Raw genomic sequence first — 57,671 nt, forward strand, 5'->3', positions numbered from 1 at the left:
TCTTGGTATTAAGCCATCTGCGGCGTTTGATGTGAAGGAAGACCTTATGGCCCCGAATTGGAAAATCCTGAACAGTAATCATCGGAAAGAATCCTTTGGAGAGCAAATTCTTCCTCTCCGGGTCATTCTCATCCGCATTCTTCTCATCTATATGCACGTGAAATACTCCATCCTGACGGTCGATGGATGTCAATTCAAAATTTTCAAGGATAAACTCTGGTAATAGAAACTGGATAATAGGCAAGAAACTTTCCAAAACGAACTAGGTTGATTAAAAACACAAACCTAGAAAATCCTATGCGCTCCACAAGTTTTTGATTTGATCCTAGAAAATCCTATGCGCTCCACAAGTTTTTGATTTGATCCTTGAAAACGGAAAAAATCAGAGTTGTTCTCGAATGATATTTGTCCCGAAAAGCAAAAACGCCGTTCCTGATAACAGAAACAGCGTTTTGTGCCCGCAACGGGACAAATGTCGAACCGGTTTCTTGAGGATTTAAGAACGATAAGTCAATCAACTATTTGATTATGAGTTTTTTGTTTATTATTTCGAGTTAGAGCTTGAAATAGTCGTTGTAATGAAATTCCGATGTCCTACCAAGAGCTAACTTATAATCACCAGAAAAGTGCTTGTATTTAATAATACTTGACTTAAAGTTTAAATTCTGATTTCAAACTGTCTACCGTTTCGGGACACTTACACAGGCACTCTCGGCCACCCGGCTACTTTTTACATTTCCAGTTGTTCGATTATTCGGTCGTTAAAACGTAATTTGCTCGACAATTTAAGAATGTAGTTTTTGTGCTCATGACACACTTTATAGTTCAGGTTAGGTTGGATTACATACGTTAAAGTGTAATTCAGAAGAGCAGGTTTTAATGGAATCGCTAATTAGCGTTTTCACTCATAGAGACTGTAGTGCTTTTAGCAGGGGTGGAATTACTCCTGGCTTCTTCATTTTTGACCCATACGAAAACGTAGACTCGTGATTATCTGTACAGACTTCAAATGACTTACCTTATTTATCCATTAGCGTAGCTAAAATGACAATATGGTAACGTCAGACAAGATGGGAAGCTTGATGGTGGTAGGCTGCCCTTACGTTTATTAGTATAACCCAATGCGTTTGGTGAGCGCGTCCCGATAAAAATCGCCAACCGGAATTTCTGTTTTGTCGATGACGATCCGGTTGCGTTCGATGGTTTCTATTTTTGCTAAGGCAATAATAAAGGAGCGGTGTACTCTTAGGAATTGTTCTGCTGGCAATTTTTCCAACAATCCGCTAAGGGAAACTTGGGTGCTTATGTTGCGGGCTTTTGTGTGAATCAACACATGGTCCTTTTTTCCTTCGATAAATAGAATTTCTGCCAGATCGATCCGGACCGTTTTGGTACCGGATTTAGTGAAAATGTGCCCTTCCGACGGTTTGACTCCCTGTTCGGCAGTAGCTATTGAAGTGGCCTGATCCAATTGTTTTGACTGGACTTTTTGAACGGCAGTCAGAAATCGTTGAAACGGGATGGGTTTAAGCAGATAATCAGTCGCATTGAGCTCGAATGCATCTACGGCAAACTGAGGATAGGCGGTTGTTAGAATTACGGCGGGCGGGTTTCTGAGTGTCTGTAAGAACTGCAAGCCGGACAGGCCAGGCATCTCAATATCGAGAAAAATGACGTCGACTGCGTTTCTGGATAAAAAATCAAGTGCCTGCAACGGCGTTGAACACAGCTTTTCAAGATGCAAAAAGGGTACTCTTTCAATGTAGCCCTCCATGACTTCCAGGGCTAGTCTCTCATCATCTACCACCAGGCAACGGATCTTCATGACTGTAAATTTATAGTTAATGAAAGGTGGGTATCAAAATGGTCCTGCGTTTTCCCGAAGTAGAACTGATGTGTTCCGGGATACAAATGGGATAATCGCCTTTGCAGGTTATCCAATCCGATTCCTCCCGGGCCGTTTCCGACAGGCAGCTGGATACCGTTACTCGTCAGTAACGTCAGACTACATGCATCTACGCTCACCGATATGGATGCGAATTCTGCCCCGTGTTTAAACATGTTTTCAATAAGGGGCATCATCAGAAACGGCTCAATCCAGACTTGGTCTACTTTTCCCTTTACTACAAAATGAACAGGAAAGTCCAGGGGAAGCCGTAATTTCTGCAATTCGACGAAGTTTGTGATCATTTCCAATTCCTTCGATAAATTAACGCGCTCCTCATTGGTTTCATAAAGTGCATACCGCATCAGTTGTGATAGCTGCATGATGCCGTCGGGTGTGTCAGGTGATCTCCTGATCGCCAGCGCGTACAGGGAATTGAGCGTGTTGAATAGAAAATGGGGGTTGAGTTGAGAGCGAAGAAAAGCGAGTTCGGTTTTCAGTTGTGAATTTTCGAGATCCCGCGTCTTTTGTTGAAACGAAAACCAGTCGACAGTAAACCGGACCACGCAGGCGATCAATACAAACAACAGCAATTCGAACGACCTAAGCGAAAACTGCTCTGAATATAGCAAAGGGAAAGGTGCCGCCGAGGGCCCAATATACCAGTTCCGAAGCCAGTGATAAGCCGGGATAAATACTACCACTAGCATTGTTATGCCCAGCACATTCAGCAGTAGAAATCGGGGAAGTTTTTTGCCAGGCAGGAGTGAAGGGACCAAATAGCAGTAATTCAAATAGAAGATAGCGGCCTGGGCAAAAATATGGATACTAGGGTGGCCGACCACAAAATCAACGCCTTGGTAATTACTAACATATATGACAAGAACTATATATAATAGCCAGCCCATCCCGTGCAGCAAAAATGGAAGATGGATTGGGAGAACCCTGTAAAAGCGTTTCGAAATTCGGGTATGCATCACCAGGTGAAATTACAAAATTAGCCGATTCGATTTTTTAGTTTACCCTTAGACACCTCCAATCAGGACGCAGACGCCCTAATCCAGGCTCTCAGTGGCCTGTCAGGGCATTATCTGTTTTCCACTGCCTATAAACCTGGATAGGGCGAAAATGCTTTTGGCTGAATTGCCCATAGTTTTGATTTGGCCAAAAATCAAAACTATATGACGTCACACATAGTCCAAACCGACCGGCTCAGCTATTCCTATGGCGACCGGCCAGTGCTTCACGAGGTAAGCTTGCAAGTTCCCACAGGCAGCGTTTTCGGTTTTTTGGGGCCGAATGGTTCAGGAAAGACAACGACCATTCGTTTGCTGCTGGGCCTTATTCACGCCCGGGGACATCGTATCAAATTGTTCGGACATGAGATCAGACGTCACCGCCTTCCTATACTGCGTAGGGTGGGCGCGCTTATCGAAACGCCGACTCTGTATCCGCACCTTTCGGGCTGGCAAAACCTGGAAATTGGAAGATTGGCACGAAATGCAAAGCGTGGCCAGGTGGAAAAAGTATTGGAAATGGTTGGGTTAACGCGGGATGCTTCGCGAAAAGTAAGTAGTTATTCTCTGGGTATGCGGCAGCGACTGGGTATCGCGCTGGCGCTACTTGGCGATCCGGAGTTGCTGATCCTGGACGAGCCGACCAACGGGCTGGACCCGGGAGGTATCCGCGAAATCCGAACCTTGCTGGTTGGTTTGAGCCAGTCATACGGTAAGACCATTTTGATTTCTAGCCATTTACTTGCAGAAATGGAGAAAATGGTGACCCATGTAGCCATCATCAATGCCGGGTATTTATTATTCCAGGGATCAATTGATCACTTACGCGCAGACCAACATGATCGGATGAGTGACATCTCCAATGATCCTTCTTATGCAATACCGACACTGGAAGACATTTTTTTGAACTTAACAAACCCCTTGATATGAACGCATTGACCTACCTGTGCCGGAGCCTTTTGATAGAAAAAATAAAGATCAGCAGGACACTAGTAGTATGGCTGGCATTTTTTGCGCCTGCTTTTGTCGTTTTGGTCGCATTTGTGGCGGCTTATGCGGACGGAGAAAAATTTTATAAGCCCGATGTCAACCCCTGGATCAATTTTTCCGGGCATATCCTAGTTGGTTGGGCATTGTTTGTTTTTCCGATTTATGTTTCACTCCAATCGGCGCTATACGCCGCTATTGAACATCAGAACCGTGCATTCGCCTACCTATACATTCTGCCTGTTCCCAGGTGGAGTATTTATGTGTCTAAACTTTTGGTTCTTACGGTGCTGACGGGGTTAAGCCACATTGCATTATATGGTTTCGCAGAGGCTGCTGGATGGTTGTTGGGGCTGCTCAAACCACACTACGGGTTCCATAACCATTCCATGCACGAGGTTCTTTCGAAGGGCACCTTATTGATGTTCTTCGGTGGCGGGGGAATAATTGTTATTCAACTCTTTATCAGTTTGCAATCTGCGAGCTTTATTGTCCCAGCGGGTTTCGGGCTTTTCGTGACCATGGCAGGTGTGATCTCGCGGGGATTTGCGATTAGTACTGCCTCTCCCTATCTGTGGCCCATTTGCTTTTTGAACAATTCACTGGACATGGGAGACTGGCGCTATTCGTACCTGTTAAATAGCCTGGCCGTTTTTGTTTTGGGAGCGTTGGTAAGTATTCAGCTTTTCAACCGGAAAGATATTATCTGAGGCGGTCATCGTTAACAGTCACCGCCGGTTTTTCAACCTATTGATTCGCTGGTTCAATCGGAATATGTAATAGAATAGTCCTGTGAATACGACGGCAATGACCGTGACAACCACCCATAATTTGCCGTCCTGCCGGAGCAAATCAGACACCGGTCCCTGGGATTGTCCGTGGCCCATTAGGGGAAGTAATACTGATAGAAGCAAAGACAATTTGGATACGTATTTGGAAAGTGCTTTCATCGTGTCAGGGACGTTTCATTTGTTTTTTGATTCAAATCCTGCTCTTCAAGTACTTTCTGGATCCTTCGCATTCTGAACCGGAGTTGGGTTATCCATAGGCCTAACAAGGTAAATCCGATGAAGGCGGGCCGGATGATCATCGTAATGCTTTTGTCTTGGTCATACTGGTTGAAGCCGGGATTGCCGCCATTGCCCGGATGCAGGGAGTCAGTCAGACGAGGGAGAATCATGATCAACGGGATGAACATCGCAAAAGCGAAAATGTTATAGATTGAGGAAATCCTGGCGCGTCTTAATTCATCCTCGAATGAGCCGCGCAGTATGAAATAGGCGAGATACAGCAGCATACCCACGGCTACGCCGTTGGTCTTGGGGTCATTGGGCCAAAAATCGCCCCACGCAAAATAAGCCCAAACCGAACCCGTAATGCAGCCCAAAATTCCGAACAGGATCGCAGTATTGGCAAACTCGATGGCCCATAAATCGTCCTGAATTCTTCCCTTGCTTAGGTACCGGATAGAGAAAATGGCCGATAATAGCAGCAAAGTCATCATGGCGATCCAGAGTGGCGGATGGTAAAACGCATTTCGGATTGTTTCATTCAGGATCGGCAGACGGGGCACATTGTTGATCAGGCCGGCAATCAACACATATAGTAATATGACAATAGTGAGGAATTTCCACCAAAACGGCTTGAAATAATGCATAGAGGTGACAATGGTTAGGGTATATACAAAGGTAACCGCCAGATGCTTTCTTTGCTCAATTTTAATGCAGGTTTAATGTGGTGTAGTAGGAAGCTTACAGCACTTATCGGTCACCGTGAACCTCATGCCTATCAGCCGTTATTAAGAAACTGATTCTAGTATGCAGAAAACTTAGCCAAGTACAGTTGTTGTACGTTAGCTCCGAATCTGGTAAGACCCAATTTATAGATTGTATCTATGGTTGGATGCTGCTAAATTATCCGGTCGTTTTTATGTACTCTATCGGCCGACACCGATTTCGCAATTTGTGAGTTTTAGAATTGGTTGGCAGTATTTTAACGTAGATCTTTTGCCGTAGTGGCGTCATTCAAACAGTGGGTATTTTTCGTTTAGGAGCAGCTGCACTCGCTCGAGCCGTCTTACGTAAGGACCGATTATGACACGAGAATTTCCAACGAAACTGTCATCAAACGAATCCTGTAAAGAACAGCTTTATTTGATACTTGATGAATCATCTAACTAAACCGACTTATGAAACGCTTTGTGCTCGCCGGTGTATGCATGTTGAGTTTGCTAAATTGCAAGGAAGACAAAATTAGTTCAGAGGGGCTGGATTGTTATGGGTTGGAGGGGTTAACCCGTGACGAATATGTAGTTGATGCGCCAGTAACAGTGCAACTAAGCGGCGGATTAGCAATCGGCAGCCAACTGATAGCACCTAATGGCGTTGCTTGGGGTGGATGCAATCTTCCCAAACAATTTATGCAAGATAGTTTAGCCGTCTACGTCACGGGCTATTTTTTGACTTCTAAGGAACTGGAAACAATGAATTTAACACCTTTACCTTTTATAGTCACTTCTGCAAAGCTCAGACAATAACGATCAGAACCATCTTGGGGGCAGCTGCTGGTCAATATCCTCAGAATAATGAATTTCTTTCCATTATGTTATTTTTGAGGCCAATGAGTCCGCCTAAGATTTTAACCTATGCTACCTTCCGGTATCTTTTGACACTGTTTTTTTTAATCCAGTTGGACAGAGTTGCTTCTGTTACCCGGTAACGGTCTGCAATGTACTTCTGGCTCGAACCACTAAGTAGCAAGGCCTCAATTTCGGGTCTGAACTGATCTAGCTTACTTTTACCGGGACCGGTTGGGCGACCTAGCTTTATCCCTGAGAGCTTCTTCGCAGCTAGTGACTCTTTTGTCCGCTTACTAATCAGGTCTCTTTCGATTTCAGAGGCCATCGCAAAAACCATAGCCATCACTTTGCTTTGGATAGAGTCGTCAAGTTGCCACCCGCCTTTGACTGTATAAATTCGAATACCCTTCTGCATAGCAATCGAGATAATTTCCATCACCTCAAGCATGGATCTGCCAAGTCGGGAAAATTCACTGAGTAAAATGACATCCCCTTTTTTGAGCTCATCCAGGATCGGGCCGATTTTGCGGTTGCGCCAGGACACTTTCCCGGAAACTTTTTCCTGAACGAACTCGACCCGGCCTAAATTCTTCTCATTGGCCAGGTGCAGTATGTCGGCCTTGTTCTTTTCGAGGTCTTGATCTAGGGTGGAGACACGTAAATAGGCAATATTCCGGGGCATTTTTGACGGATTAGATAAAAACCTTATTGGAAGATTTATTTTATAATAATAGCGATATAATATTAAGATATTTTTACTAAATTATCCTTACCGTTTATATGAACGTTTATTCTATAATTTGAACTAGCTCTTCATATTCCGTAGTTTGCAAAACAGTTAAAGAATCATGGCTCAATGCCAGACATATTCTGATATTGCGCCTGGACTAGCGTACAGCAAATTGAGAGGGACGTGCGCCGCGCCATTTCTTGATATTTCCCATAGGCTGGGAAGCTACTGCGTCCAAGCTAGGTGTACCACTTATTATGAATAATGAAAATCGTAAAAGAATTAGCAGAGCACGAATGTTATTACGACAATGCAGTCACCGGTAGGTCAACGCTTACAGAGATTGATCTCGACGACGACTCGGTGACAGTAGACTTTCGGGCGATAATAGGTACTCAGTTTGTTGGTGGCAATGTCCCTGAAAAGTTCGAGAGCTTGATGGAGATTCTTCACCTAGGAAAGTTTTCTTCGGCCCCCAATGGAGGATTTATCAATTTTTACTCCATACGCAGCCGTAACCATGAAAACTACATTTTGTTTTCAGGTGTCAATGAAGTTAGTAACTCTCACTATATCGTGACAGTTCATAAAGTTCTCATAGCAATTTAGCTTAGGTTATCCTACCGACGTATCGAGAGACCGCATCAGTTTGAGAATGTCCGATTCATAACTATTAGTTATATCTTTCGGTATCAGATTTATTCGGTGGTTAAAACGAACTTGGGCTAATTTTCGATTTCATGCGATTCCATATCGATAAGAGGCGGTATTGTACAGTTAATGTAAGTAGATATACATAAACCGAACTTCTGTTTCGAATTTATTCACTTGCGGATAGGCTAGTTGACACCACCAGCTAGTGGAAAATTTGGTGCACAGACTACCTCATTCCGTGGCAGCTTGACCATTAGGCCATATTGTCTGTCTTGATAACAACCTGCTGATGAAAAGAGAGATAGGTGGTCAATCTAGGCAGAAAGGAGGTGATCAGTCCAAAATGAAATCAGGTGGTCAATTTCACCTTAATTTCCACTGTAAGCGCCCAAAATTGTAAGATTCGCGTTTAGATGCGAGAGCTTGCATGCTCTTTACCTTCCCTCTAACCTCATTCCAGGTGATGTTTCCTTTTTTGGATTTTGGCTACGCAATGCCCCGATTTCACTACGCTGGGAAGTTCAAGGCTGATGAACTTTGCATATCTCAAAATCAAAAACAACATGAAACAGTCACAAACACCGATCATTAGCTTCAGTCCAGTTGTATTACCGGTTGCCGGCCGCCACGTAGACCTTGAAATAAAAGTGTCTGCTCCTGCCAGCGGAAACAACCTGCCGGTCATTCTTCTTTCGCATGGGCACGGGCCCTCTAATTTTCTCTCTTCGTACAGAGGATATGGTCCCATTGTTGATTTTTTTGCGGCACAAGGGTTTGTCATCATTCAACCTACTCATCAAAATTCCAGAGCACTTGCGCTTCCGTCATCCCTTCCGGAAGCACCCTTGTTTTGGAGTTCACGGGCAACAGACATGCAATTTATCCTGGATCATTTAGACGAGATTATTGCGACAGTGCCAGGGTTAACCGGAAGAGTCGATCAGGCAAAAGTGGCTGCCATCGGCCATTCCATGGGAGGCCAGACCGTGGCCATGCTTGCTGGCATGGAGGTAACAGACCCCGCAACAGGTAAAATAGTGAATGCAGCTGAGCCAAGATTAAAAGCACATGTGCTGATTGGCGCCTCTGGTGGTCCCGAAGGATTTAACGGAGTCAACAGACAGCATTATCCTGTGTTGGCGGCCGGCAATTTCAGCACCATGACATTGCCAGCACTCATTGTGAATGGGGACAAAGATATTAACCTTATGTTCTCTGATGTGGACAACTGGAGAGCGGATGCTTATTATCAAAGTCCCGGCCCGAAGGACCTACTGACCGTGTTTGGCGCCGAACACATCTTTGGTGGCATATCAGGATATGATGCTCGCGAGACAAGTGATGAAAATCCGGAGCGTGTTGCCTTTGTATGTGAAAGCATTCTTGCGTATGTTCGGAGTACGTTCGATCCAAACGATACAAGTTGGGCAGACGCCAAGAAAACCCTTAACGGCGTACCAGGTGCACTAGGCAGCATTGAAAGTAAATTATAAAAAGACATTACAATGAAGGATGAGCTGTCTAACCATAGATTCAATTCCTTATCAAGGCTGCATAAGGCGCTGGACATTCCGGCACCTATGCACCCATTGGTAAGCTTAATCAACAATGCTGATGGGACCATTCCGCTGGAAAGGCTTCCCAGTCCGCACATTCTCAATTTTTACAAGATTTCGTATAAAATGAATTTTCAGGGGACGTTCAAATACGGGCAGCATTACTACGATTTTGACGAAGGAGGAATGTTTTTTGTTTCGCCCAGTCAGATCACAGGTGGCCACGGACCACTCAGTGATCAATCCGGTTATACTTTACTTTTCCATCCGGATTTTTTACTGGGTTACGAACTCGCCAGGAAGATCAAAGAATACGGATTTTTTTCCTATTCCATCCGTGAAGCGCTGCACTTATCAGAGAAAGAAAAAACCACGATCGTTTCTGTTTTTGAAAGTATTGAAGAAGAATTAAAAGACAGAATTGATAATTTCAGCCAGGACGTTGTGATTTCTCAGATCGAATTGTTGCTCAATTATGCCAACCGGTTCTACAGCCGGCAATTCAATACCCGTAAGGCGGTAAGCAGCGATCTCCTTAAAAAGGTGGAAGATATTTTACACGCCTACTTTCAATCACCGCCAGCCCAAAAGCAGGGGCTTCCAACCGTCCAATTTCTGTCTGAGCAGTTAAATGTAAGTTCGAGTTATCTAAGTGATATGCTGCGAACACTTACAGGCCAAAATACGCAACAGCACATTCATAACCATCTGATTGAAAAGGCTAAGGAACAGCTATCCACGAGCGGTGCTTCGATAAGCGAAATAGCGTATGAATTAGGCTTCGAACATCCCCAGTCTTTTAGCAAACTTTTCAAGCTCAAAACCAGTGTGTCGCCGTTAGATTTCAGGCGTTCCTTCAATTAAAGCATGCTCGAGTACAATAGACCTAAGGCTAATAATGTTCAGGCAGATCCTACCCGTCTTTCACAAATTATAACTACCGCCAAGTTAACAATGGCAAAGAATCATCAGAACACTGCAGCATAATGTGAAAATTGACACCTGTACGATCTCTTTCTTTTGGCTTCGTTGTCAAAAAGAAAGTACAAGCCCATTGGCGCGTCTGTGTCCTTGATAACGCCCCTACTCGCGTGGCGTTATCCGTGCTCATTCGGCATGATCAGTTACAAGCTTATTAAACTGTTGAAACAAAGGACCGATTATCAAATCCAAAATTCTCCAATCAGATAGATTTTATCTATAACTAAACGGGATAATTTATTCGGTAGTTAAACCGTAAATTATATCATCCATCACTTTTTGGTTTTGCGGCCGCTCGGCACCGATAATGGTTTGATAAACCTTGCTAGCAACACCTTTAATCGTACTTTATCATCATTGACTAGTCGGTCGATAATTGTTTGTCTCTGAATACAGTTGGGCCAACGCCTACGACCTTCTTAAACAGCCGGCTAAAATACTTCTGGTCCTCGAATCCCAGATCCAATGCAATTTCCTTGATATCTAAATCAGTGTAGAATAGCAGCCGCTGTGATTCGGCGATCACCTCACGATGGATTAATGCTGAAACGGAGTTAGCTGTGATGGCCTTCACGCACGCATTTCTCACGAATCCAGGTCGCTGGTGGCATGTTGAATGTTTGTTGAAAGTCGCGCTTGAAGCTTGATAAGCTTCGACCGGACATGTAAGCCAGATCTTCCAAGCTAATGGGAGACGCATAGTGACTCTCGATCACTTCGTGCGAATCTGCACGGGTTGGCTGTTGAAGATGAAGTATCTGCTGAAATATGGTTTCGCTACAAATTGCAGTATCATACAGCAGCTCCATCATTTTACGACGCAATTGCGTAGGCGCGGCATCTATGGGTTATTGTGTATTACAGACATTAACATTTTATCAGAAGATAGTCAATGCCGACAATTCCTAATGCTTATGAAGATGGTTATTAACTTTGCAATGGATGAAAGCACAAAGCACGATCCTTCCTTTGTTGATCACATTGATGCATTGTTTCGCGACGGTTGGTTTATAGAATTTAAGTGGTCCCGTTGAAATGCGATAACCTTTCAGGTTAACACATTTCAACGGGAGGTCAGGTAGATTTTGTCCTCAAAAAAAGAAGGCCGGAACTCGGCCCTACGCTTGTTTTTCAACATAGAGGAGCCACCTCACGGGACGATATTTGAGAAGTTGATACCTACACGTAGACTTGCATAGGGCGTTCGGAAAAAATGTTAACTATTTTCCCTTCTACCATCGTCTAGCTAGTATATACAATAGAAACATTTCTATTGTATATGGAAAAGTATTTTGTAAATAATTGATATACAGCTCCTTATTGGTTTGGCGAGGCTTCGGTGCTAATTTGTGCCCCTAACCGCATATATTTTTCCTGCTACTTTGTAGATATAGTTTGCATCGCAGGTGTTCCACAAACTGGCCACAAATCCTCGCGGATTAGCTTGCTGATTTAAGCCCATTCATAAATAACCCGATTTAAACGCATTTAGAAACCTGGCCGCAAAGTCCTGTTTTCGAGCGGTAACGGCGTGCCTTTTGATCCCGAATAATCACTCTTTCAATACCGTACTCATTTTTCAATGATTTATTAATTAAAACAATTACAAACATGCAAGTAAAACAACTACTAACACGCACTGCCGGTGCACTCGGAGTTACCGCCGGTTTGCTTTTTGTCGGTTCGCCTTTGATGGCGCAAGTGAAGATCGGGGATAACCCGAACACGATTAGTCCAAACTCTATCCTGGAACTGGAAAGTGCTACAAAAGGCCTTTTGAGCCCCCGCGTTCAGCTTCAGGCCACCGACCAGGCTGCGCCGCTTACCGCTCCCATTATTGCAGGTACACGTGTGTATAACACTAATACCACCACTACCGGTGACTTTACGGTTTCGCCGGGCGAGTATTATTGGGATGGCAGCAGTTGGGTGAGATTGGTAACCGCGGTCTCTACTGGCCTGGAAGTTTACAGAGAGGGCGCGCCTACAGTAGGGGGGGGCTGTGGGGCTGATCCAGAAGGAACCATCTGGAACGATATTACGGAAGATGGTGCTACGGAAGGCCAACAATGGATATGTAGAGAGGGTGTGTGGGCAGTTTACAACGCTCCAAACAGCAGCACTCCTTTCCTTCTTGGAACGACAGGCACAATAGATGCGGGTGGTAGAAAAGGAGGAACTATTTCGCGGCTTGGGCACATCGTCTCAAGGCGCTCAGATAATGGAGGTTCTACAACGATATTGGCCGGAGGTGCTATCCAAATGTTACGTACTCTAGCGCTTGCACCCGTTCAGGGACCTTATATTGATTTTGGACGCAATAGTGTAAACCCTCGGCTGTTTCGTATTGGACTTCGCAATGATCTCAATGCTGGGTTGGGAGCACTGGCTTTCAATACTACAATTAACGGGCAAACTGATCCTCGCATGGTTATAGGCTTGAATGGTCAGGTCGGTATCAATACAGTGAATCCCCTTCGAACTTTCCATGTAAATGGAAAAGTTTTGGTCGCGAACAACAACAATGATGGAGCAAACTACCGGACAGGTACGGCTGGTCAGGATGGGATTTTGATTGACTGGGCTGAGGCTACAGACGAAGCCAACATTTCCATTCAAACGGATGGCGAAAATCTTTCTCTTACAAAAAGGTTAGCTCCTAGTGGCGTTGAAACTTTTGTAGCCTTCCGTGCTGCTGGTGCAACACTCGGACGTATAATTTATAATGCAGGTGATATAGCGTTTTCGCAAACCTCTGACAGACGTTTGAAAGAAAATATTAAAGAAACACATTATTCGATCCAAGATTTGATGAAGTTGGACGTGGTTGATTATAACTATATCAATAATCCATCTAAAACTCGTACTGTTGGTTTTATCGCGCAAGACCTCTTTAAAATCTTCCCTGAAGCTGTTGCAATTGGAGGCGAGGACGTCAAAGCCAACCCATGGACAGTAAATTACACTAAGCTGACCCCGCTTCTCGTAAAAGCAATCCAGGATCAGCAAAAAGAAATCCAGGATCAGCAAAAAGAAATCGCCGCTTTGAAAGCGCAACTGAGCGAAATGAACACGCTCAAAGCTGAGGTTGCAAGCATCAAGGCGATGCTCGGCAATGCTGCTCAGCAAAATTCTGAGGCTACCATTTCAAAATGAGTGAACTATGCACAAAATCATCCATAAAAAGCTCATTGGCCTGAGCGCCGGCTTATGCCTGTCGCTCTCGCTGGTGGTCGATCCCGCGGCTGCTCAGTCGAGTAGCCAGGGCAATACGACCATCTTCGCAGGCACGCAGATGACCGTGTTCGGCACGCATACGTTCCTCGCCGGGGGCGCAGGCATTCAGCCGGGCATCATCAATGCGGAGCGTGCTGTTTCGCCGGGTATCCTGGGCTTCGGTCCTGGTGCCTCCTATACAGGCCAGGACGATGCGAACCACGTAAATGGTTATGTGTCGAAAAATGGGACAAGTGCATTCGTTTTCCCGGTCGGTAACGGCACCAAGCTGCGTACCATCGCTATTTCAGCACCTGCATCGTCAGGCGTTTACAAGGCGGCATACTTTTCGGGAAGTCCCAGCTCGGCTACATTGCCGGCAGGCGCACCATTTCCGGTAACCAATCTCGCCTCTTCCGGTGTAACAGGTGTGAGTCAGGTGGAATACTGGGATCTCGATGGTCCGGGGCCTGTTGACGTTACCCTTACCTGGGATGCGGCCAGCGGTGCAAACGCACTCGCCACCTCCAACATCGTAAACCTGATTGTAGTGGGTTACAATACGTCTACTTCGAAATGGGAAGCCCTGGGCAATGCGGGAGGTACTACCGGTACCCTGGCAACCACGGGTACCATTACGGCCACGGGCGTTACACCTGACAACTATTCGGCATTCGCGCTCGGTGCAAACTCCGCGCTGCCGGTAACATTGGTGGCGTTCGATGTACGCAAGGAAGGCTCGACGTCCCTGCTCGGCTGGTCGACCACCGCTGAAACCAATAGCGACCGTTTCGAGATCGAGCGCAGCGCGAATGGTAAGGCGTGGAGCAAGATCGGAACCGTGGCTTCAACCGGCGAAAGCAAAGTGCTGGTGAAATACACATTCAGCGATGCCAACCCGTTGAGCGGTGAAAACTACTATCGCCTGAAAATGGTGGACAAGGACGCGACATTCGCTTACAGCAGCATCAAAAACGTGTCTTTCGGTCATTTGGCAAAACAACTCGCTTACCCGAACCCTGCGCGTGACATCGTGTACATTCAGGATGCGGACAATGTCAAAAGTGTTTCCGTGATCGATATGAATGGTAAGACCGTGAAAGAAGCAGGCATTGCTGCCGGCGGAACGTTCCGTGTCGACGGCCTTGCCGTCGGGATGTACCTCGTGAAAGTTGTTGACAATAATGGGGGAGTGAAATCACAGAAGATCATGATTGCAAGATAAACGCTTTATGTGTTAAACCTCTTTATACAAACTAGCCACCGGGAATTTCCCGGTGGCTAGTTTGTATAGACAAGGAATCCGAAAGCATTGCTCAAAATATGGTTTAATTATTGTCTTAATACATTATAATAAATACCCCTTAATGGGGTTTTCATCAGATGAAAATACTCTTAATTGATCCCCATCCTGTACTGCTTTCTGGACTAAAACAAGAGGTGAAACGGTACATCTCTGGTGCTAGGGTATTGCAAGCCTTTCAAATTTCAGAAGGAATTGAAATGATCAAGAAGAATATTTTCGATTTGATCATTATTGAAATAGGATTAAAAGGCGGAGGTTTAGAGGCTATAAAAAGGATAAAAACAGTATCTCCAAGCGTCAAAATTCTTGTGTATTCAGCACTCGATGAAGCTGTTTATGCACTTTCCGCAGTATTTTCTGGAGCGAACGGCTTTTTGTCAAAGGAGAGAGCAAAAGACGAATTGAAAGTAGCCATCATGACTGTGATCGATTCACAAACTTATCTCGATGGGGCACTTCGCGAATCGGTCGTATCTAAGGCAATGTGGAAAATGACCGGATCGTTTGCTGCTCCGTTTCAATCTCCTTTCCAAGTGCTGAGTAGACGAGAGCAAATAGTTATGAGACTTTTAATAGAAGGATATAAGGTGGGGGAAATTGCTGTTAAGCTGGAAATAAAGGAAAGTACTGTCAGCTCCTTCAAATCAAATCTCTTCAAGAAATTGCAAGTTGCTAGTGTAGTTGAGCTAGCCAAAAAGATTGAAATCCTGAATTAATTTCTCGACAGGACTTGATTTTTGATCTAAACAGACACTCTGCAGCAGCACCGCGGTCTTGTACCGGTTAGCGGGCAAAATTACGCGTCGCGATTAGCTGGAATTTCGCATAGTCGGAGAAGCCCTGCCGGTGTTTGGACATGGAAATGTGGTAATGCGTGCCGTTTCTGATATACCAGGTGCTCAGTTGAGCGCGTCGCTACCAAAATTTGGCACGGGGAGCATAGAATCTTGTATATACCCGCCTTCCAAAATGTGGCGTAAGATTTCGGCCTTCACTTCTTTTCATGCGTATTAGCCACTACCTGTAAAAACAAGAATAGGTTAAATGCTGAAAATCAGCGATAGGCGTTCGGATTCGTATGCGGTCCCATCCATAATTTTTGCCGTGATTTTGTCCACCTACTTATTCATCGACAATCAGATTGGCGATGTTGTGGGCAGCTGTTGTGGCGAACATTCGCATGGTGGCTACAATGTGATTGCCATATTGGTTAGCGAGCTGGTCGTAAATTCTATTTCTCTGATTTTTATCCTGGGCTTTTGCTACCCGTCGGTACTGTTCTGTTTTGGTGCGCTGGCAATCGGCCTTGCTCCTGCACTGATTGATTTGATCAGTATTTCCGTGATCAACAAGTCAGTAAATCTGGCGCACAACATCAGTCTGGCAATATTTGGCGCCTGGGCAATCGGGCAATTATAGCTATTATCGCTAAGCTGCTGCTGGACGCCCGGTTGGTTGACATCTTCTGTAAGCCTGTGTTAGTCAAAGAATAGTTCATTATTCTGTTGACCCAGAAATGCCTTACTCTATTTTGGAAAAAATATAATGAACTTAGTTCCAGACTCGGATACAACCTTAATTTCGAGCCCCAACACTTCGGCAAGCTCTTTTACAATCACTAGGCCGATACCACGAATCGAAGTATCCTCGTCTGTCGAATTCGTCTCACCAGTGCTGTCTGAATTGAACCAACTGAGGATTGCCAGTGACAACCCGGGTCCATTGTCGTTTATTTGAAGCATGATACCATCGCTTGCTGAATCCACATCCACAACTAAGAAGCCATCGGATGTATATTTATTCGCATTATCAATAAGATTGTGTAGGATAATTTGAAGCAGTTGCCTGTTTGACCTAATTTGTAATGTTTCGGGCACATTATTTTTAAAGCAATTGTTCCGCGAAATAAATGCGTCATTGAAAATAGTGCTCACTTCCTCCACGAAAATCCGAGCGTTAAAGGTATCGTAGGTGATTGAATTGTTAAAAACCTGCGACCGTGCATATGAGAGCAAATTTTCGAGAAGCGAAAGAATTTTTTTAGATGATGTGTTTACACTTAGCCCGATAATTTTAGCAAGTTCATGATCATTACTCTCTATCAGGCTAGGAAGTTTTGCAGATGTAAATTCAATTGATCTCAGAGGACTGCGAATATCGTGGCTGATGCACGCTATCAGGTGCATTTGAAGGCGCGTTTGCCGCAACAATTCCTGTTCTGACACTTTCAGTACGCTCAATGTGTCCTGCAAGTTGCGCGTTTTTTCCGATACACGGGATTCGAGTATCTTATTCATCCTGTCGGCACTTTTCAGCCGAGTTTTGAAATAGAAGTAAGTACCCACCAGCGCGAGCGTCACTACCAGCAGCTTGAACGGCCAGGTTTCGTACCAGGCGTATGGAATGACGATGGTAAGCGTGGTCAATTGCTCCGAATTGGCCCCGAACCCGGCGTTTTTGCGGACTTTCAGCGTGTAAGTGCCAGATTCGAGGTTATTGAGGTGAATGGATTGCTGCTCGTTCTGAATAGGATACCATATTTGCCGGGCTTCGGTCCTACGGTCACTCGATACATCATAATAGAGCTGTTGATTTTCCCGGTTGCCCAGGTAGGGTGAAGAAACGAACACCTGCACATCGCTAATGTCGGTTAATTCTATTTTTGAACCGCTTAATGGGAGTACCCTGGAATCGGCTTCGACACGGTCGATGAAGATTTTGGAATCGGGTACATCCACCGGCGTCTTTTCCGGGTTGAAGAAAACCAGTCCGTCAATCGAAGGCAACGACACGTAGCCGTTTTTCAGGCGTACGGCACAAGGCTGGCAGCCGCCGTTGAATTCGTCAATGCGGAAACCCTGTTTCTTCGAGTAGCGGTGATAGTAAAGGCGGGTGCTATCCTTATGAGTGGTAAAATCAAGTAAGTCCTGGCGATACATGCGGAAGAGTCCCGAATTCGTCGGTATCCATAAATAGCCGTTTTTATCCCCGAGGAAGCAGTGCGCATTGATGAGTATCCTGTTCTTGTCGACCGGAAGCCTCGTCAATTTACCATGTCGCAAAAGAAAGGGGCCGTGATTAAATGTTGGAAACCACAGCTCGCCTTTATTATGAAGATAGAGACTTTTGACACACAGGTTTTCGGTTTGGGGAATGAGCGACGTGGTTCTCTCTCGGGGGTTTATTTTGAACAACCCATGGCCGGTTGCGATCCAAATAATGTCAGGGGATTCTTCCACTATGTAGGTAACATCGATGAGCTTTCGCGAAAAAGCATGTAATGGCGTGCCCTTTTCCTTCGGATCGATATAATAAAGTCCGTCGTATCTGGTGCCAACCCAAATACGCCCCGCACCATCTTCATAAACAGGCGTGATTACTCCATCTGTTTTCCATTTCCCTTTTAACTTTTTGCGTTTACCGTCGAACCAGAATAGAAGATTCTCTTTTCGACACCAGACATCTCCTGAGTGGCTGATGAGCACACTAAACCGGTTCATAGGAAAACCGTTGACCAATGGTTGAAGATTGTATGCAATGGTTTCCCTGTTTGCCCTTTTACCAAGTACATTAAATGACGACGTTAATACTGTACTGTCCGAAAAGGGAATATGTGAATAGAATACATTGGCTTCCGGTTCATTGCTGTTGATAGTCAATGTTTCAAAAACATGGAAATCGAAAATGTAAAGTCCGTTCGTGAGCGTACCTAGGTAAAGCCTCTTGTGTTTTTCATCATAAAACACGGAAACCACATTGTTTCGCTGAAAGTCGAAGTCTTTGAGCAGAAGGCTGGTTTGAATAGTTCCCGGGCTTCGTTGCGACAGCAGGTACAGCTTTTGATTCTGATAAATGAATGCGCTGCCTGACAAATCATGGGAGTAGAGAACGTAAGGTTTTGTCAGTTCGAGCTGAGAGGCCTTGCTATTCAGAGGGGTAAGCGTTGCCTTCTCCGGTACTTTGACCATTTCAGAATCGGTCGCCAAAAGTCCGATGCCCCCACGCCGATCGTCATGATATAGGTTTTTCCCTAACCTGAAAATCCCAAATGGTGAATGCGCCTGTGTAGCATTCGTCCTTTGTTTTTTCCAGTTCTGATAAAAATCGATCTGCCCGCCTTTTTGCCACATGTAAAAACTACCCCTGGCATCGGGAAGCAGAAACAGGTAATGGGAAACACGGTATGCATTACGAAATCGGTCTGGTAGGCTCTGGGCGTAAGACCAACCACTATATTGTTCTTTGCCTTTGGGTACGCCTGGGAAATGGCTTTCGAGCAGATTTTTGTCCATTGTTGGGTTTCCACGGGCAAGTTTGATGTGCTCGAGGCGTTCGTTCAGCACATACATCCGATCCTTTCTCCCGCGCAGGTCGGGGGCGAAAAACATGACGAGGTCGGAGCGCGTCCCAAGATCTTCTTTTCGGAAAGTTTTGAAAGACTGGCCATCGAACCTGACCAACCCCATGTCGGTAGCCAGCCACAAAAAACCGTCACGGTCCTGCGCAATGGCTTTTACCGAATTCTGCGGCAGACCGTCCTCACTGGAATAATGCCGTAACGTGTAATTGGGATTTTTAGCAATGGTCTGTGCGGCCAGCGGAAAAATAATCGCCTGAAACACCAGACACCATAACAACCTAACGACTCTCAACACTGGGGTTTTCGGGGTATATTTCATACAAAATAAGCGATCATTCTGTTGCTAATACTAAAAGAATGACAGATAATCGTAAATAACGGCTTTGAGGCAATAGAAATAATTCTATGTCTTATTTGCGATGAGAGTATTGTAATAAAAGCCGTTTCGCCCTACTTTTACCGGTATCACCGGCAAATCTTTTTTACTCCCGTACGTCACGCCCGGACGCAGCTATTGCGCTACTTACCCGGCCATCAGGCCTTACCATCATGAACATCCTCATCATCGACGATCAAACGTTGCTGCGCACTGGAATGCGGCTATTTCTGGAAACAGTATCAGCTGAATATCAGCTTTTCGAAGCCCCCGACCTGAAAACCGCACGTGCCATTCTCAAAGAAAACAACAATATCAAGGTGGTGATCACGGAAGTTAAAATCGAGGGGCTGGTTTCGCCGGAAATCATCAAGCTGCTTAAATCGGTCAAACCCGGCATTTCCATATTGTTCTACTCCGGCATGTCGGAGCGGATCTTTGCATTGCCCGCATTGCGCGCCGGTGCCGAGGGGTTCGTCATGAAACGCGCCAAACCTGAAGAACTGGCCAAAGCGATTGCCATGTTAGGCGCGGGAGGTAAATATATGAGCGTCGAATTGCAGGCTTCGCTGATCATGATGATCGACACCGACCATCAGAAAGACGGGCTGGAATCGCTGGAAAGGCTCTCGCACCGCGAGCGGGCGATCATGACGCATGTCGTGCAGGGAAAAACCACGAAGGAAATCGCCTTCATGTTCAATCTGAAATGCAACACGGTAAGCACTTATAAGAAGCGGATCTACAAAAAGATGAATGTCACCGATACATTTGAATTAGCTCAAAAGGCAGTTAGTTATTGAAATGATAGAAATGTTTCTATGGGTTACTTTTCTTGGAGACAATGTAATGCGAAATATTTCTAACTAGTTTTGACACGTAATATATCAAGCCCGTGCAGCAGTGTAAACTACCCGGGTCAGGGGTTACGTATAGATATTACCGTTTTCTATTTCATGTGGCGTCGGACGAGTATTACGCTATACACACCTGCCCTTTTTAATCCCCATACATTTATGAATACCCACTAGCATTCCCCAAAAATCAGTTTAATTCAAATCCAAACTTCTATGCAAAGAAGATTATTACTTTCGCTGGTCATCAGCGGCTGGACTTCCTTTGCCGTTTGCGCCCAAAAACCGGCATTGCCGGAACCGCCGCGCATAGGCAAAACAGCCATCGATGTGCCAAACACATCCTCAAAGTCTGTCAACGCATACCGCGCAGGCTTTATCGAAAACAAAGGTCAGCTCGTCGATCAGGACGGGAAGCCGAACAGCGGGGTAAAATACCTGCTCCAAAATGGTCCGCTCAAGGTGCAGCTGCGGCATAGCGGTTTCAGTTACGATACCCATCTCCGCCAAAATGAACACTCGGGCAAGTTTCACCGCGTGGATATCGAGCTGGTAGGAGCTAATCCACACGCGGCACTGGCCGCCGACCAGCCCGGCCCCGCAGTGAGCAACGTGATTAATGAGCGTGGAGAATTCCGGGATGTCCGCGATTTTCAACGCGTTACTTATACGGGTATTTACCCGGGGATCGATCTAGAATTTGTCGCGGATCCGAAATCGGGCAAGCAAGTAGAATATAATTTCATCGTGCATCCCGGCGCCGATCCCGCGCGCATTCAGCTGCGCTACCGTGGCAGCAAAAAAGTGGCCCTCAACCACGGACGCATTGTCATGGAAACCGGTAACGGCCCATTGCGGGAGCATATCCCGGCTAGCTGGGTAGGGAGCAACCGTAAGCCGCTGGAAGTGTCTTACAAAAATTTGGGGCAAAACCTGTTTGCATTTCAGGTTCCAGCCTACGACAAACGCCAGACGCTCGTTATCGATCCTTCACCCAACCTGGAATGGGCAACGTATTACGGTGGGGCGGGTTCTGATGCCATCACGGCCATCGACACCGATGAAAGCGGTAACGTGTACGCGGTGGGAACCACTTCCAGTACCGCTAATATCGCATCTAATGGCGCTCATCAGGGTACTTTGGCGGGTGGAAACGATTTCTTTATCGCCAAATTCAACGGCGCGGGAGTACGGCAGTGGGCCACCTATTATGGCGGGCCTAATGCGGAACAGGCTTATGCGATTGCCGTCCGGAATGGCCAGGTTTATATCGGTGGGGAGTCGAATAGCGAAGGGCTGGCGACAGCCGGGGCACATCAGGCGAGTTATAATGTTGATAACCAACTGACGGGCACCAATGTAGAAATACCGTTCCTGGCAAAGTTCGATGCCGCAACTGGTCAACGGACGTGGGCCAGTTACTATGGAGGAGCGGGAACCAATATTCATGGCGGATTTATTGAAAATATCAAGGTTGACGCGCAAGGTAATTTGTATGCGCTTGGTGGAAGTTCCCTTAACATTTTCCCGTTACCCACTGCCCAACCCGGTGATATTGCCACGCCGGGTGCATTCCGGACGGACGGCGGGTGTAATACATCCTATCTGGTGAAGTTTAATGCTTCGGGCGTAAGACAATGGGGGACATTCATAGCTGGTCCGACCGAAAAAACGCTTTCATTGGGACCTGAATCGGGTCTGGCGCTGGATTTGGGGAGTGACGGTAACATTTATGTGGGCGGTTCTGGCACGAGCGAGACGGACGATGCCGGTTTCGCGTCGGGTGTTGGCGAGGGAGCCAATGTCCAAACGGGCTATATCGGTAAATTTAATGGCAGCACGGGTGCCAGGATATGGACCAGGTTTTTCAATTCCTCGGTTACCGGATTGAAAGTCGACGAGGCAAACGGAAGGCTTCACATGATGGGAAGCACCAATGCATCTTTCGGGATAGCCTCGCCCGGTGCATACCGTACCACCCTGGCAGCTGCCCGCGACGCGATATGGGTCAGCTTCGATTTGGCAGGCCATTACCTGAGCGGCACATACCTGGGGGCGATATCAACCGGAACGAACTATGCGAGGGCATTGGATGGCGCGTTGGATGGCCAGGGTAATTTGCTCATCATCGGGAGCTCGACCGCAAATGGAGGTGGGTTGGCCAGCGAATGTGCCTATCAGTCAACGCCTGGCGGAAGTGCAGATGTGTTCATTAACAAATTCAACATCGCTACCGGGCAAAGACTCTGGGGAACCTACTTTGGCGGCGCCGGAAATGAGGGAGGAACAACAACCGCTGGCCAATACGCCATGATGCCAAATACATCAAATATGGCACTGGCGAGCGACGGAGGCATTTTGCTCGGGTTCACGACGTTTAGTGCCGCCCTGGCCACCCCAGGTAGCCATCAGTCCGGATTGCAGGGAACATCGGACGGAATGATCGTCAAGTTCAACCAGAACGCATTGCCAGCCGACCTCTCGGTTTCGGCCAGCAACTTAACACCTATGTCGCAAAGTGCGTGCGTGCTGGGTATCCCCGGAGTGATTACGGGCAATACAGTAAGCATTACCGCACCGGCGGGCTATCGCAGCCAGCTGTATTTCCAATGGCAGAAAGCCGACGCGGCTACCGGCCCGTGGCAGGATATTCCAGGTGAAACATTCAGAAATTTACAGCCGGAAGCTTCGCAAACTACTGCCTATTATCGCCGTCTGGTTAAAATCTATGGCCAGGATTGCGCACTGACGCAGATCGATTCATCGCAGGTAGCAGAGGTAGTGATCGGCGCCAATGCGGCACCGGTGGCTAATGCGGATGGCCCGCAATGGTATGTTTGTGCCGCGCCCGCCAATACGGTTACCCTCAATGGCTCGGCGACGGGCGGGTCAGGTTCCTTTACTTATCAATGGTTCCAGGGGAGCACCAGCGATGGTACACCGCTGGCCACGAATGCTTCGTGGACAACCCCGGCCGTAACACAGGCGACCACGTATACATTGCAGGTGAGCGACGCAGCCGGATGTGTGGATATCGACCAGGTGACGATAGTACCTGCGGTAGCTGCCGCGGGCCCTGCTAAATCTGTCTGCCAAGGAACAGGCGGCGTACAAATCGGTACTGCGCCGGTGGTAAGTCCGATGGTATCTTATGCATGGACGCGCATTTCGGGCGACCCTATCACCACACTCAGCTGCACCACCTGTGCGCAACCAATCGCCAATCCGACCGTGACAACCGTATACCGTGTGACGGTAACGGTGCAGCGCAAGGGCGGCGGTACCTGTTCTTCGGTTTCCAACGTAACCGTGACTCCCGTTGCAGCACCTAACGGAACGGTCGCATTCGCAGGGGAAGACAAAACCATTTGCAAAAACAGTTCGGTAACGCTCGGCGGCACTGCCGACAATACATTTGCCTACACCTGGACTACCGGACAATATCTGAACAACTCGCAGGTGGCAAACCCTGTTTTCAATGCGGGTACTGCCGGTGTAACGGGAGGAGTGGCCAATTATACAGTTACCGCAGTGAAAACCGGCTGTACATTTACCGACCAGGTGAAAGTAGCCGTGCTCAATAACCGCATTTCCGATCAGGACGAAACCGTTTGCGGCCCTGTTTGGAGCAAACATATCGACGAAGACAATGCGCCGGGTACTACCTACGCCTGGAGCGTGGTTTCCGGAGGTGGCGCGGTGCTGCAAACTTCGGAAGGGGGCAAAAATGCCTACCTGAAAAGCAACACCGGTATTACTACTTTCCGCCGCACCGTGAGCCTGAATGGCGTACAATGCAGCGCGGATGTATCGGTACAGCCTTGCTCGGGTGGTCCGGGTTCGTGTGATTTCGAAATCGTGACGCTTTCGGGTCAGGGGTGTCCCAAAGTGTTCGGAGGAGCTGCATTGAAACTGGGCACCTCGCTGAGCAATGCATCCGACTATAATTTCTCATGGAGCCCGGCCAACCTGGTGGACAATGCCCGTGCAGCGACCGTTAACATTACTTCGACGGCGCAGGCGACCATTACGGTGACCATTACCAATAAATACGATGCATCTATCAGCTGTGTAAAAACGATTGCAATCAATCCGCCGGGCTGGGCCTTGCCGGTATTTACCGCGGAGGACAAATATGCCTGCGCAGGCACGCCGGTACGCATCGGCAGCACGCCGGTGGCAGGATTTGCCTACGAATGGACCCCGACTGCCGGCCTGGACAATGCAGCCATTGCCAACCCGTACGCGACGGTCAATACCAGTAGCCAATTCCGCATTCTGATCACTGAAACCGCTTCCGGTTGTAAAAGTCGGGATACCGTTATTGTAAATGTAGCCACCCCGGTAGCGGCCGCAGGCAACGACAGGACCGTTTGCAACGGAGCGACCATTACCTTAGGTTCCGCGGCACCGGCTGGTACCAACTGGCAATATGCCTGGACGCCGACCAATGCAGCATGGGCTAACGGTACCGGGCCGACGGATGCACAGCCTCAGGTGCAGTTCGCATCGGGCACACCGCAGACGTTCACATTGACAGTTACCGATCCGGCATCGGGCTGTACCGCGACGGACGAAGTGGTACTCAGTAACTCGGTAACTGCCGGCGAATACGCGGGAGCAGCGAAGATTACCTGCGAAGGTGAGGCGATCGAGCTGGGCAATGCAGCGGAGCCTTTTGCGCAGTACGAATGGTTTTTGGCAGATGGGGTTACGCCGGCTACCGGTTTGAGTAGCAACACAGCCGCTAATCCCACTGTGCTAAATCCTTCTACAACAACTACCTACGTAGTGAAAGTGAGCTATCCGGGCTGTGCAACACCAATCGCCGATCAGGTTGTGTTAACTGTAAACGCGGTTTCAGCTTTGGAACTGACCGACAAAACACTTTGTCCGGTAGGTCCGATCGAGATCGGTTACGGCGCCGCAGGTAACCCTGCCGCACCGGCGGGCGCCACTTACGCGTGGTCGCCTGCTACCGGATTGAGCAATGCTACTGCCGCGAACCCAACAGCGACCGTGACAGGCAAAACAGATTACATTGTAACCGTAACCCTGGCAAGCGGATGTGTTTTCAAAGACACAGTAACAGTTACCCCGACCGCCAATGCAGGCGTGGACGTAGCCGTTTGCCCCGGCGAATCGGTGGTGATCGGTACACCGGCCATCGACGGCGCTACTTATGCGTGGACCGGTGCCGGTGTTGTTGGTGCGAACACTGTTGCGCAGCCCACCGTGAAACCGACGACTACGACTACTTACACGGTGGCAGTGACTGTCAACGGCTGTACCACCACCGATCAGATCGTGGTTACCGTCAATACACCTGCGAATTTCAATATTACGGGTAGCACCGCTATTTGTGAAGGCGGTACGACGACCCTTTCAGTGGCCAATCCTGCCGTGGGAAGCACCTGGCAATGGACACCGGTTGCCGGTGTGGGGAGCCCTAACAGCCCTACCACGACGATTACCGGTTCGGGAACGCGCACCTATCGTTTAACCCAAACTATTACAGCGACCGGTTGCAGCAACTACAAGGAGGTGATAGTAGTAGTGAACCCAAACACGATTACGGCCACTGCCGGCGACCTGGTACTTTGCGCGGGTAGCACGGGTACATTGCCTCTGACTGTAACCTCAACGGGCGATTATTCTTATACATGGAGCCCCGCCACAGGCCTTTCCAACGCATTTGTAGCTAATCCGACAGTTACCGCCAATGCGGCCGGAGCTTACACCGTAACCGTGACCGACAATGTAGGCCAATGCCAGTTGGTGAGAACCGTGAATGTGACGATCAATGCGCCAGAGGCGTGTCTGGCGCCTGCAAACCTGTCGGGGAATGTGTTCCACGACGGTAACGGGCTGAAAGATGTGACGGTGAATGCAAGTAATGCGCAAACGTTGCCGAACGGACTTTACGTAACACTCGTGAATGCCAATGGAGCGGCCGTGAAAACGGTGGCGGTAAATGCGGATGGTACCTATGATTTCGGTGCGACTGCCGCGGGTACTTACAGCATCGTGTTGCACCAGAATGCGGCTGGCTCTACCAACGCTAACCTCCCCGACGGCTGGATCAACACCGGCGAAAATCTGGGTGCAGGCGTGGGCAGCGACGAAGCAGTAAACGGTATCCTGACCAATGTAGCAGTGGCAGGGCAGAATGTGAGCAATGCCAATTTCGGTATCCAGCAGCCACCATTGGCCGATTCGAAAGATTTCCTTATCGATCAGCCGGTGCCTAATGCCACCATTGCATTGAACGGCACACATTCCAGCGGAGGATCGGGCACATCGTCGCCCAACCAGCTGACCGGAAACGACACGGAAGATGGCACACTGAATGGTTCTGCCAAAAACCGTACGGTGGTGATCACGGCGTTGCCTGGCACGGCCGAGCTGTATTACAATGGTGCGCTCGTCACGCAAGGACAGGTGATTCCTAACTACGACCCGGCATTGATGGCCATCAAACTGACCGGCACGGGTTATACCAATGTTACCTTCGAATATGCTTACCTGGATGAGGCGGGCGAACAGTCGTCACCGGTGCCTTACACGGTACGCTGGGATGCTCCGCTTCCGGTGAAACTGGTGTCGTTCCTGGCAACCGCGCGTGAAAATGTGGTGGAATTGAGCTGGGTTACTGCCGGGGAAGCGAATAGCGACCGGTTCGAGGTGCAGCGCGGTGTCGACGGCAAGACGTGGACGGTGATTGGAAGCGTGAAGGCGGCAGGGGAGAGCGAGGTACGGAACGCGTACAGCTTTACCGATCACCAACCGGAGGTTGGCGCTAACGGCGGTCACCAGCCAGAGGCTGGCGCTATCGTATATCGCTTGAAAATGATCGACCGGGATAGCAGCTTTGCATTCAGCAGTATCCGCAGCGTGCGTTTCGACAGCAAGCTGGAAAGCAGCATTTATCCAAACCCGGTAGCGACAACGCTCAACCTCAAAGTGACCAGCTGGAGTCAGGTCAAATCGGTTCGTATCGATAACCTCTCGGGTATCAGGGTTTATGGTTCAGGACCGGTAGAATCAGGCAGTATCGATGTCTCTCGGCTTGAATCAGGAGTTTATATAGTTCACATAACGCACACGGACGGATCTGTTCACACACACAAGTTCGTCCACATTCAATAGGAGCATGTACGGTTGCCCGTTCGTTACGGGCAACCGTCATTTTTTTACTACACCAATTCATAAGCTATAACCCACGATTTACCTATGAAAATCCTCGTGATCGACGGCCATCCACTCATGCGGGCGGCCATTAAACGGGAAGTGAAAGACCACAAACCACAGGCCAGGGTGATGCTCGCGGCGCAGCTGGAAGAAGCCATGAATGTGATTGAAAACCAGTCTTTTGATATGACGATTATTGAAATAGGCATTCCCGGCGCGGGTATGCAAACGATCCGCGAAATGCGCGCGACGGGGCGGGTAGGTAAGATATTGGTCTATTCGTCGATGAGCGAGGCTACTTATGCGCTCCCGGCGGTTTCTTCCGGTGCACATGGCTTTCTGTCCAAACAAGCGTCCGGCGACGAGTTGCGGATCGCGATCGATATGGTGCTCGAATCGAAAACCTATTTCAGTACAACAATACAGGAACGACTACTCTCGCAAATAATATCGAATGTAAGTTCTTCAGATCACAATCCTTTACAGGCATTATCGGCCCGGGAAAGACTTGTAATGCCACTCCTGCTGGATGGAAGTAAAGTGTTTGCTATAGCTAAAATGCTAGAACTAAAGGAAAGTACAATTAGTACTATAAAAGCAAACATTTACAAAAAACTCAAAGTAAAAAATATCGTCGATTTGTCGGAAAAAATGAAGATGCTTGGTTGACGCAATTCCAAGCGGATATGATATCGGACCATAGGAATACTGTCGGGGCAAACTGAAATATGAACGTACTTTTGAGCCTCGTTTGTTAATGGGTTTGATTCAGTTTGTCCGCTATTTGGGCATAGGTAATATCTTTACTACGGTACAGCGCGGCCAGTTCAGTTGCCTGCATATTGGCCTTGCGTGTTCCAGCATTGTCTATCCTTGTAACTTATCCTTTCTGAATTGCCTGTAAGGTCAATTCTCGGGTTTACAGAGGCCGAACCCTTGCGCTTTCTTTTGAGCTATTACAGCGCCTATGCTTGGATACGGAGCACATGTAGAACACCGTAGCTGGTGTATTGAGAATTTTGTTTTCCAAATATGCTCGTCCGAACCCTTTGTATAAACCAGCTTGTCGCCCTGAACAATGCCAGCAGCGCAGCCTGGCGCATCATCTGTATTCCATTTGGCAAACAGCTGCTCGAGCGTTAATGTCAGGCTACCAGGTTGAATTTGTGCGCACACAGAAGCCGGATAATAGAGTGCGCTAATCGGAAGGATTTGGGTAAAGACCGCAAATGGAGTTTTTGTATTCACACAGCCAAAAATAAAACTAGCCAAATTTTATCTTGCCAAGATCGGCTTTAATCCAGTGTAGTAGCTATATGATCAAATGCGAAGAAAGGCGGCAGAACCCCAATGCTCAAAAGATCCGCTACATGGACTTCCCATTAACGGTGACTAAACGAAGTTTCCGCCACTCAAAAGGGTAACGGTTGACATTTTCTAAGATTCTATTTAACATAAGAAAAGTTATACAACAAAAGTAAAATATAATTATTGTAACCACATCATGACCAGAACGGTATATATGTTATCTTTTTCATAGAAATTATATTTACGAAACACTTCGTAACATGTGGACTGGTTTTAAGATTCTAACATTTAGAATTTGCCTTTAAATAGTCTCCCGTAGCGTGCAAGAATTATGTTGCGCTTAATTCTACAATTCATCATATCATTCGTCTGAATGAGCAACCGCTCTTTCGTACTTTTTCGATTTGTTAAGGTGCAAACGAGGCGAATGACTGGTGCGGATGTTCAATTTTGAACAGTTTGGTCGTTTTGGGATCTTCTGTCGGTTAGTAATTGGTTATTAATCAGTGTCTTATGAAATGGAACAGTTATTTACCAATATGCTTTAATCTGGTTGATATACACTTTTAGATTAGTATGGTTGAAATATTTCAGAATATTAGAAAAATCTATGACTTCGCGACACCCAGCGAAGAATTAGGCGACTTTATCGAGTTTTACGCTGAATCCTCACAAGAATTGACCAGACAACATATTACAAGCGAAAGTTTTACAGTAAAGATGTTCCCCGCATGGACACCCACATTCTATATAAACCTGGGCGTGCCTTATGGAATTGATTTAGGCGGACGCTCTGTGTTTGCAGAAAATGAACGGGAGATTTTGATGGAAAGGACATTAGCAGGAATGGAAGCTGCCCGCGCAAGGGGCCGAGTTGGAGGCAGGCCAAAAGGTCTTACGAAGAAGTCTAAGGAGTTAGCAAGCTTAGCTGCGATTTTATACCAAAGCAAAAAATACACGACGAAACAGATCTGCGATCAACTGAAGATAGGGAGTAAGGCCACTTTGTATAATTATCTCAGGCATGAAGGAATAGAGATAGAGGGCTGGGCGAGGTCAAAAAAGGAGTAGCAGACACTACTTATCACCTCGTAATTCATTGCGGCCCACAAAAATTCTAATACTGTAATTTTCGTCTGTTTCTGTCGTAATGTCATTGCCGTATATGTCTTGATAGATAAAGCAGACAACTGGCCAGTCAGTCTTAAACAACGCCATAAGATTTACTTTTTGCGATTCCCATTGTAAAAGGGGCAACTTATTATTATCGGTTAAAACAAAAAGATTTTGACGGAACGACCGAGCTCTCACGGATTATTGCGGTGAAAGTTCCAGGCGAAACAAGCAGCTATGCCGTTTACCCCAATCCTGCTTCTGGAAAGTTCACTTTCTCGGCCGCGGATGCCAATATCAGCTCACTCAAAATGTTCAGCATCACAGGTTACCCGGTCGGCATTCGCGCCAAACAGGCCGGTGCTGACAATAGCTGGGATATTGAAACCAAAACAACTGTAGCGCCTGGTCTGTACTACATTCAGTTTACAACCGGCCAGGGTGCTCAGGAAACGCTTAGGATGATTATCCGGTAAGCGCAAAGATTTTCAGCAACAAACCAAAACCAAACGCAAAACGGTCCTGAATTCGGGGCCGTTTTTGTTGTCTAAAAATCAGTATTTCAAACAAAACTCAGGCATGACCAATGAAAGTGCTGTATTTGTACATGTTGGCTTTATGAAGATCGGCTTTCAAATATTTGATTGCTTTCCGCACAGTTCCGGAGCTTATTTTTTGTCTCTCCAATGCCGCGCCGAAGTGATACAGGTTATCGTTAAAATCGTCTTCCAGATAAATTAAATTATTCATTCTGTTGCGATAAATGCTTCCTTCCTTATGCATTTGAATGGCGAGATAATAAAACTGGACAGCCATCTGACTTTCCGTCAAAGCATCCAGCGTAATGCTATCCTGGTAGCCGAGTAAGTCATGCAATTTGCGCTCGACTTTGTTTCCAAGACCGCGTTCATTCGCAATGATATAACAGAGATGAAGGTGTTTAAGCCACATCCCCAGATCCTGATGAACCTTCGCCAGGAATGCATAGCTGAGAATGTAATTATGGCCGAAAGTATCCAGCGTACGTTTCATTTGCGTGAGGTTAAATACGGAATTGACAACGATATCCAAATAATCATCAAACCAGTTGCATTTGTCAAGGCTTTTTTTGAGTTTGGTAATCAGGTTTTTGATGCGCGCTTCATTCTCCGGTCTGGCTGAAGGATGAAATGTGCCGGGTTTTTTTAAATCGTATAATTTACTGGCGTGGAAATAGTCGTTTTCCCAATGTGAATCTTTTCCGAAGAGTTGAAATAAATAAGTCTGTCCCGATCCCTGATCATTAACGGTATATTGCAGATTGATGAGTTCCGACAGATAGTTATTCAGAATATGATAGTTAATCCTGGTATGTAGTTCCAGTTCCATCAATCGGGTGATCTGGTGGCTGATGCTGTTGTAGGGAGAAAGTAATTTATGCTCTGGAATTTCACGGAAATAAGTTTTTAACGATTGAAAAACGCACGAGTTTAACTTGGTAGGCATTTTGAGATACTTGATCTTCAAGAGTGCATAGGCCAGTATCGTTTCTTTAGTGTCAGGATTGTTGGACAAATTGGCGTAAAGCTCGTTTGAATAATCATGAGGCGTCCGATAAGTGTTAATATCAAAGTAGCGTTTGAATTTGGTTAATTGTGGCCGGTCAGAAGAATGACTCATTAGGCTTGATAATTCCAATATTCGCCGAATTACATTTGATTCCAGACAGAGTAATACTGAATACACGGATGTCTGCGGATCAGATTTCAGTTTTACCACCCTTAATACATGAATTATCTTTCGAAGTTGGAAAACTGCATTAGATCGGTCCCCAGCTTCTAAATAGAACAATGCGGACAAATAATACAAATGAATAAGAAAACGTGGATGAAGGCCATGGTCAAAATCTTTCTTCATTACGTTTACTTTGTTGAGATACTCAACATAGAATCTATTCCGTGATTCAAAAATCTGGTCTTTCTTCGACTCCTCACCCTTCGGGAAATAGAAACAGCCAATTGCGTCGATGACTCGTATCGATTCCGTTTTAACGATTGGAAGTAAATAATCACCCATTTTCGCCAGGGCATGGCCTAAATTGCTGAGGCGGCGTGTATGCTGTAAACTTCTGTAAGTCGGTTCGTCTTCTGCTATTGGAGAAATCATTTTCCAGCTTGCACGTAATATTTCAGGTAATCCGTTTTTGCCGGTTCCTATCAAAGTTTTGATGGCGCTTTTGTAGTAAATGTAAGCGGACAAAGAGAGACGCGTATCAGTATTCACCGCTCGGGGATTTCTTAGCACATTAATTTCTTTCTCGCTCACGCTGATTAATTCGGAGTCAATGTGCGATGAAAAACATGATCGTGTATTATCAAATGCATCTTGTACCTTTTTTGCATCATTATTTGCCGATCTGCGATCCACATTTACCTGTTGTGGTAAAACCATATTTTTAAAATAAAGAGCGGTGCCAATCCCGCTGTAAAACGAGGACATAAGCATATCCCTGTTTTCATAATCATGTGTGAAACCTCCCAGTAACCTGAAAAATAGATTGACATTATGTTTGATTTTTTGAAAAGTCAAACCCTCCTGCAATTTCTCCTGCAAGTATAAAGTGGCAAGAAAAGCTTGCATGATAAGTCCCAGGAGTTCTCTGTAAATGAGTTGACGTTCGCTGTTTTTGGATTTCAGCAACTCACACCCTTTTTCTATTACACCCGCATAATGCCCCAGTGCATATTCATATGCTTTTATTTTTTCATATGTCAAACCTAATTTGAGTTTTAAAAGAATAAAGCTGATAATCTGGTTGGGCTGTTGAATGGGACTTTGAGTGAACATTTGCAAGGCGTCCTGATACGACACAATTGCGTCCTGATATTCTTCATCCTGGAACCGTACATCGCCGAGCAGCCTGTTCAGAAAAACAATGGAGATGATCGGGCTCGTTGCGTTCGACCCATTGTGCGCTGTTCGCAAATGCCGGATTTTGGCCTGCAAATGTGTTTTGATCGAGAATGTTTCGTCCAGTGTAAAGTTAAAAGCGGCTGCCTCGTCTTCGAATAATTTGGAAATGAATGTGATTTCGTTGTGCGTGCGGTCGTAGAACTTGTATTCATAAAGTCCGGATTCCGTTTTGCGGATATGATTTTGGGCAAGAAATGAAACCAGGTCTTCGAGGAATGGACGCGATATGGGTGTGCGGCTGGTGGCCAGAATTTCCGGGAGCAATTCCAGGTTTTGTGCAGAAAATGCAAAGGGGTGAAACTTGATTAAATTGTCGATCAGATATGAAATGGAAACAAGTGTATTATCACTATATCTTTTCATAAACGAACTGTTCATCGTCAGAAAAGGCTGGAATAAATAGGCCGTGTAACCCAGCTTGTATTGATCCAGGTATGAAAAATGAAGATAGTGTCTTCGCTTTTCATTCGAATGACTGGTGTAAACAATACTTTTCGACATTTCAGCAGGGTAAAACCGATAGTCCCTCTCTTTTAAATATTCTTCGAAATCGACCTCTTTGACATATTCTTCAAATAGTTTAGTGATTTTTTTAGGTGAGCCGTTGCTGCGATATACCAGATATCCCAGAAAGTTTTGCAGGGTAAAGATAATCTTGCGGGCTTCCTTGGTTTTTAAGATCCTTTCTTTGTCAGGAATTTTGTCCGGCGTGTTTTCTTTTTCTTTGTCAGCACTGTAGTTTTCGTCGGTCAGATACTTATAGTACTGCGTAAAAAAGTCATTTTGTTGGGTGTGATTTTTAAGAAGAATGCTTCGTAAAAATGTCTCGACCAGGCCTCCGATAGCCGCAACCTGGTTTTCACTGTCGGTCCTGTCTTTCAGAAAACTGTCGACGTAAATCACTTTATGAAATATACTGCTGATAGAAGACTGGCGGTCGGATATATCGGCTAATGCTGCTTCAAACATTTCCCGCCCGGCGATGAAAATGAATTTAGCCTCGGCTTCATTGATAAAATATTTGAGCGAAGCCAGAATATTCGTAATTAAATGACGCCGCTCACGGAGGTCGTTCAGGTAAGTGACTTTGCCGGCATTATCGTCTTTACCTGTTGCAACATGATCGGTAACATTGTCGAAATTCGGGTCTACTTTATCCAGCTCGTCAAATACAAAAATGTATTGATAATGTTTTTTAAGGTCGTCGATAATTTGTATCAGCTCATTTTCAATTTCACGGGGGTTGGCGATCGGATAAACTTTTTGATGTTTGTTAAAAAGAGAAGACAGGGATAGCGCAAAACTTTCCTGTAATTGATCTTCCTTGGTGATCTGGGCATTGCACCGATCCTGAAGCGTTTTTAGTTTTTCGTGTATTCGGGCTATGGGTACTTTTTTGTCGACAAATACGGGAATCTTCGATAGTAATTTTAACATTAATAAAATTAATAGCGCGGTAGCCACTATGATGGATAGACCCTGAAATGACAATACGGGATTCAAATCCGGGATTCCTCCCTTTTTATAATTCTTTAATATCCATTCTGAATTGCCGAAAAAGTCAGGCAGGACATTGTTGATCACGTACACAGCAGCTCCTGCCAGTCCCAGCATTGTGGCTATAGCTCCTGCCTTTATGCCAGGTTTCAGCGATGCGAGCTTTGTACTTGACCATGAAATTATTTTATGAAGAAACATGGCCAGGATAGCTGACAGAACCGCAATTCCTATCAGGTTTTCTATCACTGTCTTCGAATTGTCGGTGTTGTTTGCACTGACCAGGAAAAAGTTGGTTCCAATCAACAGGATCGTAATCAGCGGCCACAGCCAACCAAAGACGTTGACGAGGCTGGACCATCTGGCGATGTGGTATTGCTGGGTATTTTCCAGTCCGGTGATAATTTGATTGACGATATGTTTCAGGATATCAATGTCTTTCAATTGTGATTGCGCAAGACTGATGTAAAACTCCCTGATTTTACTATCTTCTTTTACCCGGAAAGTCGTTCCCCAAAACTTTCCAAGCCAACCTTTCGCATTTAAATTATCGATCGATTTTTTGTCTTTCAGCCGCCCGATTACCTGCTTTACAAAACTCGTCTTTCCCATGCCCCGGTAGCCGGTCACAAGGTAAACTCCCTTCCTGCTTTCGCTGCTCAGAATGTCCTGAAATGAATCAATAATTTGTTTCCGGCCTAAGAAACCCTCGTCGTTTTCCAGCGACTGGTGGCGATAACGATAACCGCCCGGAATTTGAAGAAAGATGTTTTTGATCTGTGAATTACTCGCGTAATCAAATGGCTCCTCGTCAACTTTTGATGGAGGATTAGGATTCACTGAGGACATGAACGATAGAGGATTAGTATTAAAATTTCAGGTTTTAATACTAAAAGGAGCTTTGGGTTACATTTACTTATTGTCCTCCTTGATCAATGGATACATATCGTTGGTATTGTGCCACAGTCATTTACAATGAGTTTTGATGTCCACTAATACTTTGATCGAGAGTGATTTTATATTTACCGGCAGCGTAATAACCCGCGCAACATAAACTGCATGATGCCCGCTTCTTATAATGACGAACAATTCCTTTCTGGCGGTGGTCAGATGGGTGAACTGATACGCTCGATGGACTGGTCGAAAAACGGCCCTTGGGCCTGTGAATGAATGGCCGCAAAGTTTGCGTACCAGTGTGAGCTTATGTTTGTCGTCGACCTTTCCGATCCTGATAGCCTGGGGACCTGAGTTGATCCAGATCTATAACGATAGCTATCGCCCCATTTGCGGAGCGAGACACCCTTCGGCGATGGGGCAGAATTTCAAGATTTGTTGGGAGACTGCATTGCCGGTGGTAGGCGCTGCTAGCGACGGTGGTCTAGGGAAAGCCGGTGGGAGACGTACTTTAAGTTAGAAGTGAGAGCGGGTAATTGACGCTCTCTCCGCTCGCAAACATTTATTTAACATAATGTAAGTTATACAACAAAAAATAAATGTAATATACTAATAAAAATAGAGGTTATCGATCGATAATATTGTATATTTTAATGATAACACTATTACGATACGTTTCGTAATTTGGGGACGATGTTTAGTCTGTCGTTTGTAGGAAATGGTTAAAATCTGCGCCAACTATTTTGGGGTATTGAAAAAGGAATCCATGCCCGGAATCTGGATATAAATTTAATTGTGCATTGGGTAGTAGCTTGAAAAGTGTGATCGAATTTTCGGTTGGCATCATAATATCATTTTTCCCGTTCGCGATCAGCACGGAAGTGTTTATGCTGTTATAGACCGTAGAATCCAATTTTTCATTACCCCAGCGTGAACGGGCAACGGCCTGGTTGGTTGCGGATTCTTTGCTTACTTGAATGTCTGGTTTGTTGGGTAGAAACTCTTTGTCGGTCTGTCTCCTCCCCTAATGTTAAATTGCGGCTGTCCGCAGTGTGGCATTTATTGGATTGGCTGGTGACTTGCCAGGTGATCAGGTGAAATCAGCATGCTAGTTCATGTGCCGCAACATTCTCTTTTTATCGGTAAAAGATGCAATAAGTTGGGAGTGAGATTCTCTCTCTCTTGACATAACTCCAAGTTATACATATGGTATGGTATTGCGGCGTATTTCTGTGCTATTATTCCGCTGATACGGGCTATTCTGCCCAAGGGTGGGCACATACCTTTGTTCTATCAAACAAGCAGAACAAAATCATGAGAACGATAGCAGTTCCCCAATTAGATACACTTGATCAGGACTCGCAGGATATCTTAGTCCAGGTCCAGAAAAAGATGGGCAAAGTCCCCAACCTTTATGCAACAATCGGTTATTCTTCATCGGCATTAAAATCCATGCTGGAAACCGACAATGCGCTTGCCCACGGCAGCAGCTTCTCGGCGAAAGAAAGAGAAGCCATCAACCTGATCGTTTCCCAAGTCAATGACTGTAACTACTGCCTTGCCGCCCATACAGCCCTGGCAAAAATGCGCGGCTTTTCCGAAGCGGAAACCATCCAGATCCGGAAGGCTGCCTATCCAACTGAAAAGCTAAATGCGGTGATCCTGCTCGCGCAATCCATTGCCGAAAACAAAGGCCAGGCTGGCCCGGATCTGTTGGATAGCTTTTTTGAACAAGGTTACAGTGAAAAAGCCTTGATCGAACTGATCGCATTAATTTCGCTGCGCACATTTACCAACTATGTTTACGCTAACACCAATATTCCTATCGATTTCCCGGCTGCCGGGCCGTTGGAGCAATAAACTATTAACAAACACATTCAAGAAATGAAAGCAATCGCATTAAAAGCGCCTGGGGGCGTAGAACAATTCGAATATATTGAAATTGAAAAACCGTCGCTCAGCGAAGGCGAGGTTTTGGTACAAGTTAAAGCCATCAGTATCAATCCTGTGGATACTAAAAGCCGGCAGGGAAAGGGGGTTTACGGAAGGATCAAAACCGAGCGGCCGCTGATCCTGGGATGGGATATTGCAGGTGTGGTCGCTGATACCAAATCAGACCAATTTAAAGTAGGGGATGCGGTTTTCGGAATGGTCAATTTCCCGGGCCATGGTAAAGCTTATGCGGAATATGTGGCTGCCCCTGCAAACCAACTTACATTAAAGCCGACCGATGTGAACTTTGAAGAAGCCGCCGCCGCAACGTTGGTAGCATTGACCGCCTGGCAGGCAGTGGTCCACAATGCCAAAGTACAAAGCGGACAAAAGGTATTGGTCCACGCTGCGGCGGGCGGGGTTGGGCATATCGCCGTGCAAATTGCCAAACATTTGGGAGCAGAAGTGACAGGAACTTCGTCACAAAAAAATAAAGCATTTGTGCAGCAGCTCGGCGCCGATCACCACATTGATTACCACAACTATGACTGGGTCGGGCATGGTGCAGAGTTTGATTTTGTGCTGGATACGATTGGCGGCGAAAACATCGACCATTCCATTGAAGTGACTAAACCAGGCGGCACAATTATCAGCATTCCTACAGGCATCAATGAACACGTAACCGAAAAGGCGAAGGAAAGAGGTATCAACGGTTATTTTATGCTGGTCAAATCAGACGGGGACGATATGGCACAAATCGCTTCACGGTTGGAAAAAGGCGTGATCAAACCGCACATTTACGAAACATATCCCTTCTCCCAAATGGCCGAAGCCCATACCCAACAGGAAACCGGCCGTACAGTAGGCAAAATCATTATTACCATGTAGATTGTTAAATCAATTATAAAAAAGCTGCTTGCTGCCCGGCCTGTTCCTGAGCCGGGCAGCAAGAAACGTATTTTGGGAAACGACTATGAAACATTTCAAGACACTCAGCGAATTGCATAAGGACAATGGCTGGGAGGCACCCGAAACACCGCTGTTCAGCCTGATCGGCTGTCAGCAATCGTGCCCGCTGGGCGACCGTGAATTTACGGTAGATGCTTATGTGGTGGCATTTAAAAAGTTAAAATCCGGTATAATCATGTATGGCCGTACGCCCTACGACCATACCAGCGGATCTATGTACTTTATGAAGCCCCGGCAAATTATTCAGCTAAAAGACCTGCATTTCGAGGAAGCGGGCTTTATGATCTTCATCCATGAGGATTACTTGAACGGGCACGTTCTGTTCCAAACATTAAAACAATACGGCTTCTTTGACTATGAGGTCAACGAAGCCTTGCATTTGTCGGCCAAAGAGGAAGCCACGATCCGGGACTTACAGGAGAAAATAATTACAGAGTACTTCAATAATCCAGACGAATACAGCCGTGAGATTATGCTGGGGCATGTGGCGTCGATTTTGATGTATGCCCAGCGGTTTTACAAAAGACAGTTCATCAACCGTACACAGCTCTCGGGCAAAACGGTAACGCGGTTCAATGAAGCTTTGCAAATTTACTTGCGCGACCAACTGTCGGAAAACGGTTTGCCTTCCGTGTCGTACATGGCCGACCAACTTTTTGTCTCACCCCGGTACCTGAGTGACCTTCTAAAACAGGAAACTGGAAAAACGGCATTAGAATTAATACACCTGGCATTGATCGGCGAAGCCAAAAACCTGCTGCGGTCGGCAGACCATGGTGTGGCTGAAATCGCATACCTGCTCGGGTTTGAAAATGCATCGTATTTTACGCGGCTGTTTAAGAAAGAAACCGGGATGAAACCACTCGAATTTCGAAAAACTTCGCGACCTAATTAGTGCCACCAAGTGTTAAACATTGCTAACTGCGAGCCTGAGCGATTAGTGGCGTTTGTATTACAAAGAACAAATTCAGCAATGAAAAGACCGTGCTGGTGGCGGGGACGTCATAGGAGTCCGGTTGGCAGGCAAGCCACTCCGTTCCTGCAAAATGGATGGGAACGTTATCCCGGTCAAGTATTTGCCTGATTAATAGCAGGAATTGAAAAGCATTAGAACATGTGGGAGTTGTCGGTCCGGATTCGTTGGGCAGGGTATAGGCATTGCTTAAGGATTTGAAATTTGGATTTGACGCCCTCTGAGATTAAACGATGCTTTCAGGAAGACGGGGATAACTAATGCCAAGCCGGTTATAATTATCAAATTAGCATACACAAGCGGCTCGGCACGGTCAATTCGTATCAAGTGTGTCAGCACAAAGTTGGTTAGCGAGCTAATCAGGTACACCCCTCCTCCTGTAATTCCGCTGGCTATTCCGGCATTTTGTGTAAACCTTTGCAGGCAATAGGCGTAGATAATATTGAAAATAAATCCGGAACCGACGTGCAGGGAGAAAGTGAACATGAGAAGAACAGGAAGGTTGTCGTTTAATCGGACCGCGGCAAGCATGGTCACAGCAAGAAGTAGCTGTAATGTCACCGCAACATATAGCTTTTGCCTAAGAGGGTAGTTCATAAGCAGCTTAGAAATGATGCCGCCACTCATCATTGCCGTACCGGAAAGCAGTGAACTGTATCCTGAAATGACCGGAGAAAATCCGTAAACATGTTCAATCACAAAGGGACTTGTCATCCCAAAAATGACGAGTAAAGCATAGCTGAGCCCAACAATAACAACGCCCAAGGCAAAATCGGCAGTCGTTAACATATTACCATAGGTTTTTATAATCGGCTTCCACTGGAATACTCTTAATTCCCTAAGACTTTCGCCAGAATAACTTAGTTCGAGGAAGAAAATTAATGTTGTGGCCAAAGAAAGAAAATAGAAACTTGCCTGCCATCCCCACTGGTTGTGCAAGTACCCGCCCACAAAGGGGGCAACGACGGGTGCAATCGCCCACACTATTGAAAACAAACTGGTATAGTGTTTAAGCTTTTCACCAGAATAGGAGTCCACAAAAAAAGCCCGTTTTCCAACTATAATCAAGGATACAGTGAGTCCTTGTAATACCCGCATAGCATAAATAACCTCGATCTGTCGGCTTATTGCAATCGCTACACTAGCTGCCGAAAAGACGACCAGTGAACCCATGCTGATCCGGTACCTACCAAAACTATCAAGCACGGCGCCTGCAAAAAACTGGCTAACGCCCAGGCTGACCATAAACAGCAGCAGTGATAGTTGTATCTGCCCGACCCCTACTCCCAAATCCGACGCCATAGATGGAAAGGATGGCAGATATATGTCGGTGGCAAACCCGCCGAGGGGGATCAGCATGAAGGCGAGTACCGCGCTGATGTCCAGGTGCTGTTCTTGCTGCTGCTTCATTGGCTTTTGATTTGGAGACCTTCCTGTAAAAATCCTTAAAGCACCTCAAATGGGAGTTGGCTAGATATGCCACATCCACTACGGCATTCCGGTCGGTGCTATTCGGAATTATGGGAAGGAATCGACGTCCGTATTAATTTTTATAATACAAAGCTCGCTTGAAGACCCAACATTAAATAGTCCAAATGTGGGGATTAATAGCACATATTTACATGCGAACATGTCCCATGGTTAGCAGTGGGATATAGGTCTGGGCTTAACGATACTGATTTACGACCAATCTTACCTTATCGAAGGTTTAAACCTATTCTATCTCCCAGTTTATTCACAATTCCAAATTCTCCATACTTGCTTACGATCACTCTGTTATAGTCGTTTTATCTTCCAGAGCCATACGGGCAATTTCGTCTTTGCGTTTGAAGTTTACTCCCGGTTGATTTGTCATGTAGGTGAACAACTCTTTTGTAGCTTGTACCATCTGTGGCGTTCCGCCTATACGGTCGTGAAAACTGATGGACATCTGTCTTCTCCGGGTTGCCGCTTCCTGATACAGTTGGTCAAATTCCATTTTTACCTGGTTGATAAACTGGTCAACCGAGAAATTCTTCCCTTCAATCAGTTGAATGTCGTTACAACGAAGCGTATAGGGGACAGTTACGAAAGCCTTTCCATTTACCTTCTGAATAAATGGCTCATCCCGGCTTAAGTCATCAATATGGTATAAGAAGCCTAATTCCTGCAAAATTTTCAATGTATTTTCTCCACGACGGAGCCAATTGGCATTGTAGCCGATCGGGTTGAAGCCCGTGATTTTTCTAATTGCATCCACGCCGTCCCCAATAAACTTTTTTTCTTCGGCGTAAGGCATGGTATACTGGGTGGCCCAATTCATTCCATGCGCTGCCGCTTCATGGCCACGCTGTACAATTTCTTTTGCTAGCTCAGGATTTTTGAGCACCGCGCCTCCCACCATATGAGAGGTGACTTTTATGCCTAGTTTATCCCAATTGTCTAGCATGCGGGGTATGCCCTCCCTATACCCATACTGGTACCAGGTCTCTGCGGGTAAGTCTTTGTAGCCCTTCTGCATATTTTGGGGAAATGGGCTTTCTGCATTTTCAGGCTGGCCGCCCGCTTCAAATTGCATTGAAACTGAAACGACCAATCTGGATCCATCCAGCCATCTCGAACCTTTTTGTGCAGCGTGAGTATAGGTACCTTGTTCTGATTGGGCCATTGCAGACAATCCAGTCCCGCTGTATAGAAGTGCCGAAGTTGTCAGAATCCCGCTTTGTTTTAAAAATGTCCGTCTGTCTTTCATAATAAGCCATGTTATTTTTTTAGAACATTATCCAACGAGATGCTATTGGAGACAATAAATTGTAAGAGTACAATTAAAATAAGCGCGTGAAGCATTTGTGAAGGAAGTGCTTCCCAATTCTCGATCAGGCAGGTACCCAGCATGAGCAAAAGCATGACGACAAACCCGGCGATGATGGTCATTTGAGAAAATAGCCCAAGAACCAATAGTACCCCGATGATGAATTCTGCTACTGGCAATGCATAGCTGAAAGGTGTCACCAGCGCATCTGGCAACATTGAACTGGCAAAACGGCCAGTCATCCACTGGCTGAAAGCAGGGAGTTTTGGTAACCGCACCAACCCGTGCCCGAGAAAGCTAACGCCGGCAACCAGGCGTAACATGAAATATGGGAAATCGCTCATAGTAAAATTTTTGAGCAAATTTCAGTATCAAACCCTGGCAAGTACAAGGATATATACCGGTATTATTTGTAAAATTGCAGGCATGGAGAAAAGAAATCTACATGGTGCCTACGAGCTCGAATTGCTGGAAACCGGGAATTACATTGCAAAATCCCACCAGAATACTTTTTTTGAGATGGTTTTTATATTGGACGGTACCGGTATTCAAAGCATAAATGGCCATCAACTAGCATACTCGGCTAATAAATTGTTTCTTATTTTTCCCGAAGACAGACATAGTTTTCAGGTCGACACGTTTACCCGTTTTTTCTTCATTAGGTTCAGCAACGAATACCTGAAAGATCAAGCCAGCCTTAACATCCGGGACCTGGAATACATTTTCCACAGTCATAACCACTTGCCGGGCTGCGTTTTAAAAACCACCACTGACAAACCTTTTGTACGAGCAGCGGTGGAAGCGCTAAACCGCGAGAAAGATAACCCTGGTCCGCATCCGGAGCAGATCATCCAGCAACTGATCAATACCATCATAACCTATACGGCGAGAAACCTCACCTTACAGGTAACGGAGACATTCGAAGGTAAAATTTCTGCGGTGATGCCGATACTTAATTATTTGCATCAACATATTTTTGAGCCGGATAAACTTAGAGCGGAACATATTGCCGGACATTTTAATTTATCGCCCAAATATATCGGTGAGTATTTTAAGAAACATACCGACGAGAGCCTCCAGCAATACATTATACTGTATAAGCTGAAACTGATTGAAAGCCGGCTGCTTCTCACCGACATGCGCATCAATGAAATAGCCTATGAGTTTGGCTTTACCGACCAAAGTCATTTGAATCGCATATTCAAAAAATATAAAGGTGTTGTTCCCTCCTGGTATCGCAGGCAAAATCCCCGTCCATAGGCTTGGAACCGATATTTTTACTTTTCTGGGCGATTGGCCTATGGTAACGTCTGAGCCTGTAAAATGAGGGTAGCAACAGATATTCTCAGTTTATTCTGAGCAAAACGTAAATCTGTGCTATTCTTCCGCTGAAATGGATCAGAAATCCCCTCTACTCGTCAAATACCTTTGTATCATCAGGTAACAACCAAAATTTGAAACAATGAACAAGATAATATTTATCACAGGCGCGTCAAAAGGGTTTGGAAGACTATGGGCGCAAGCGCTTTTGAAAAGAGGCGATAAAGTAGCAGCGACAGCAAGGGACCTGTCTGCCCTGCATGATTTGCACAATCAATACGGAGACAATATCCTACCATTACAGCTTAATGTTAATAATCGCTCCGATGTTTTTGATGCAGTGGAGAAAGTCGAAAAGCACTTTGGGAGGATCGATGTGCTGATTAACAATGCGGGTTTTGGCTTATTCGGAACCACCGAAGAAACCACGGAAACACAAGCGAGGGAACAAATGGAAACTAACTTCTTCGGCTCATTGTGGGTTGTACAGGCGGTTTTACCCATTATGAGAACACAAAAGGGAGGGCACATTATTCAGATTTCCAGCTTTCTTGGATTGACGACTTTGCCGCTGCTGGGCTTGTATAATGCATCTAAATTTGCTGTGGAGGGTCTGATTGAAACCGTTGGTTCGGAAACTGCCCATTTGGGAATCAAAACTACCTTGATCGAACCTAACGGATTTGCGACAGATTGGGCAGGGGCTTCGTCGGTGCAGACATCGGCAGAGATTGAAGATTATAGTCCGGTACGTGCCGCTTTTGCGGAAAGTGGGGAAGATCCAAATACCTGGGGCAAGCCGGACGCAACCGTCAAGCCGGTCTTAGAACTCATTGATAGCAACAACCCGCCGCAGAGGTTGCTGCTTGGAAAAATTGCTTATCACGTAATGAATGACGTATATATAAAACGGTTAGAAGATATACAACAGTGGAAGGAAGTAAGTCTTGCAGCGCACGGCCACTGATCTGAGCGCTACCAATACATTTCATCAACTACAATTTTTTAGACATGATTTTGAAGAGTATAGTTTTTTTGACGTTAGCGATAGTCTTAGCTGGCAATGGACAGCTTTCGTCAGATTTGAAACGTGTGGAATCGGCAGTAGGCGAGACCCAACCGAAGTTGGAGCAGGTTTTTGCCGACAGTACCTATCAATTGACCGGTGTAGCGATAACTGGGGGCAATAGACTTTTTATCAATTATCCCTATTGGCTTGATACCCATTCCCATTCCGTGGTTGAAGTAAAGAATGGAAGACCAACGCCATACCCAAATGCAGAATGGAACAGCTTCAAAAAGGGCCAAGACGGGCAAAACAAATTTGTTTGCGTGCAGGCGGTTGTGGCAGATGACAAAGGCTTTTTGTGGGTCGTGGACGCTGCGGGCATCGGCCTTGGCAAAGTGTACCAAAACAGTAATAAGGTAGTAAAAATTAACCTGGCGACTAATTTGGTAGAGCGGATTTATCGTTTCCCGGCAACTGTTGCAGGCGAAGACGTTTATCTCAATGACATACAAGTGGATAATCAGTCTGGCTATGCCTATGTAACCAATTCAAATACCGGGGGAATTGTAGTCCTAAACTTGAATTCCGGGGAATCAAGAATGGTTTTGGCCCATTCCACTTCGGTCAAATCGGATCCGGTCTATCATTTCTCGCCTCTTGGAACTGAGCTGAAAAAAGGCGACGGATCTGCATTGAAAGTAAACTCGGACGGGATCGCCCTTACACCAGACCATTCATACTTGTACTATAAGCCTCTAACGGACAACCGCTTGTACAGAATTAAAACAGCGCTACTACGACAGTTTAAAACAAGTAACGATGTTTTAAATAAGAACGTAGAAGATTTGGGACGGGTAGCTGCAACTGACGGGATGATATTTGATAAGCAGGGTAACCTTTACATGGGCGATCTTGAGAAGAATTCAATTCTGAAAATCACAGCCGATCTGAAAGTGCAAACCATTGTTAGAGATAATGATAAGTTATTATGGCCAGACAGTTACAGTATTTCCGAAGATGGCTATCTCTACATAACCAGCTCTCAAATACATCTGATGCCTTGGTTCCATAGTGGGGTTGATAAATTAAAAAGGCCATTTGGTGTATACAGGATTAAAATTTAGCGTATGAAAGCAGTTCTCATTTTTCTGGTCCGCACCAACCATCAGTTTACAAACTTTTTAAGAATTGCCGTATTTATTGTTATGGCTTGGATTGGTGGGCTGAAGTCCTTTCCATACGAAGCTGAGGGTATTGTCCCGTTTGTTGCCAACAGCCCGGTAATGCGTTTTTTCTACAATCATCCCGAGCAGTATTCGGCGCATAAAAACAAAGAAGGCGAACTTGTTCCTAGCAATATACGGTGGCATAAGCAAAACGCAACTTATATGTTTGCCTATGGCTTGGGGATGATGATTGTCTTGATCGGCACATTGACATTGCTTGGGATTTGGTTTCCCAAAATAGGATGGATTGGTGGCCTGCTAACCTTTGTTATGTCGCTTGTCACGCTTTCGTTTCTGATCACAACACCTGAAACCTATGTGCCTGATTTAGGAAGTGCCAATCATGGGTTTCCATATTTATCGGGGTCAGGAAGGTTGGTAATCAAGGACGTAATAATGTCTGCGGCGGGCCTTGTAATAGCATCCGATTCAGCTAAGAGGATATTGACCGAAATGGACTAACCCGCTCACATGAGATCAAAACTAAATGGAATATTGCTTTTCTTGATTGCGGCTTTCCTGCTTATGATAAGCAAGAGCGATTTTCTGTACGATTTGCTTGGTGAATGGTGTATGCGAAGAAGATCGCCGCAAACTAATTTACAGAACCCCGATTCACTTCGGTTCGAAAGGCAGCATCTCGAATATCAAACCAAACTCAAAGGGTTTAAAAATCCAGTCTTGTACTTTGAGGTGGTGCGGATAAAGATAGTTGTGGGATAGTCTACGATCAAATCTGAAAGTTACTTTCAAGTCATGCGATTAGGCTGTATTCCTGCGATGGAAGCAACTTCCCAAATAATCAGTCATTACTTCTACAAATCTGGTCGGAATGAGCGGCATCCAAGCTAGGTACCGGCAATATCATTTTATCGGATTATTAATGAACTGCCGTTGCTATGCCGAATTATTAAGTAGACGGACTTGGTCAACGAGCTTAAATGCATTGCCAACCGGTTCAAGCTCGTCACCAAAGTAATGCTCGATACTGCCATCATACGTGATATGGATGTGCCTTGTAGTTGCGCTTCCATATTTTTCCCATAAGGTTATATTCCCCAGCTCGGAATCTTCTACTTGCCCATATTCTGGGGGGCCGCAGCCGGCGGTTATCAGATCGAAAATAGCTTTGCACGCCTTTTCATCTTTGAGCAGTTCTGTTAACGGTTTATAATCCATAAATTACAAGTTTAGACGTCTACTATAACCTTTCGTATCAACGCAAACTGGTCATGTTCCAAAATATCGATTTCTCCTGAGGTAGCCAAATGGACCTGGTCGTGGAATCGCTTCACCCTGGACAGCATCGGCGCAATGATCGTGTTGCTGTGGCTAACAAAATCATAAAGGTCGGCCTGGCTTGCAGGCAGCTTGTATCCGCGCGAGCTACTTGCGATCAGCACGCCGGCATCACGGAGCTGGGCAATCACCTTTGTCTGAAAGTAATGCAGGGAAACTTTCTTACCTGTCCTTGCTTTGATGTGTTCTATTAATTCAAAGCTTGTTATGTAACGGGTGGGGTTGATATGCCGGAAATGAAATAGCAAGTATCCCAAACAACTTATCTGGTCTTTCACCTGCGGAACGGGGCTCAATGATTTGCGGTGCAGAAAATCATTAGCCAGATTGATACTCAAGGTGGCCAGTGTCTCATTGTAATCCCGGCCGTTAGCTGGCGCGGTTGACGGAATGTTACCGAGGGAGTCTGGGAAAAACTGAATAGAGAGCAATTTGCGCCGGAGCAATTCAATGAATTCGCCTCGGTGGTCGGTGATGACCGTCTCGTCATAGCAGCGCGCGAGCGTGCCGGCGATATAAGCCGCCGCCTGGACCAAATCATTGTTTTCAAATCCTACGAACCCAAATGTAGATTCACTGAACAAATTAGAGATATGGTTCTGCTCTATGTACTTGACAAACCCTGTCATGAACGTATTGTCGCCCAATTCATCACTTACCAATTCAAGATTGGGTAGCAGCCGGAACAGCTCCCTGTCTGCCAGGCTGTGAAGGAACTTGTAAAATGAGCCTTTGTAACGCAGCCCCTCTCCTATCAACTGCCGCTTGTCGACTATGACTGAGAAAACCTTGAACGGTGCTTCGTCCATGTCTTCCAGGACCTCTTTTCGCTTGGGGTGGTTGTTACCTATTAGATCAGAATCCAAGGCAGCGCCTGAGAAGTGCCGGTCACGCACGGCCTGCACAACCCGCTTTACAAGTGCAATATCTTCTTTGTCTACAATGATTGCTGTAACGATGAAATGCGTAGTAGGCACTTCGGCCCCACGCTTAGAAAAATCAAGGGCGTCGTTACCCCATTCGGACAGGAAGGCGACCGTTTGTTGCATGGTATCTATTTTTGCTCTGAGAATTGTTTTCCATTGACAGACCGCTGTTGCTGCTCGATCTCTTTGATGTACCGGTAGACCGTGGCCCTGCTAATACCCAACACTTTTCCGATCTCTTCCCCGGTCTTGTCTTTTTTATCGTAGAGTGCCTTGGCGGCATGTGCTTTGGACATCGCCGCTTTGCTAAGTCCTTTGGGCTTGCCTCCCATCCTACCCCTGGCGCGTGCAGCAGAAAGCCCGGCCTTCGTCCGTTCCCGGATCAGGTCACGCTCGAACTCTGCCAGAGATGCAAAAATGTTGAAGATTAAACGGCCTTGCGCGGTCGTTGTATCGATCGCATCGTTCAGGCTCCGGAACCCGATCTGCTTTTGCTGAAATTCATTGATCAGATGAATTAGATCTTTCAACGAGCGCCCGAGCCGGTCGAGTTTCCAAACGATGATGGTGTCCCCTGCCCTAGCCATGTCGAGTAGCTTGTTGAGCTCGGGCCTTTCTTTGACCGAAGACACCTTCTCCCGAAAGATCCTGTCGCAACCGGATTTTTTCAAGTCATCAATTTGCAGGTTCAGGTTCTGGTCTTGGGTCGAAACCCGGGCATATCCAAAAATCATATCATTTGTCTCACTTATTCAGCCAAAGATAAAAAATAAGACATAGAAATTTGAGATAATCATTTAAGACAGTATTTTATAACTAAACATATAGTAAGTTGATATATCACCGGTTCTCTCAAAACGCACGGAATTTGAGACAAAATGGGCCTAGCTAAGATCGTACACATTTCATGTGTCTCGTGGTATTGTGGCTTGCAGACTCTCTTGCCGGCTCAATTGCTGTACTCTCAAAAAAAATGGCCAGAAGCAATAATGCATGGCCATTTCTTTCGTAATCAACAGTTTGTTATTTAAGCATATACTGAATCGATCCGCCGTCGATAGCTATATCGGCGCCGTTGATATAGGCAGCGTCATCAGATGCCAAAAACAATACCGTGTTAGCAACTTCGTTTGCATTTCCCCGTCGTTGAAGCGCACTTCTTGAAGCAAGGAAGCCTTGAACTTCTTTTGGCGCTACCGAGAGTAACCCAGGAGTCTGAATTGGACCAGGGCTGACGATATTTACCCGGATTCTGCGATCAGCCAACTCATTGACTGCAACATCGGATATCTTGTTCAAGGCAGCTTTCGTTGCAGAATATATGCTGCTTGTTACACCTGCCGCACTTGCTACACGAGACGAAGTAAAGATCACCGACGCACCATCAGCCAGATGCGGTATGAGCCTCTGAAGTGTAAAAAAGTGACCCTTGACATTTGTGTTGAACTGCGCATCGAAATCAGCTTCCGTAACGTCCTGAATCGCCGCATAGACGCCAATAGCAGCATTGAGATACAGTACATCAACTTTTTTGCCGCGCTCTGCTACCCACTTCTCCAAGTCGGCAATCCCGTTCATGTTGGAGGTGTCAGCTGCCATTATTTGTAGATTCGGACTATTTATTTCTTCGGCTGCTCTCTGCAAAGTTTGCGGGCTTCTCCCGGTGATTAGCACAGTTGCCCCATGCTGGATGAATGCATTAGCGGTGGCAAGACCAATTCCCTGGCTCCCGCCAACTATAATGACATGCTTGTTCGTGAAATCCATTTTTCTATCATTTTAAAGAGCTACAAAACTAGTGAGGGAACATTTACATTAGTAACTTGGTTACTAGAAGTAACAGTATATTTCAGGTAACCAGGTAACCTATGGCTGAGCAAGTATGTCACAAGGCGGATATCATGGCGATTCACGACGCTATGGATATTCTGAGTGGAAAGTGGAAAATATCCATTCTTTCATCAATGTGTTATTATGGCAAGAGACGGTTTTCGGATCTTTTGAATGATCTTGAAGGTATTTCCAACAAACAGTTGAGTAAGGAACTCAAAGAGCTGGAAATGAATAAGCTTGTAAAGAGAACCGTATTGGATACGCAGCCTGTGACCGTCCAATATAATCTGACCGAATACGGCTGGACATTACAGGATCTTATTCATGGTCTTGCCACGTGGGGTACAAAACATCGCCGGGTAATTATGGATGAGCAAAGCGCACTCGCTGATGTCTAGATAATATTGCCAGAATACAAATTCTCTAGGAGAATTTAAATAGCTGAACTGCTGGAACAGTTGTTTTAATCATACTCAACTAAGTCTCTGGAGTAGATTTATTCCGAATTGTCGCAGAGTTTGTCCCTAATTTCATTGCACTTTGTTATCTTACGTCTAGTAGGTAAAATGTGTAACGAAAACGGAGAGATAGAGATGAACCTGCATTCCAATCTACAATATCCATTATTCAAATATCTATCAGAAGAATTCAATGGAAGCTTCTATCAGAGCGAATTAACATGTCTGAACAGGATGCTGATCCTGTATCATAACCGGCTGTCATTTTCGATAGACGACGATACATCAAGCTTTCTAGATGAGTTCGCTCAGCATTTGGAAAAGCCTATCGCCTACTGGTGGATTCCGGCCTATAAGCGCCAGCACATCAATGTGCTTCGGACCAGGATCAGGTTTGTGCTGAAAAACAACCCTCAAATATTTCGAAACCTTCTGTCCAGACCAGATTACAGTTCCTTTGAAGCCAAACGCCAAACGATCAAAGACATATACCAGTGGCTAGTTACTTTCAGCGGTGAAGCAGGTTCAGCAATTGAAGTTATTGATTGGAAGAACGATTTGCAAGCCGAATTCGACCAGTTTTTTCAGGAAACAAAGCAGGCCAAAGAAAAGATGGCACCCCAAAAGCCTGCTTTTGAACACTTTTATCAGATATTGAAGGGGAAAGATAAAGCTGAGAAACAGGACAAATTCCGGAGGCTCGTTGATATTCTTCTCAGGGAGCAATGGATTACAAGCTCAGAGAAACCAGGATTCTATCAATTCCGCAATAGCAGCACAGGCGGCCGGCTTCAACTAGCTGCGATCTATTATACCCTTGGCAAGCAGGGGCACATTGACAGGCAACTGCCTGCTCCACAGGTGGCAGGCCTGTTTAATAGCTGGCTCTCACATGACATCTCACAAAAATCCTTTATTAAGGCCTTTCAAACCGAACAACTTGACACGTTCAACTGCTCATCCAACCGGCCCCGCCACAAATATGTGACCGAATGCCGGCTCTTATTGCGAGATCTTTGAAGCCGGATTGTCTCTAAAATTTCGGTAAAAATTCTTTTTATTCCTGCCGGAATATCAGGAACGTTATTGCCGAAATCTGAGGTGAGATTTGCGATATGTTCAATAAAAACAGTTCGCAAATGAAAAATCTGCAATCCACTTTTTCAAGCCTTATGCTCTTAGGCCTGAAACCAGTCCATCCAAAATTGACCGGAGGAAAATCCGGTCAGTGTTTCGCAAACCAGGTTTCCTGCCCGAGGCATGCGCGGGTGAAACTTGGCCCGACACCGCCATGTAACAGATGCGCTCAAACTGGCAGGCTTTATATCTGTCATCGGATACCGGAAGATAGCTTCTTAATAGTAACCAAAACCGCATAACGATGGAGCCTGTATCACTAACAAAAGAGATGCTGCTGATGCTTTATGAGCGGAAGGACGTCAAGAGAAGAATGTTTCTTTACATGCATTATCAGCGGCTTTTCGCGCAGTACTATTCAATGGGCTTTCTGGTAGAGTTGATCAATCAAGATCTGGGCAAACCAGTGGTCTCAACCGGCGATATTAAGTACATCAGGGCTAATGCGCATAGATGGAGGTCGGAGCTGATACCCGAGGGTGTAAAGAATGCGGGCGGTGAACGTCAGATTCAAACAGACACAGGTGGTGATCTGGATTTGACGACGGCTTAGACCGGGTAATCTCATGGATAAAGAAACATTGGTCGATTTATTTGAGAGGCGGGATAAAAAAAGAAGGCGCTTGCTTTACCGGCTTTACCAAGATTTGATCCATTCGGATCTGACAGCTGCTTACATCGCGGATAAGATCAGTTGGGAGTTGAAGCGCGAAGGCCTGATAAAAAGTACAGACATTAAGTTCTGCCGCTACCACTTCAAAAAAAGGCCGCTCAAAAAACTTTCGCATTCTTCTGTTTCCGCGCCGGTTAGCCGGGCAAAGGATCAGAAACCTGAAACTGCTTCGGCAACGGGGCTGAATGGGACCTGGACCGATCCGGAAAAAATCAGCCTAATAGACAATCTGATAGTTGAATCGAAATTCACCAAAAAGAAAAAAACATGAAACGTAAATTTCATTTTATACTCCAAGCCAAAGGTGGCGTGGGCAAGAGTCTTTACACTTATCTGATGGCATTGTCTGAAACGGACGGCTCCTCCTTATTTGTCGATGTCGACAGCTCCACCAAAACATCCAGCAGACAACTGTTGTTTTTGGGACAGGACAGGCTGGAAAGCGTGTCGCTGATTGACAAAAGGGATGTGTTGGTCAGGGACTTATTTGTGGGATACCTGGAAAGTCTGATAGATTGTCCTTTTGAGCAAATCTACATGGACTTTGGCGCGCCGGAAAGCGAACAATTCCCCGCTCTAATATCACGCGATCTGGACTTTAAGGCGTGGTGTGATGAGCTGGGCTTTGAGGTTACTTTCCACATTGTCATGGCAGCAGGCGGGGCATACCTTGCCTGCGCGGAATACCTTCGGAAGATGTTCGAAGTTCTGGATGGGCAGTTTGAGATTGTTGCCTGGGAAAACATGTATACCTTCAAACAGTATCCAACCTTGTCTAACGAGCTCGCAGAAAAGTGCCTGGCAACTGGCATCAAGCACCGGCAATTCGGGGATTTCGATGCCAACAGTCTTTTGGGTATCCAGATATTGGATGGCATTAGAAACGGGTACAGCCTGGAACAGTATCGGCCAGGTGCAAGGATACGTCTGACGAAGGAACTTAGAGACCATTTCGGCTATGAATGATCAGCTGAGGGAGCTTCTCAACCGGCTAAATGGGAAGTACGGACAAAAGTATGGGCACCTGATGGACGATTGGACTTCGATGCTGCTGGAAGAAATCCATGAAAATTTTGCCGGTCTCGCTGCCGAGATTAAAAGCTGTACGCAAGCCATCGGCCAAGCGCAGACCAAGATTAAAACAAGCCAAAGAGCGGTTCATTTTGGTTCGACCCGTGAAGCTTTGTTTTATGCTCTGGGGATCACAGCTCCGGCAGCCATAGCCGCAACGATAATCTCGATACTGATTTTTTGGTATGCGTATACAGAAGAGCGTTTTCAGAAGCTAAGAAGCATTATCGATACCTATGAAAATGTTTCGGACTATGTGCTGCTCATGCAAGGTGGACAGGTTATTGAAAGGGGCGGGGGTAACTATTTGGTGCTCCGTCCTGCCCCCTCCAAAGGAAATATGATGGTTGGAGAGGACTATGTCTATGACCACAAAAATAAACGCGTGCTTGTGCCTTTAGGCCGAAAATAAGGCCAAAAACGGCCAAGTGGACTTTTATGAACTTTTGTTGCCAAACACGGCCATTTGTAAACTTTCGTATGCATTGCGGTGGTTTTCCTTCCTAGCCAGCTATCGCCGGTACGTCGCGAAATGCGACTCCCCGGCGGGAGCTGGCCATGGGAAAACCCCTGGACCCCTGCTATTCGCCTTCCGGCTCATAGCTAATCAAAAAAGACACATGGAAAATCAGAAACAAAAAGGCAGACCGCTGAAAGAGAAAGGCACGGCCAAACGGGAACACTTTTCAGTATGGGTAAGCGCTGATCAGAAAAGACAGATTAATGAGCTCATTGAAAAAAGCGGGCTTTCCGCCAGTCAATATTTTTTGACCTTGGCGCTTGATGTGCCTTTTAAAAGGCCACAGAAAAGGGCGCTGCCTAAGGCAACTGCTGAAATAGTTAGGGCGCTTCAACAACTCTCCGGCGTTTTATCACTAGCGGTCCTAAAAACCAAGGGGCACCAGATGCTTACAGACCAGTGGCAGCACAGTAGCCAGCGGGTGAGGCTGCTCGCCGATCTTATCACTCTTTGGGTGTTTGAAAGCTTTGAGATCCGCAGCATAAAGAAGGCGCTCGAAGAGCTGCTGAATTGGTCAAACGAGCTCAGCTCTTATCTTTCTCAAATGCTACCTGAAACCGAAGGCAAACATCAGCTACTGCTAAGATGCAGTTCGACCAGCCGCCTGATCGGTGATTTGAAGCAAAAATATGAGGCCTACTATTCACAGACTCTTGAAGAACTAACACCATTCTGGACATGGAGCCAAACTGATGCAACCTCCGTTCACGCTGAGATTGAAAAAGCTGTAAATGCAACCCTGAAAAAGATGAGATTATGATTGGAAAGGCGACACTCGGCAGCTACGCGAAAGGGTTAATTGAATACTGCTACTACGACAAGCATGTCTCCGCAAAGATGCGGCAAAGGCTAGACGAACAAGATGTTCGAGGGGAATTGGTTTATATCCAGAACCTGGGTATAAAAATGCATGCAGACGGGAAACTGGACCTAAACTATTTGATCAACCAGTTTAACAGTAATCACATGCAAAATACGAACCTGAAAAAGTTCATGTGGCACCAGTCATTTAGCTTCGCGCCGGGCGAGAAGCCCGGCAACGAAACGATCGCAGAGATCTCCAACGAGTTCGCCAAGGAGTTTGGGTTTGAACAGAACCAGATGCTGGTTTTCAAACATGAGGATAACGCTAATTTGCACTTTCATATCGTTGCCAACCGCATTGATTTCAATGGTAAGAACACCTCAAAGCACTTTCATAACTACTCCAGAACAGGCGAATTCTGTCGCAGAATGGAACAACGGCTTGAATTAATCCAGGCACCGGAAATGAGGATCAATAAGCGGCAGGGGCTTGAAAATGTCCTGACCGACAAGCAGCATCTGAAACTTAAATCATCCGTCGACGAGCTTTTAAATACAGTAGTATCGATCGATGAGCTCAAAGCGAAATTGTTAGCCCAGGGGTACAAAACTTATGTCGGAAGAGGTATCGCATTCTATCATCTGCAGAAAAATATCAAGATTAAAGGCTCCGACTTAGGACGGAGCTATTCGCTAGCCTCCATTGAAAAAGGATTGGCTCAAAACATCGGAATCGAGGTGAAAGAGCAGCCAAAGCAGGTGCAAAACAGGCAGAAGAAGCAGGGCCTGGGCATTTGAATGCCAGTTTCTAGGGAGAATGAGTTATTTTAGCCCAAAGTAACCTATAACATCATGAAACTGAAAGCTATCAAATTCTTTTCTCCAGAGGAAAACGTTCCGGAAGCCAAAGCCGCAGCAAAAGCAGCGCCGCTTCCGACGGGCTACATTTCTAATTCTGGCAAGCTCGTTTTTCCGGCCACGGCGCTTCGCGATTTAGGAATTGATCCAGAGTAGGCCAATTTTAAAATCGGGACACAGGACGGAAAGCGAAAAATCAAATCGGTATACCTTGTTCCGGCCGCCAATTCAGATCAGACATTTTCGTTCGAGAAAAGTGGCAGGGGACACGTAATCCCGCTGGCTGTTATATTGAAAAAAGGTGGAGTTGATTATGAAAACAAAAAGCTGATTTTCAAAAGCTTGACTTTTGATTTTGATAAGGCTACCGAAGGATTCGAACTGGCTATTGAGACAGAAGCACCAAACCTGAATACACGGGCAAGCCTCGCGGCAGAAAAGCCAAAACTGTGACTGACTCGGAAAAAATGCACTTGCCTGTGAGCAGCTATTTGCTTACAGGCGGCTGATTTCACGATAGATTCGTAACTTTTGAGCCTAAAAGCCTCCGACATCTCTTACCTTGATGATCATGCAGCAGCCAACAACACTTGAAAAACCTGATTTTGGCCCCAAATGGTTTTGGGATTTGGACTATGAGAAGATAGACTGGCAGGCGTCCTATAAAACGGTAATCGCCCGGATCATCGAGCGTGGTAAAGAAGAACAGTGGCAAGAATTAGTCCGCTTCTACGGGCTTCAAAAAGTCGTTGACACTCTTAAAAACGAAATTGTCTTTTTACCGGATTATGCCATTGAAGAGGCATGCACATACTTTCCGATCAAAAAAGAGGAAATGCTATGCTACACGAAGAAACAGTCGAGGCCAGCACACTGGCTTTGATTCGCCGGTTAATGGCCGATGAAAATCTTGCGGAGTTTTACCTTGTTGTTGGAACGGCACTGTCCTTAAAGTTAGGTCACAGGATTTCCGTCGACATTGATCTTTTCACCGGCAAAGATTTTGACTCCGCTGCCGTCAGCGAGCATCTTAAAGTGGTCTATGGGCTGACAGACGAGAAAACGGTTAAGAATGGCGTCTTCGGATTTATCGATGATGTCAAGGTGGATTTCATCAGTCATCAATACCCGCTTATCAAACCCGTAGAGCTAACGAGTGGGATCAGAATGCTTTCCTTGGAAGATATCGGTGCAATGAAGCTTTCAGCAATCGTACAAAACGGAAGCCGAATCAAAGATTTTATCTATGTCTATTCTCTTTTGGAAAAGTTACCACTGGGGCTGCTCGTAAAGGCGTATACAGACAAATATCTTCAGGCCAGTCCGCAGATTGCCAAGACAAGTCTACTGTACCACCAGGACATCGATTTTTCGGTGCCAATCAAATTACTTGATAGAAAACTCGATTGGCAGGAAACGAGTATGCGCCTGAGCCAGGCTGTTCACAGACCGTAGAGTACGTTTGAGGATGAACAGCCCGAACAATCGCTGAAACCAGGAAAGCGGCCAAGGTTGTAAGCTTATCTGACAACCTTTGAGAAAGTCTCAGGCCTAATCTTACTTTCCTTTAAGCAATTCTAGCTTTTCGCGTTCGCTTTGTAATAGACGCTCGTATAACTTTTTGTGTTCTTCGAAAAGTTCTACAAGCTTATCGAGTGGATTAAAGGTGCAATGATGGTTGAATGTTCCTGCACTATTATCATTAAAGTTATTGAAGTAGTTAAACACAGCGTCTTCATTAAAATTCTTAATCCCTTCCGCTGAAACGCCGAGAACTTTGCTGATTTGCTCCAACAACTCTTCATCAACCATTTCGCTCTGCTCAATTTTGGATACCGTTTGCTGGCTGACCTTCAGCTCGTAGGCAAGGCTTTCCTGCTTAAGACCGCGAAGTTCACGAATCCGGGCGATCTTCTGACCGACATGGTTTGGTTTTGTTGCTGTGCTCATGGTTACAAATAAAGGGAATATCTACGCTAAGGTCAACAGGCGGCGAGCAGTGTTTTACCAACGCTCTTTGGTAGGATACAACTTGTTGTGGTTCGGCACGCTCATCCGCGGCCTCTTTTTTGTCAAAAAAAGAGAAGCCTATGGAGATTGTAAATTTAACAACAAGCGAAAGTAGGGGTTCGACCGAACAGAAGCTTGCCGACGCTCGTGATCTGGTCGCAGAATTCTTTCACGCGACCGATCTGGAATTCATTCGCGTCGAACTCTGGCAATTCCTCAAAGCAGTAACCACAGAGAAACCGTTTTCATTTCTTGGTGATCCGTCGACGGTACTTTGTCTCCACAGACATTTGCAAAAGATCATCAAGGCATGTAGGCTTCTGCTAGAGGTTGCCGAGGAAGATGGAGTCGAGTTGAACACCAGCGATTTTCAGCCTTTCAGCCATGCACAAATTGAAGCCGATCGGC

At 46.0% G+C, this 57,671-nt stretch carries 53 protein-coding genes (1 of these 53 running past the window's edge); 35 read left to right on the forward strand and 18 right to left on the reverse strand.

Annotation, left to right across the window (positions count from 1 at the left end):
* The 3 genes from BLQ88_RS37010 to BLQ88_RS10335 form a co-directional block, all read right to left on the reverse strand.
* A partial coding sequence (locus BLQ88_RS37010; protein WP_090148994.1) for an ISAon1 family transposase N-terminal region protein occupies nucleotides 1–256 on the reverse strand: 256 nt, incomplete at its 3' end.
* An 852-nt stretch (nucleotides 257–1,108) separates the two neighbouring features.
* A complete protein-coding gene (locus tag BLQ88_RS10330; RefSeq protein WP_090148996.1) occupies nucleotides 1,109–1,825 on the reverse strand; it encodes a LytR/AlgR family response regulator transcription factor in 717 nt (238 codons plus the stop codon).
* Nucleotides 1,822–2,805, reverse strand: coding sequence for a sensor histidine kinase (locus BLQ88_RS10335; protein ID WP_176884964.1), 984 nt, complete (start codon nucleotides 2,803–2,805; stop codon nucleotides 1,822–1,824). The genes BLQ88_RS10330 and BLQ88_RS10335 overlap by 4 nt, the downstream gene beginning before the upstream one ends.
* A 261-nt stretch (nucleotides 2,806–3,066) precedes the next feature.
* Here BLQ88_RS10335 and BLQ88_RS10340 point away from each other — a divergent pair, with 261 nt between their 5' ends.
* Nucleotides 3,067–3,831 (forward strand): ABC transporter ATP-binding protein, encoded by a 765-nt coding sequence (locus BLQ88_RS10340; RefSeq protein ID WP_229212656.1) that lies wholly within the window; start codon nucleotides 3,067–3,069, stop codon nucleotides 3,829–3,831.
* Nucleotides 3,828–4,598, forward strand: coding sequence for an ABC transporter permease (locus tag BLQ88_RS10345; protein ID WP_090148999.1), 771 nt, complete (start codon nucleotides 3,828–3,830; stop codon nucleotides 4,596–4,598). Before BLQ88_RS10340 ends, BLQ88_RS10345 begins: the two co-directional genes overlap by 4 nt.
* Before the next feature lie 18 nt (nucleotides 4,599–4,616).
* On the opposite strand, the gene BLQ88_RS37145 is transcribed toward BLQ88_RS10345, so the two are convergent.
* Both BLQ88_RS37145 and ccsA read right to left on the reverse strand, forming a co-directional pair.
* Nucleotides 4,617–4,838 carry a CcmD family protein gene (locus tag BLQ88_RS37145; RefSeq protein ID WP_090149001.1) on the reverse strand — a complete coding sequence of 74 codons (222 nt, stop codon included), beginning with the start codon at nucleotides 4,836–4,838 and terminating at the stop codon, nucleotides 4,617–4,619.
* The gene (gene ccsA, locus BLQ88_RS10355) at nucleotides 4,835–5,545 is read right to left on the reverse strand and encodes a cytochrome c biogenesis protein CcsA (protein WP_090149003.1); all 711 of its coding nucleotides are present in this window, start codon (nucleotides 5,543–5,545) and stop codon (nucleotides 4,835–4,837) included. The genes BLQ88_RS37145 and ccsA overlap by 4 nt, the downstream gene beginning before the upstream one ends.
* Nucleotides 5,546–6,076: 531 nt before the next feature.
* Here ccsA and BLQ88_RS10360 point away from each other — a divergent pair.
* A complete protein-coding gene (locus BLQ88_RS10360) occupies nucleotides 6,077–6,424 on the forward strand; it encodes a hypothetical protein (protein ID WP_090149004.1) in 348 nt (115 codons plus the stop codon).
* Nucleotides 6,425–6,530: 106 nt separating this feature from the next.
* Here BLQ88_RS10360 and BLQ88_RS10365 read toward each other — a convergent pair whose 3' ends face one another.
* The gene (locus BLQ88_RS10365) at nucleotides 6,531–7,148 is read right to left on the reverse strand and encodes a recombinase family protein (RefSeq protein WP_090149006.1); all 618 of its coding nucleotides are present in this window, start codon (nucleotides 7,146–7,148) and stop codon (nucleotides 6,531–6,533) included.
* A 312-nt stretch (nucleotides 7,149–7,460) separates the two neighbouring features.
* Between BLQ88_RS10365 and BLQ88_RS10370 the strand changes: the two genes are divergently transcribed.
* The 3 genes from BLQ88_RS10370 (at nucleotide 7,461) to BLQ88_RS10380 (ending at nucleotide 10,270) form a co-directional block, all read left to right on the forward strand.
* Nucleotides 7,461–7,805, forward strand: coding sequence for a hypothetical protein (locus tag BLQ88_RS10370; RefSeq protein WP_090149008.1), 345 nt, complete (start codon nucleotides 7,461–7,463; stop codon nucleotides 7,803–7,805).
* A gap of 608 nt (nucleotides 7,806–8,413) precedes the next feature.
* Nucleotides 8,414–9,343, forward strand: a complete 930-nt coding sequence (locus BLQ88_RS10375) for an alpha/beta hydrolase family protein (RefSeq protein ID WP_090149785.1) — start codon at nucleotides 8,414–8,416, stop codon at nucleotides 9,341–9,343.
* Between the two features lie 12 nt (nucleotides 9,344–9,355).
* Entirely contained in the window at nucleotides 9,356–10,270 is a 915-nt protein-coding gene (locus BLQ88_RS10380) for a helix-turn-helix domain-containing protein (RefSeq protein WP_090149009.1), read from the forward strand.
* Nucleotides 10,271–10,748: 478 nt separating this feature from the next.
* Here the strand turns inward: BLQ88_RS10380 and BLQ88_RS37525 are convergent, their stop codons facing one another.
* Nucleotides 10,749–10,976 (reverse strand): helix-turn-helix domain-containing protein, encoded by a 228-nt coding sequence (locus BLQ88_RS37525; RefSeq protein ID WP_374754755.1) that lies wholly within the window; start codon nucleotides 10,974–10,976, stop codon nucleotides 10,749–10,751.
* Nucleotides 10,942–11,199 (reverse strand): AraC family transcriptional regulator, encoded by a 258-nt coding sequence (locus tag BLQ88_RS37020; RefSeq protein ID WP_090149012.1) that lies wholly within the window; start codon nucleotides 11,197–11,199, stop codon nucleotides 10,942–10,944. Before BLQ88_RS37020 ends, BLQ88_RS37525 begins: the two co-directional genes overlap by 35 nt.
* A 799-nt stretch (nucleotides 11,200–11,998) precedes the next feature.
* Between BLQ88_RS37020 and BLQ88_RS10395 the strand changes: the two genes are divergently transcribed.
* The 4 genes from BLQ88_RS10395 to BLQ88_RS10410 all read left to right on the forward strand — a co-directional run bounded on the left by BLQ88_RS10395 (nucleotide 11,999) and on the right by BLQ88_RS10410 (nucleotide 16,328).
* On the forward strand, nucleotides 11,999–13,543 hold the full coding sequence (locus BLQ88_RS10395) for a tail fiber domain-containing protein (protein ID WP_090149014.1): 1,545 nt from the start codon (nucleotides 11,999–12,001) through the stop codon (nucleotides 13,541–13,543).
* Between the two features lie 7 nt (nucleotides 13,544–13,550).
* On the forward strand, nucleotides 13,551–14,828 hold the full coding sequence (locus BLQ88_RS10400; RefSeq protein ID WP_090149016.1) for a T9SS type A sorting domain-containing protein: 1,278 nt from the start codon (nucleotides 13,551–13,553) through the stop codon (nucleotides 14,826–14,828).
* Nucleotides 14,829–14,986: 158 nt separating this feature from the next.
* Nucleotides 14,987–15,625, forward strand: a complete 639-nt coding sequence (locus BLQ88_RS10405) for a LuxR C-terminal-related transcriptional regulator (protein ID WP_090149018.1) — start codon at nucleotides 14,987–14,989, stop codon at nucleotides 15,623–15,625.
* Nucleotides 15,626–15,953: 328 nt separating this feature from the next.
* Nucleotides 15,954–16,328, forward strand: coding sequence for an MIP/aquaporin family protein (locus BLQ88_RS10410; RefSeq protein WP_090149020.1), 375 nt, complete (start codon nucleotides 15,954–15,956; stop codon nucleotides 16,326–16,328).
* Nucleotides 16,329–16,435: 107 nt separating this feature from the next.
* Here BLQ88_RS10410 and BLQ88_RS10415 read toward each other — a convergent pair whose 3' ends face one another.
* Complete coding sequence (locus tag BLQ88_RS10415; protein WP_090149021.1) at nucleotides 16,436–19,588, reverse strand: ligand-binding sensor domain-containing protein; 3,153 nt, start codon at nucleotides 19,586–19,588, stop codon at nucleotides 16,436–16,438.
* A gap of 230 nt (nucleotides 19,589–19,818) precedes the next feature.
* Here BLQ88_RS10415 and BLQ88_RS10420 point away from each other — a divergent pair, with 230 nt between their 5' ends.
* The 5 genes from BLQ88_RS10420 (at nucleotide 19,819) to BLQ88_RS10445 (ending at nucleotide 30,587) form a co-directional block, all read left to right on the forward strand.
* Nucleotides 19,819–20,448, forward strand: coding sequence for a response regulator (locus BLQ88_RS10420; protein WP_090149023.1), 630 nt, complete (start codon nucleotides 19,819–19,821; stop codon nucleotides 20,446–20,448).
* Between the two features lie 267 nt (nucleotides 20,449–20,715).
* The gene (locus tag BLQ88_RS10425) at nucleotides 20,716–27,648 is read left to right on the forward strand and encodes a DUF7948 domain-containing protein (RefSeq protein ID WP_090149024.1); all 6,933 of its coding nucleotides are present in this window, start codon (nucleotides 20,716–20,718) and stop codon (nucleotides 27,646–27,648) included.
* A gap of 84 nt (nucleotides 27,649–27,732) precedes the next feature.
* A complete protein-coding gene (locus BLQ88_RS10430; RefSeq protein ID WP_090149026.1) occupies nucleotides 27,733–28,359 on the forward strand; it encodes a response regulator transcription factor in 627 nt (208 codons plus the stop codon).
* A 1,215-nt stretch (nucleotides 28,360–29,574) separates the two neighbouring features.
* Nucleotides 29,575–30,069 (forward strand): serine integrase family protein, encoded by a 495-nt coding sequence (locus tag BLQ88_RS37025; RefSeq protein WP_090149029.1) that lies wholly within the window; start codon nucleotides 29,575–29,577, stop codon nucleotides 30,067–30,069.
* Between the two features lie 251 nt (nucleotides 30,070–30,320).
* A complete protein-coding gene (locus BLQ88_RS10445) occupies nucleotides 30,321–30,587 on the forward strand; it encodes a T9SS type A sorting domain-containing protein (RefSeq protein WP_176884965.1) in 267 nt (88 codons plus the stop codon).
* A 97-nt stretch (nucleotides 30,588–30,684) separates the two neighbouring features.
* On the opposite strand, the gene BLQ88_RS10450 is transcribed toward BLQ88_RS10445, so the two are convergent.
* The gene (locus BLQ88_RS10450; RefSeq protein ID WP_090149032.1) at nucleotides 30,685–35,409 is read right to left on the reverse strand and encodes an ATP-binding protein; all 4,725 of its coding nucleotides are present in this window, start codon (nucleotides 35,407–35,409) and stop codon (nucleotides 30,685–30,687) included.
* A 1,359-nt stretch (nucleotides 35,410–36,768) separates the two neighbouring features.
* Here BLQ88_RS10450 and BLQ88_RS10460 point away from each other — a divergent pair.
* The 3 genes from BLQ88_RS10460 (at nucleotide 36,769) to BLQ88_RS10470 (ending at nucleotide 39,250) form a co-directional block, all read left to right on the forward strand.
* Entirely contained in the window at nucleotides 36,769–37,314 is a 546-nt protein-coding gene (locus BLQ88_RS10460; RefSeq protein ID WP_090149788.1) for a carboxymuconolactone decarboxylase family protein, read from the forward strand.
* Nucleotides 37,315–37,338: 24 nt separating this feature from the next.
* Nucleotides 37,339–38,274, forward strand: coding sequence for an NADP-dependent oxidoreductase (locus BLQ88_RS10465; RefSeq protein WP_090149033.1), 936 nt, complete (start codon nucleotides 37,339–37,341; stop codon nucleotides 38,272–38,274).
* Between the two features lie 85 nt (nucleotides 38,275–38,359).
* Nucleotides 38,360–39,250 (forward strand): helix-turn-helix domain-containing protein, encoded by an 891-nt coding sequence (locus BLQ88_RS10470; RefSeq protein ID WP_090149791.1) that lies wholly within the window; start codon nucleotides 38,360–38,362, stop codon nucleotides 39,248–39,250.
* 267 nt (nucleotides 39,251–39,517) lie between these two features.
* On the opposite strand, the gene BLQ88_RS10475 is transcribed toward BLQ88_RS10470, so the two are convergent.
* The 3 genes from BLQ88_RS10475 to BLQ88_RS10485 all read right to left on the reverse strand — a co-directional run bounded on the left by BLQ88_RS10475 (nucleotide 39,518) and on the right by BLQ88_RS10485 (nucleotide 42,463).
* Nucleotides 39,518–40,738 (reverse strand): MFS transporter, encoded by a 1,221-nt coding sequence (locus BLQ88_RS10475; RefSeq protein ID WP_090149035.1) that lies wholly within the window; start codon nucleotides 40,736–40,738, stop codon nucleotides 39,518–39,520.
* A 358-nt stretch (nucleotides 40,739–41,096) separates the two neighbouring features.
* Nucleotides 41,097–42,059, reverse strand: a complete 963-nt coding sequence (locus BLQ88_RS10480) for a polysaccharide deacetylase family protein (protein ID WP_090149036.1) — start codon at nucleotides 42,057–42,059, stop codon at nucleotides 41,097–41,099.
* 11 nt (nucleotides 42,060–42,070) lie between these two features.
* Nucleotides 42,071–42,463 carry a DoxX family protein gene (locus BLQ88_RS10485; RefSeq protein WP_090149038.1) on the reverse strand — a complete coding sequence of 131 codons (393 nt, stop codon included), beginning with the start codon at nucleotides 42,461–42,463 and terminating at the stop codon, nucleotides 42,071–42,073.
* A gap of 82 nt (nucleotides 42,464–42,545) precedes the next feature.
* On the opposite strand from BLQ88_RS10485, the gene BLQ88_RS10490 reads away from it, so the two are divergent.
* The 4 genes from BLQ88_RS10490 (at nucleotide 42,546) to rclC (ending at nucleotide 46,136) form a co-directional block, all read left to right on the forward strand.
* Nucleotides 42,546–43,379 carry an AraC family transcriptional regulator gene (locus BLQ88_RS10490; RefSeq protein ID WP_090149039.1) on the forward strand — a complete coding sequence of 278 codons (834 nt, stop codon included), beginning with the start codon at nucleotides 42,546–42,548 and terminating at the stop codon, nucleotides 43,377–43,379.
* Between the two features lie 202 nt (nucleotides 43,380–43,581).
* Nucleotides 43,582–44,406: an SDR family NAD(P)-dependent oxidoreductase gene (locus tag BLQ88_RS10495; RefSeq protein ID WP_090149041.1), complete on the forward strand. Its 825-nt coding sequence runs from the start codon at nucleotides 43,582–43,584 to the stop codon at nucleotides 44,404–44,406.
* Between the two features lie 44 nt (nucleotides 44,407–44,450).
* Entirely contained in the window at nucleotides 44,451–45,572 is a 1,122-nt protein-coding gene (locus BLQ88_RS10500) for an L-dopachrome tautomerase-related protein (RefSeq protein ID WP_090149042.1), read from the forward strand.
* A 3-nt stretch (nucleotides 45,573–45,575) separates the two neighbouring features.
* Nucleotides 45,576–46,136 (forward strand): reactive chlorine resistance membrane protein RclC, encoded by a 561-nt coding sequence (gene rclC / locus BLQ88_RS10505; protein ID WP_090149043.1) that lies wholly within the window; start codon nucleotides 45,576–45,578, stop codon nucleotides 46,134–46,136.
* A 435-nt stretch (nucleotides 46,137–46,571) separates the two neighbouring features.
* Here rclC and BLQ88_RS10515 read toward each other — a convergent pair whose 3' ends face one another.
* The 4 genes from BLQ88_RS10515 to BLQ88_RS10530 form a co-directional block, all read right to left on the reverse strand.
* Complete coding sequence (locus BLQ88_RS10515) at nucleotides 46,572–46,853, reverse strand: hypothetical protein (RefSeq protein WP_090149046.1); 282 nt, start codon at nucleotides 46,851–46,853, stop codon at nucleotides 46,572–46,574.
* Between the two features lie 11 nt (nucleotides 46,854–46,864).
* Nucleotides 46,865–48,022, reverse strand: coding sequence for a DUF3800 domain-containing protein (locus BLQ88_RS10520; RefSeq protein WP_090149047.1), 1,158 nt, complete (start codon nucleotides 48,020–48,022; stop codon nucleotides 46,865–46,867).
* 5 nt (nucleotides 48,023–48,027) lie between these two features.
* Complete coding sequence (locus BLQ88_RS10525; RefSeq protein ID WP_090149050.1) at nucleotides 48,028–48,633, reverse strand: recombinase family protein; 606 nt, start codon at nucleotides 48,631–48,633, stop codon at nucleotides 48,028–48,030.
* A gap of 289 nt (nucleotides 48,634–48,922) precedes the next feature.
* Complete coding sequence (locus BLQ88_RS10530) at nucleotides 48,923–49,666, reverse strand: SDR family oxidoreductase (RefSeq protein WP_090149052.1); 744 nt, start codon at nucleotides 49,664–49,666, stop codon at nucleotides 48,923–48,925.
* A 101-nt stretch (nucleotides 49,667–49,767) separates the two neighbouring features.
* Here BLQ88_RS10530 and BLQ88_RS10535 point away from each other — a divergent pair, with 101 nt between their 5' ends.
* The 12 genes from BLQ88_RS10535 to BLQ88_RS10585 all read left to right on the forward strand — a co-directional run bounded on the left by BLQ88_RS10535 (nucleotide 49,768) and on the right by BLQ88_RS10585 (nucleotide 56,708).
* Entirely contained in the window at nucleotides 49,768–50,130 is a 363-nt protein-coding gene (locus BLQ88_RS10535; RefSeq protein WP_090149054.1) for a winged helix-turn-helix transcriptional regulator, read from the forward strand.
* 195 nt (nucleotides 50,131–50,325) lie between these two features.
* A complete protein-coding gene (locus BLQ88_RS10540; RefSeq protein ID WP_146151654.1) occupies nucleotides 50,326–51,210 on the forward strand; it encodes a hypothetical protein in 885 nt (294 codons plus the stop codon).
* Nucleotides 51,211–51,571: 361 nt separating this feature from the next.
* Nucleotides 51,572–51,880: a hypothetical protein gene (locus BLQ88_RS10545; RefSeq protein WP_090149057.1), complete on the forward strand. Its 309-nt coding sequence runs from the start codon at nucleotides 51,572–51,574 to the stop codon at nucleotides 51,878–51,880.
* A gap of 13 nt (nucleotides 51,881–51,893) precedes the next feature.
* Nucleotides 51,894–52,271 carry a hypothetical protein gene (locus tag BLQ88_RS10550; RefSeq protein WP_090149059.1) on the forward strand — a complete coding sequence of 126 codons (378 nt, stop codon included), beginning with the start codon at nucleotides 51,894–51,896 and terminating at the stop codon, nucleotides 52,269–52,271.
* Nucleotides 52,268–52,966 carry a P-loop NTPase family protein gene (locus BLQ88_RS10555; RefSeq protein WP_090149060.1) on the forward strand — a complete coding sequence of 233 codons (699 nt, stop codon included), beginning with the start codon at nucleotides 52,268–52,270 and terminating at the stop codon, nucleotides 52,964–52,966. Before BLQ88_RS10550 ends, BLQ88_RS10555 begins: the two co-directional genes overlap by 4 nt.
* Complete coding sequence (locus tag BLQ88_RS10560; protein ID WP_090149062.1) at nucleotides 52,959–53,483, forward strand: hypothetical protein; 525 nt, start codon at nucleotides 52,959–52,961, stop codon at nucleotides 53,481–53,483. Before BLQ88_RS10555 ends, BLQ88_RS10560 begins: the two co-directional genes overlap by 8 nt.
* A gap of 208 nt (nucleotides 53,484–53,691) precedes the next feature.
* Nucleotides 53,692–54,351, forward strand: a complete 660-nt coding sequence (locus tag BLQ88_RS10565; protein ID WP_090149794.1) for a plasmid mobilization protein — start codon at nucleotides 53,692–53,694, stop codon at nucleotides 54,349–54,351.
* Entirely contained in the window at nucleotides 54,348–55,193 is an 846-nt protein-coding gene (locus tag BLQ88_RS10570) for a relaxase/mobilization nuclease domain-containing protein (protein ID WP_090149063.1), read from the forward strand. Before BLQ88_RS10565 ends, BLQ88_RS10570 begins: the two co-directional genes overlap by 4 nt.
* Nucleotides 55,194–55,247: 54 nt before the next feature.
* Nucleotides 55,248–55,409 carry a hypothetical protein gene (locus BLQ88_RS37150; protein WP_229210957.1) on the forward strand — a complete coding sequence of 54 codons (162 nt, stop codon included), beginning with the start codon at nucleotides 55,248–55,250 and terminating at the stop codon, nucleotides 55,407–55,409.
* A 135-nt stretch (nucleotides 55,410–55,544) separates the two neighbouring features.
* Nucleotides 55,545–55,706, forward strand: coding sequence for a hypothetical protein (locus tag BLQ88_RS37155; protein ID WP_229210956.1), 162 nt, complete (start codon nucleotides 55,545–55,547; stop codon nucleotides 55,704–55,706).
* A 118-nt stretch (nucleotides 55,707–55,824) separates the two neighbouring features.
* Nucleotides 55,825–56,136 carry a DUF6922 domain-containing protein gene (locus tag BLQ88_RS10580; protein WP_090149797.1) on the forward strand — a complete coding sequence of 104 codons (312 nt, stop codon included), beginning with the start codon at nucleotides 55,825–55,827 and terminating at the stop codon, nucleotides 56,134–56,136.
* The gene (locus tag BLQ88_RS10585) at nucleotides 56,094–56,708 is read left to right on the forward strand and encodes a nucleotidyl transferase AbiEii/AbiGii toxin family protein (RefSeq protein ID WP_176884966.1); all 615 of its coding nucleotides are present in this window, start codon (nucleotides 56,094–56,096) and stop codon (nucleotides 56,706–56,708) included. Before BLQ88_RS10580 ends, BLQ88_RS10585 begins: the two co-directional genes overlap by 43 nt.
* Before the next feature lie 102 nt (nucleotides 56,709–56,810).
* Here BLQ88_RS10585 and BLQ88_RS10590 read toward each other — a convergent pair whose 3' ends face one another.
* A complete protein-coding gene (locus BLQ88_RS10590) occupies nucleotides 56,811–57,203 on the reverse strand; it encodes a helix-turn-helix domain-containing protein (RefSeq protein WP_090149066.1) in 393 nt (130 codons plus the stop codon).
* Between the two features lie 140 nt (nucleotides 57,204–57,343).
* Between BLQ88_RS10590 and BLQ88_RS37160 the strand changes: the two genes are divergently transcribed.
* Nucleotides 57,344–57,671 carry the beginning of a HEPN domain-containing protein gene (locus tag BLQ88_RS37160; RefSeq protein ID WP_229212657.1) on the forward strand. The gene runs 1,091 nt beyond the window's last position, so 328 of the gene's 1,419 nt are visible here — the first part of the coding sequence; it begins with the start codon at nucleotides 57,344–57,346; its stop codon lies off the right edge, out of view.

The sequence above is a fragment of the Dyadobacter soli genome (genome assembly GCF_900101885.1).
In the GTDB taxonomy this organism is placed as follows: domain Bacteria; phylum Bacteroidota; class Bacteroidia; order Cytophagales; family Spirosomataceae; genus Dyadobacter; species Dyadobacter soli.

Excerpts from the sequence above, each read along its gene's own strand:
- BLQ88_RS37025 (WP_090149029.1), top strand. The coding sequence starts at position 29,575 with ATGGTTGAAATATTTCAGAATATTAGAAAAATCTATGACTTCGCGACA.
- BLQ88_RS10565 (WP_090149794.1), top strand. The coding sequence starts at position 53,692 with ATGGAAAATCAGAAACAAAAAGGCAGACCGCTGAAAGAGAAAGGCACG.
- BLQ88_RS10550 (WP_090149059.1), top strand. The coding sequence starts at position 51,894 with ATGGATAAAGAAACATTGGTCGATTTATTTGAGAGGCGGGATAAAAAA.
- BLQ88_RS10530 (WP_090149052.1), bottom strand. The coding sequence starts at position 49,666 with ATGGATTTCACGAACAAGCATGTCATTATAGTTGGCGGGAGCCAGGGA.
- ccsA (WP_090149003.1), bottom strand. The coding sequence starts at position 5,545 with ATGCATTATTTCAAGCCGTTTTGGTGGAAATTCCTCACTATTGTCATA.
- BLQ88_RS10475 (WP_090149035.1), bottom strand. The coding sequence starts at position 40,738 with ATGAAGCAGCAGCAAGAACAGCACCTGGACATCAGCGCGGTACTCGCC.
- BLQ88_RS10500 (WP_090149042.1), top strand. The coding sequence starts at position 44,451 with ATGATTTTGAAGAGTATAGTTTTTTTGACGTTAGCGATAGTCTTAGCT.
- BLQ88_RS10480 (WP_090149036.1), bottom strand. The coding sequence starts at position 42,059 with ATGAAAGACAGACGGACATTTTTAAAACAAAGCGGGATTCTGACAACT.
- BLQ88_RS10460 (WP_090149788.1), top strand. The coding sequence starts at position 36,769 with ATGAGAACGATAGCAGTTCCCCAATTAGATACACTTGATCAGGACTCG.
- BLQ88_RS10430 (WP_090149026.1), top strand. The coding sequence starts at position 27,733 with ATGAAAATCCTCGTGATCGACGGCCATCCACTCATGCGGGCGGCCATT.
- BLQ88_RS10415 (WP_090149021.1), bottom strand. The coding sequence starts at position 19,588 with ATGAAATATACCCCGAAAACCCCAGTGTTGAGAGTCGTTAGGTTGTTA.
- BLQ88_RS10465 (WP_090149033.1), top strand. The coding sequence starts at position 37,339 with ATGAAAGCAATCGCATTAAAAGCGCCTGGGGGCGTAGAACAATTCGAA.
- rclC (WP_090149043.1), top strand. The coding sequence starts at position 45,576 with ATGAAAGCAGTTCTCATTTTTCTGGTCCGCACCAACCATCAGTTTACA.
- BLQ88_RS10495 (WP_090149041.1), top strand. The coding sequence starts at position 43,582 with ATGAACAAGATAATATTTATCACAGGCGCGTCAAAAGGGTTTGGAAGA.
- BLQ88_RS10420 (WP_090149023.1), top strand. The coding sequence starts at position 19,819 with ATGAACATCCTCATCATCGACGATCAAACGTTGCTGCGCACTGGAATG.
- BLQ88_RS10515 (WP_090149046.1), bottom strand. The coding sequence starts at position 46,853 with ATGGATTATAAACCGTTAACAGAACTGCTCAAAGATGAAAAGGCGTGC.
- BLQ88_RS10470 (WP_090149791.1), top strand. The coding sequence starts at position 38,360 with ATGAAACATTTCAAGACACTCAGCGAATTGCATAAGGACAATGGCTGG.
- BLQ88_RS37145 (WP_090149001.1), bottom strand. The coding sequence starts at position 4,838 with ATGAAAGCACTTTCCAAATACGTATCCAAATTGTCTTTGCTTCTATCA.
- BLQ88_RS10370 (WP_090149008.1), top strand. The coding sequence starts at position 7,461 with ATGAAAATCGTAAAAGAATTAGCAGAGCACGAATGTTATTACGACAAT.
- BLQ88_RS10340 (WP_229212656.1), top strand. The coding sequence starts at position 3,067 with ATGACGTCACACATAGTCCAAACCGACCGGCTCAGCTATTCCTATGGC.
- BLQ88_RS37020 (WP_090149012.1), bottom strand. The coding sequence starts at position 11,199 with ATGATGGAGCTGCTGTATGATACTGCAATTTGTAGCGAAACCATATTT.
- BLQ88_RS10425 (WP_090149024.1), top strand. The coding sequence starts at position 20,716 with ATGCAAAGAAGATTATTACTTTCGCTGGTCATCAGCGGCTGGACTTCC.
- BLQ88_RS10405 (WP_090149018.1), top strand. The coding sequence starts at position 14,987 with ATGAAAATACTCTTAATTGATCCCCATCCTGTACTGCTTTCTGGACTA.
- BLQ88_RS37150 (WP_229210957.1), top strand. The coding sequence starts at position 55,248 with ATGAAACTGAAAGCTATCAAATTCTTTTCTCCAGAGGAAAACGTTCCG.
- BLQ88_RS10525 (WP_090149050.1), bottom strand. The coding sequence starts at position 48,633 with ATGATTTTTGGATATGCCCGGGTTTCGACCCAAGACCAGAACCTGAAC.
- BLQ88_RS10590 (WP_090149066.1), bottom strand. The coding sequence starts at position 57,203 with ATGAGCACAGCAACAAAACCAAACCATGTCGGTCAGAAGATCGCCCGG.
- BLQ88_RS10360 (WP_090149004.1), top strand. The coding sequence starts at position 6,077 with ATGAAACGCTTTGTGCTCGCCGGTGTATGCATGTTGAGTTTGCTAAAT.
- BLQ88_RS10580 (WP_090149797.1), top strand. The coding sequence starts at position 55,825 with ATGCAGCAGCCAACAACACTTGAAAAACCTGATTTTGGCCCCAAATGG.
- BLQ88_RS10555 (WP_090149060.1), top strand. The coding sequence starts at position 52,268 with ATGAAACGTAAATTTCATTTTATACTCCAAGCCAAAGGTGGCGTGGGC.
- BLQ88_RS10560 (WP_090149062.1), top strand. The coding sequence starts at position 52,959 with ATGAATGATCAGCTGAGGGAGCTTCTCAACCGGCTAAATGGGAAGTAC.
- BLQ88_RS10345 (WP_090148999.1), top strand. The coding sequence starts at position 3,828 with ATGAACGCATTGACCTACCTGTGCCGGAGCCTTTTGATAGAAAAAATA.
- BLQ88_RS10375 (WP_090149785.1), top strand. The coding sequence starts at position 8,414 with ATGAAACAGTCACAAACACCGATCATTAGCTTCAGTCCAGTTGTATTA.
- BLQ88_RS10380 (WP_090149009.1), top strand. The coding sequence starts at position 9,356 with ATGAAGGATGAGCTGTCTAACCATAGATTCAATTCCTTATCAAGGCTG.
- BLQ88_RS10365 (WP_090149006.1), bottom strand. The coding sequence starts at position 7,148 with ATGCCCCGGAATATTGCCTATTTACGTGTCTCCACCCTAGATCAAGAC.
- BLQ88_RS10545 (WP_090149057.1), top strand. The coding sequence starts at position 51,572 with ATGGAGCCTGTATCACTAACAAAAGAGATGCTGCTGATGCTTTATGAG.
- BLQ88_RS10450 (WP_090149032.1), bottom strand. The coding sequence starts at position 35,409 with ATGTCCTCAGTGAATCCTAATCCTCCATCAAAAGTTGACGAGGAGCCA.
- BLQ88_RS10400 (WP_090149016.1), top strand. The coding sequence starts at position 13,551 with ATGCACAAAATCATCCATAAAAAGCTCATTGGCCTGAGCGCCGGCTTA.
- BLQ88_RS10585 (WP_176884966.1), top strand. The coding sequence starts at position 56,094 with ATGCTACACGAAGAAACAGTCGAGGCCAGCACACTGGCTTTGATTCGC.
- BLQ88_RS10330 (WP_090148996.1), bottom strand. The coding sequence starts at position 1,825 with ATGAAGATCCGTTGCCTGGTGGTAGATGATGAGAGACTAGCCCTGGAA.
- BLQ88_RS10490 (WP_090149039.1), top strand. The coding sequence starts at position 42,546 with ATGGAGAAAAGAAATCTACATGGTGCCTACGAGCTCGAATTGCTGGAA.
- BLQ88_RS10540 (WP_146151654.1), top strand. The coding sequence starts at position 50,326 with ATGAACCTGCATTCCAATCTACAATATCCATTATTCAAATATCTATCA.
- BLQ88_RS10570 (WP_090149063.1), top strand. The coding sequence starts at position 54,348 with ATGATTGGAAAGGCGACACTCGGCAGCTACGCGAAAGGGTTAATTGAA.
- BLQ88_RS10485 (WP_090149038.1), bottom strand. The coding sequence starts at position 42,463 with ATGAGCGATTTCCCATATTTCATGTTACGCCTGGTTGCCGGCGTTAGC.
- BLQ88_RS10535 (WP_090149054.1), top strand. The coding sequence starts at position 49,768 with ATGGCTGAGCAAGTATGTCACAAGGCGGATATCATGGCGATTCACGAC.
- BLQ88_RS10410 (WP_090149020.1), top strand. The coding sequence starts at position 15,954 with ATGCTGAAAATCAGCGATAGGCGTTCGGATTCGTATGCGGTCCCATCC.
- BLQ88_RS10395 (WP_090149014.1), top strand. The coding sequence starts at position 11,999 with ATGCAAGTAAAACAACTACTAACACGCACTGCCGGTGCACTCGGAGTT.
- BLQ88_RS10520 (WP_090149047.1), bottom strand. The coding sequence starts at position 48,022 with ATGCAACAAACGGTCGCCTTCCTGTCCGAATGGGGTAACGACGCCCTT.